Raw genomic sequence first — 57,671 nt, forward strand, 5'->3', positions numbered from 1 at the left:
AATATTCATAGATTATGAGAAAAATAACACCATATAGTGATAAAGATCAAGCTATTCAAACATTGGATAATGGAGGTAGATTTTATAACATTTTAACAAAAGCTGATGATGGAGTAATTTCTCAATCAGAGTTAGGAAAAGTATCGGGTCTTTTTAGTGATAAACAAAAAATGATTCTTTTTTTAGATTTAGCAACTTCTAATCTAAGTGATAAAGATAGAGAGGAGATAATCAGTGCATTATCAAAAGAATTGAGATCTGTTTATAATCAATATACTGTCAAGAAAATGGTGGTAAATGAGGTGAAAGAAAAGGGCGAATTATCAACTAATATAGTTATTACTGGTGTTCCAAAGAGAATAGCATCTAAATCAGATTTTAATGGGTTTATTATGGTTCCGATCGTTGCGGGTAAAGTAACAACATTTTCTATGATTCCAATCGTGGATACATATGATGTATATGAAATAACTTCTGATGATTCATTAGATACTTTTGTAATAGCGCATGCAAAAGGAGGGCAAAGACTTCCAGAAAAGAAAATAAAAGTTGCAGGAGTTCTGAAAGAGTTAAAATCACAAAAGGATGAAACCGATTCAGAAAAATATCTAGAAGTTGTTTATTACTTAGATTTATAGTATTTATATTCTCAAATAAAAGACATATAAGCGCATATAAGAGATTAAAAAAAGCCTTTATAAATATTTATAAAGGCTTTAATTCTTAAGATTGATTTTTTTGATTATTGATTTTTGAGCTTTTCTGCTTGAGCTGTCCAGTTATCACGTTCTATACGACCCGGAAAGAATTGTATTAATTCTGTAACTGTTTCTATATCTTCTTTAGTGAATTTACTTATTTGATCAAAAGTATATATTCCAATACTATTTAATTTCTTCTCAATGAACGGCCCAACACCACTAATCAATTTTAAATCATCTTTTTGTGATTCACTTGCTGTTCCAAAGCTTTCAAAATTTAATTGAGGTTTTTCGGAATCACTCAAATCCTTTTTGACTTCTGCTACCTCAATTGATTTAGGAGCTTCTACCGGAATAGGATTAGAAAAAGTGGTATTAGCCTTTTTGTAGCTATCACTAGCTTTTCGTAATTTATCTTTCTCTTTATAGCATTGATCTAATTTGTCTTGATATTTATTTTTAAGAGACCATCTCGATAAAAACCACCCTAATAAGAAAGCGATTAATAATAATAGCAGAAGGCACCACCAGTTTGCTTCGTTTAAAAATTCTAACATTTTTGTAGTTGGTATTTAGTTTACAATTATTTCTATTCGTCTATTTTTTGCTCTATTTTCCTGTGTGTCATTTGGAGCAATTGGGCTTAATTCTCCTTTAGATTTAGCAGTAAGTTTATCTGAAGGTATGCCTTGAGAAGTTAGATAATTTCTAACGTTCTGGGCTCGCTTAAGTCCAAAGAACTGATTGGATTTGGTGTCACCAACGTTATCAGTATGACCAGTAATTAATACTTTCTTATCTGGATATTTAGTAAGGTAGTTTTTTAATTCTAAAGCATAATTAGATAAGGTAGCATCTGGTTTAAAATCTTTAGATCCAAAACTCGAATATAAAGTTTTGTTAGCAATACCTTTTTCTATTTCCTTTATTCTTGATTCATCTATTTTATGGAAGTTTAGTAGAATACCACCGTTGTATGTACCATCAGCATTATAATCATAGGTGTGTAATTTTGCTTTGGTCAGAATACGGTCTTTGTTTACTCCACCCGTATTAACTAAGATGTCTTTAATATAATTAGCTCTTGAAATACCTGTTAATGAATCTGTTTCTCTTTCGGAAGAAGTTTCATACCCATAGATTATTAAGTCTTGATCTTGATGTTGTCCAAGGTAATTTGCTATTTTATTCTCAAAACCATTAAGGCTTTCGGGGATAAAAACATCAAAATTAGAATTGTTAATTTGGATGTTTTTTGGATATCTAAAAACATCCATGTTTTCAATATCCTTTGCATATAGACCATGAGCCAAAGCTATACTATCGTCGTAAGCTTTTTTTGCTTTTGCTTCAATAGCCGGATCTATTTGCTCTTTTACAATAGTAGATCCTTCATCTTTGTTTCCAAGACACCAATTACAGGAGTAGTACCACCACATTCCCAGACAGGCGAATAAGATAAAAATAAAGAATGAAATTAAATTTCTCATATGTTGATGATTAGTGTTATTCTCTTAAAGTTATAAAATGTTTTCATTAAATTATTATTCTTGAGCGATTTATGTCCTGAAAAAAGATGAATAGCAAAATTTTAAGCTGAAATGCATTTGAGATGAAAAAAAAATTTATAAATTCGCAGCGTAGAAAAAAATTATGAAAAATATTCTTTTACATCATCATCATTCTTATATCTCCGCCCAGGCGTGGTAAGTTGATATGTGTATAAGTTAATCATATATAATAACCCGTTTGAGCATTTTCAAACGGGTTTTTTTATTTAAAACTTGTTTTGAACTGACCAAACACAACAATAAAAAAATGTCAAAAATTAAAATTGCTATTCAAAAAAGCGGAAGACTTAATCAAGATTCTGTTCAGATTTTAAAAGATTGTGGTATTTCTATAGATAACGGAAAAGACCAATTAAAAGCTACTACTAGAAACTTTCCTATGGAAGTTATGTTTCTTAGAAATGGTGATATTCCTCAGTATTTGAGAGATGGTGTTGTTGATATCGCTATTATTGGTGAAAATGTTCTAGTAGAAAAAGGAAAAGATATTGCGATTGCAGAAAGGTTAAATTTTTCGAAATGTAAAGTGTCACTTGCCGTTCCTAAAGATGTGTCGTATAATTCTATAAAAGATCTGGATGGAAAAAGAATAGCTACTTCATATCCCAATACGGTAAAAGAATATTTAAAAGAAAAAGGAATCTCAGCAGACTTGCACCAGATATCAGGATCTGTAGAAATAGCGCCTAACATTGGTTTAGCAGATGCTATTTGTGATATAGTGTCTAGTGGTAGTACATTGTTTAAGAATAATTTAAAAGAAGTAGAAGTAATGTTAACTTCTGAAGCTGTCTTAGCTGTTTCTCCTAAAATTAGCGATGAAAATAAGAGTTTGCTTCAAAAATTACAGTTTAGAATACAGGCTGTATTAAAGGCTAGAGCTTCTAAGTATGTATTATTGAATGCTCCGAATGATAAGATAGATCGTATCGTTGATATCCTTCCAGGAATGCGTAGTCCAACAGTTTTACCTCTTGCAGAAAAAGGATGGAGTTCTATTCATACTGTAGTAGAAAAGAATAAGTTCTGGGATATACTTGATGAGCTAAAAGCTGAGGGAGCTGAAGGTATTTTAGTATGTCCTATCGAGAAAATGGTATTATAGTTAATTTAGAGAAAATGCAGAAGATATATAATCCAGAGAAAAATACTTGGGCGGACATATTAAAACGACCTACACAGACCGTGGCGGATATAGAAAATGTGGTTTTAGATGTTTTTAATGATGTAAAAACTAATGGAGACGTTGCTATAAAACAATATACAGAGAAATTTGATAAAGTATCTCTAGATTCGATATTGGTATCTAAAAAAGAAATAGAAAGCGCCGATCAATTAGTTAGTCAAGACCTTAAAGATGCTATTGTTTTAGCTAAATCTAATATCGAAGCTTTTCATGCTGCTCAGAAAACGGATAAGGTTTCCTTAGAAACAACAAATGGTGTAAACTGTTGGCAAGAGAAAAGACCTATTCAAAAAGTAGGATTGTATATTCCAGGTGGAACAGCTCCACTATTTTCTACAATTCTTATGCTGGCAGTTCCAGCTACTATTGCTGGGTGTAATGAGATTGTGTTATGTTCTCCACCAAATGAAGAAGGAAAAATCAATCCAGCTATTTTATATACAGCAAATCTTTGTGGTGTAACAAAAATATTTAAGGTAGGAGGTATTCAGGCAATTGCAGGAATGACATTTGGCACTCATACAATTCCACAAGTATATAAAATTTTTGGACCTGGAAATCAGTTTGTTACTGTAGCTAAACAATTAGCTACAAAATTTGGAGTAGCGATTGATATGCCTGCTGGACCAAGTGAATTGTTGGTAGTGGCTGATGACACAGCAAATCCATCCTTTGTTGCTTCTGATTTATTAAGTCAGGCAGAACATGGAAAGGATAGTCAGGTGATTATGGTTACTACTTCTAAAAAGCTTATAGAACAAGTAGAAATAGAAGTTACAAATCAATGTAATTTGTTGCCAAGAAAAGAGATTGCTGAAGCGGCAATAGCGAATTCTAAACTTATTTATGTAGAAAATGACCAAGAAGCTTTAGAACTGATTAATGAATATGGTCCTGAACATTTTATAGTATGTGTAGAAGACGAAGATTTTTATATTGATAATATTATGAATGCCGGTTCTGTGTTTATAGGTAATTACACGCCTGAGAGTGCGGGAGATTACGCTTCGGGAACGAATCATACATTACCAACCAATGGATATGCAAAACAGTATAGTGGAGTAAATCTAGATAGTTTCATGAAATCAATGACATTTCAGAAACTATCCGCGGAAGGTATCAAAAATATTGGAAATGCCATAGAGATTATGGCAGATGCCGAAGGTTTACAAGCGCATAAGAACGCAGTTACTTTGCGTTTAAAGAGTTTAAGTGATATTACCTAAAATGTTTTTGAATATAGAATGTAAAGTAAAAAAAGAGATCAATGAATTGTAGAAATTGTGGAAATATCTTATCTGATGATGCTGATTACTGTCAATCTTGTGGTGCGAAAGTAATAAGAGAACGGATTACATTAAAAGGATTAAAAAGTGATTTTTTTAGTAATGTTCTGGGGTTAGATAATCTTTTTATTAGAACATTAATTCATTTTGTGACTTCCCCAGATAAAGTTATTTCAGAATATATTTCGGGAACAAGAAAACGATATATAAACCCATTTGCCTTTCTGGTGATCGGAACTGCTGTTGCTACATTTGTTTTTAACTTTTTTTCTGATGATTATAGTGAATTAATGCTTGCTACTCAAACGGAATCTTTTTATGAATCATTGTTCTCTATGTCAAACCCCGATATAGAAAAAAACACTGTAGAATATCAAGAAAAATACTTGGAGTACAAAAAAGAACAGGCTGAAGCTAATAAAATTACCCAAAGTTTTATGCTTAAATATTTTAACCTGATTGCTTTCGTATTGATTCCTTTTTATACGTTTTTGGCATTAATGGTGTTTGGTAAAAAGAAGTTCAATTATGGAGAGCATTTAGTTATAAACTCCTATTTATTAGGGTTTGGATTATTTTCCGGAACGCTGTTCTTTTTACTAGGGTTATTATTTAATCCATCAATCTATTTTGTGAGCACTTTGGTAATTATATTTTACTATTTGTTTACTTATAAGAAATTATGTAGCTATAGTACTGGGCAAACGATTCTTAAACTGTTAAGATTTGTAGTGGTATTGATACTTTCAGTAATAGTTTTCTTTGTACTAGCTATTATGTTAGGTGTTATAATAACATTTGCGAAAGCAATGATTTTCGGATAACTTATAGAATGTTAAGAAGTAATGAAACAATTAAATTTCAACATAAATAATATAATACGTGAAAACGTTAAAGGGCTAAAACCATATTCTTCAGCACGTGATGAGTATGTTTCTGATGGTTCTGCAATGATCTTCTTGGATGCCAATGAAAATCCATATGAAAATGGAGTAAATAGATATCCTGATCCACAACAGCGTAGTTTAAAAGAGGTGTTAGCTGCACAAAAGGGAGTTGATACAAATAATATATTATTAGGAAATGGAAGTGACGAGGTATTAGATCTTTTATTTAGGGCTTTTTGCGAACCTAAAGTTGATAATGTTATTACGTTACCACCTACCTATGGTATGTATAATGTATTAGCTAACACCAACGATGTTCAGAATAAAAAAGTTCTTTTAAATGATAATTTTGAACCTAATGTTTCTAAAATATTAGATACAGTTGACCAGCAAACAAAGATCATATTTTTATGTTCTCCTAATAACCCTACAGGGAATTCTTTTTCAGAAGATAGTATAGCCCAAATTTTAGAAAATTTCAAAGGGTTGGTAGTTATAGATGAAGCGTATATTGATTTCTCTTCTAAAAAAAGTTGGATACTTAAAATTAGCGAATACCCAAACCTAGTAATAACACAGACGTTATCAAAAGCATATGGAATGGCAGGGATCAGACTAGGATTGTGTTATGCTTCAGAAGAAATTATTAATATACTTAACAAAATTAAGCCTCCTTATAATGTTAATGAGTTAACGCAGAAAAGGGCGTTGGATAGAGTTAAAGACGTTAATAAGATTAAAGAAGAAGTAGCTAATATTTTAAAGGAGAGAGATTTTATGATAGATTCCTTAGAAGATATTCAGTTTGTAAAAGAAATTTATAAAACCGATGCTAATTTTGTATTGATTCAAGTAGATAATGCAAATGTACGATATGATCAATTGTTAAAACAAGGAATTGTAATTCGTAATCGTACAACACAACCATTATGTGAAAATACACTTAGATTAACAGTAGGAACTAATCAAGAAAACAAGAAGTTAATAGAAGCTTTAAAAAGTATATAAATTCTGTTCTTAATGAATAAGAATTGCAAAAAATAAATTAAGATGAAGAAAGTATTATTTATAGATAGAGATGGTACATTGGTGTTGGAACCACCTGTAGATTATCAATTAGATAGTTTGGAGAAGTTAGAGTTCTACCCAAAGGTTTTTCAATATATGGCTAAAATAGCGGACGAATTGGATTATGAATTGGTGATGGTAACCAATCAAGATGGATTAGGAACTGATTCTTTTCCAGAAGATACTTTTTGGCCAGCACATAATAAGGTAATGACTGCATTCGAAAAAGAAGGAGTGGTGTTTAATGCTGTTCATATTGATAAAACTTTTCCTCATGAAAATGCGGATACTCGTAAGCCACGAACAGGTTTATTAACGGAGTATTTTGATAAGGAAAAATACGATCTAGAAAACTCATTTGTTTTAGGAGATAGAATTACGGATATGGAGTTGGCAAAAAATCTTGGAGCTAAAGGGATTTTCTTATCTGAAGATCCAGAGCTTGGAGCAGATGAAATAGAAACTGATACAAAAGCCATTTCAGAAAGTATTGTATTAAAATCAACAGATTGGAAGGAAATTTATGAGTTTTTAAAGTTAGAAGATCGAGTAGCAGAGATTACTAGAGATACGAACGAAACTAAAATTTATATCAAGTTGAATTTAGATGGTTCTGGTAAAAATGATATATCAACTGGATTACATTTCTTTGACCATATGCTAGATCAGATTGGACGTCATGGAGCAATGAATTTAACAGTGAAAGTGGATGGAGATTTACACGTAGATGAACATCATACTATAGAAGATACTATGATTGCTTTAGGGGAGTTGTTTTCTAAAACTCTAGGTAATAAATTAGGTATCGAACGTTATGGGTTTTGCTTGCCAATGGATGATTGTTTAGCACAGGCAGCAGTTGATTTTGGAGGTCGTCCTTGGTTGGTTTGGGATGCTAATTTTAAACGTGAAAAAATAGGGGATATGCCAACAGAAATGTTTTTTCATCTTTTTAAATCTTTTACAGATGGTGCCAAGTGTAATTTAAATATCAAAGCCGAAGGAGAAAATGAACATCATAAAATAGAAGGAATATTTAAGGCATTTGCTAAAGCGATGAAAATGGCGGTAAAAAGAGATGCAAATAAAATGTTTTTACCAAGTACCAAAGGAATGTTATAACAAATAAAATTGTATAATTTAAAAGGTCTTGAATCAAGTTCAGGATGCAATAATATGAAGATAGTAATTATAAATTACGGAGCAGGAAATATTCAATCGATCAAATTTGCGATTCAACGATTGGGATATGAAGCTGTCTTAAGTGATGACCCTCAAGAAATAAAATCTGCAGATAAACTGATTTTCCCTGGAGTAGGAGAAGCGAGCAGTGCTATGAGTAAGTTAAAAGATTCTGGTTTAGATACCTTGGTCCCACAATTAAAGCAACCAGTTTTAGGAATTTGTTTAGGGATGCAATTGATGTGTAATTACACAGAAGAAGGTGATACTAAAGGTTTGGGTATTTTTCATACGGATGTGGTAAAGTTTAATCACGGAGTAAAAGTTCCTCAAATAGGATGGAATCAAATAGAGTCATTAAGTTCTGCCTTATTTAGTGGAGTAGAAGAGAAGGAGTATATCTATTTAGTTCATAGTTATTATGCTCCTATAATGGAAGAAACCATTGCACAATCTACTTACGGAGTAACTTATAGTACAGCTTTACAGAAAGATAATTTCTACGGAACTCAATTTCATCCAGAAAAGAGTAGTGATGCGGGAGAGAAGATTTTAAAAAACTTTTTAGAGTTAAAAATTAATAACTAATAATTATAAAATAAAGCATGAGGATCATACCTGCAATAGATATCATTGACGGAAAGTGTGTTCGCCTTTCTAAAGGAGATTATGATACTAAAAAAATATATAATGAAAATCCATTAGAAGTAGCCAAAGAATTTGAGGCTCATGGAATTCAATATTTACATTTAGTTGATCTAGATGGTGCAAAATCTAAGCATATAGTAAATCATAAGGTGTTAGACCAAATAGCTTCTAAAACAGGTTTAAAAATTGATTTTGGAGGAGGTTTAAAAACAGATGAAGATTTAAAAATAGCTTTTGATAGTGGTGCAAATCAAATTACTGGTGGTAGTATTGCTGTAAAGAATCCTGATATTTTTAAATCTTGGTTACAAAAATTCGGGAGTGATAAAATTATTTTAGGAGCAGATGCACAACATGAAAAAATCGCAGTAAGTGGTTGGTTAGAAGAAAGTGATAAAGAGCTAGTTCCGTTTGTTAAAGAATATAAAAAAGAGGGCGTGTCCTATGTGATTTGTACAGATATTAGTAAAGATGGAATGTTAGAAGGGCCTTCTTTTGATTTGTATAGAAAAATGTTGAACGAAATAGGAGATATAAAGCTAATTGCTTCTGGAGGGATTTCAACTTTTGATGAATTACCAAAATTGGCTGAAATTGGATGCGAAGGAACAATTATAGGAAAAGCAATTTATGAGAATCGAATAAGTTTAAAACAATTAGAGAATTATATTCTTCAAAAAAGTTAATAAACAATGAATGAGGAAATATCACAAGAGTTTAAGGAGCAAATCTCCTATAGATTGGATGAAAGTCTTAGGATGATTACTATTAGTTTTGATCAACTTTCTGAAGATGATATATGGAAAAGGTTTAATCAATCGTCTAATAGTATCGGAAATTTGATACTTCATCTTTGTGGTAATATTACTCAATATGCTATAGCTTCTTTAGGAGGTTTAGAAGATGAAAGAGATAGGGATGCTGAGTTTGAAGCTAAAGAAGGTTTTTTGAAAGAAGAATTATTACTAAAACTTAATAAGACTGTAGAACAAGCCAAGACAATCTTGTTCGATTGTACTATTTCTGAATTAATGAGAAAACGAGAAGTGCAAGGGTTTACTTTTTCAGGAATAGGTATAATGATTCACATAACCGAACATTTGTCTTATCATACGGGCCAAATAGCATTTTGGACAAAACAATTAAAGAATAAAGATTTAGGTTTTTATGATGGTATGGATCTAAATATAAAAAATAAAGAAAACTAAATGTTGACTAAAAGAATTATACCGTGTTTAGATATTAAGAACGGCCGAACTGTAAAAGGAGTCAATTTTGTTGATTTAAGAGATGCAGGAGATCCGGTAGAATTAGCGGATGCGTATTCTAAAGCAGGAGCAGATGAATTAGTGTTTTTAGATATTTCTGCTACTGAAGAGCGAAGAAAAACACTGGCAAATCTTGTACTTAGGGTTGCAGAAAAAGTGAATATCCCATTTACCGTAGGGGGAGGGATATCATCTATAGAAGATGTAGATGTTTTGTTGCAAAATGGAGCGGATAAGGTTTCCGTTAATTCGTCTGCAGTAAAAAATCCGCAGCTTATTAATGAATTAGCAGGAAAATTTGGAAGTCAATGTATTACAGTAGCTATAGATGCTAAACAAATTGATGGGAAATGGATAGTACATTTGGTCGGAGGAAAAGTACCAACTGAGCTTGATCTATTTGATTGGGCAAAGGAAGTAGAAGAAAGAGGTGCCGGAGAAATTTTATTTACTTCTATGGATAATGATGGAACTAAAGATGGTTTTGCTAATCAAGCTTTAGCAAGATTATCTACAGAATTAAATATTCCTATAATTGCATCTGGTGGAGCAGGTAATACAAAACATTTTATAGATACTTTTAAAGAAGGAAAAGCAGATGCTGCATTAGCAGCAAGTGTTTTTCATTTTAAAGAAATAGAAATAAAAGATTTAAAAGAGGAATTGCGGTTAAATGAAATTCCGGTAAGATTATAACAAAATATAATTCCAGACTTGATCTGGAAACCAAAATATAGATTGATAAAATGGAAATAAATTTCAATAAAAATAATGATGGACTTGTTCCGGCAATAATTCAAGATGCAACCACTAGAAATGTTTTGATGCTTGGTTATATGAATGAGGAGGCTTACCAGAAAACAATAGAAACTAAAAAGGTAACTTTTTTTAGCAGAACTAAGAATAGATTATGGACTAAAGGTGAGGAGAGTGGTAATTTTTTGAATCTTGTAGATCTAAAAAATGACTGTGATAATGACACCTTGTTAATCCAAGTACACCCAGTGGGTCCAACTTGTCATAAAGGAGATGATACTTGTTGGGCACAGAAAAATGTTCAGTCTTTTGGTTTTTTGACAGATTTAGAAAACACTATACAGGATAGAAAAGAAAATCAAGATAATGAAAAATCTTATGTAGCATCTCTCTTTAGAAAAGGGATAAATAAAGTTGCTCAAAAAGTAGGAGAAGAAGCTGTCGAAGTGGTTATAGAAGCTAAGGATGATAACGAAAAGTTGTTCTTAGATGAAAGCGCAGACCTTCTTTTTCATTATTTAATTTTATTACAAGCTAAAGGTTATAAGCTTAATGATATAGTAAAAGTTCTGAAATCAAGAGGTTAAAGATGTAGATGAAGATTAGTTTTATAGGGAAATCATGGTGTTTTTTTTTACATATTTTTATAATTTCGCCGAGCTTTTGAATCTTAGTCAATTTTTATTTCATTTTGACCGGTAACAAAAAGTGTAAAAATGATACTTACGGATAAACTAATTGATTTTGAAACAAAATTACACAAAACTACTTTTCATTTTATTAATATTTTTTGGCAGTATTGGGGAGGTTTTTTCTCAATGTAGCCAAGAACAAATGATAACCATTTGTGATATGGAGACTATCGATTTCGATGTCGATGGTATTCCAGATGGTATTATTAATTTGTATGATGAAACAGGTATCGTACCGGAATCAGGAGATTTTTGGGAATCTACAGGAATAGAAGAAGGTGAAGAAGGAATAGAAGCTTCTGGAGTTTTAAGATTATGGCAGTTAAGAAATGCTTCTGATGGTTATTTTTTTGAACTTAAAAATCCGAATTGTCCAGATGACTACAGAGTTAGAGTTAATGTCAAACTTGGTCCGTATGCTGGTATAGCAGCAACAACAGGTTTCTTTCCTGTTTGTGATAATGATGATATTTGTACAGCTGGATTTGAAATAGATATAAACCTTTTTGACACATTAGAATCAAGAGAGGGATTCGCTCTTCCTCATTTAAATGGGATGTGGACTTATACAGGCTCTTTACCTTCTAATACGTATATTCTAAACGGCCCAAACTTTGGTACTACCATTGATAATAATGGCGGTTTCCCTGTTGATAGTGAAGATTTTAGTTTTAGATATACAGTTGCTAATGTGGATACTTGTATTACTGAATTTGTTGATGTTCAGGTAACTGTAGTAAGACCGGTTACAGCTGGGTATGGATCATCATTCTCGATTTGTGAAGGTGATATTGGATCATGGGATATGGATATTAATTTATTTGATGACCGATTTTTAAATGGAGAAGAATTAGGTGGAAGTTGGGAAGACGATGATAATACGGGCCAAATTACAAGTGCTACGGATGCAGTAATTAATTTGAAAGAGGTCTATGATGCGTTTAGAGCTTCTCCAGAATATGTTCCAGGTTTTAGTTGTATAGATTTTAGTTATACCTATAAGATCAACAGTAGATCTCCAATATGTCCTAATGACGAAGAAACGGTAATGTTTGTTATATATGAAGAGTTAAGGCCATTTGCTCCACAGAATTCTGTGGAAGAAATTTGTCCTAATTCGTCTCCGGCTCAAATTAACCTTTTTGATTTACTTGAGTTTGAACCCGGTTACGTTTATACGGATGGTTCATTAGTGGATGATTTTGCGTATTGGACATTTCTTGGTGGTATTCCTTTCAATGGTGATCTTAATTTAGAAAATAATTTAAATGATACACCAGAAGATGAACAACATTTAGGACCAATTACTATTGTGGGGGCCAGACCAGGGAGTTATAGATTTAGATACGATGTGGTTCCTAGACAAAGCTGTGGTGCAACATTTTCTTATTCTGGTGATGTTTGTCAGCCTATTAGTATAGAGAGCAACCCTTGTCCTACTATTTCTACTATAGTTACAATTGTAATTTTACCTCATGATTATGCAGGAGAAGATACTTTAGATCTAATTATATGTAAGACAGATGCCAATCAATATAGTTTAAGAAGTTTATTAAACTCAGATGGACGAACTATAGAAGAAGGGATTTGGACAGATAATAATAATGGGGGTAACGTAGTTGATGATTTATTCTTGGTTCCTGAAGAAATTAATGACCCAATTTCGTATTCCTTTACACATACAACAACGAACCCTTCTGGGTGTGTTGATGAAGCTTTATTAGAGTTTACAATTTATAAAGAAGCAAATGCTGGAGCAGGAAGTGGTACCGCTACATCACTATGTTCAGATAATTTAACGGTAACACTTTTCAATCTTTTAGAAGGTAATCCTGATCCAACAGGAACGTGGATTGGACCTTTTGGTTATATGTCACCAGATCATCTAGGTGTTTTTGATGCTTCAGATAATACACTACCAATTCTAGGTCCGGGAGATTATGTATATACTGTTGGAGGTAATGTTGGTTGTAGTTCTCAAGATCAAGCAACAGTAACTATAGCTATTGTAGAACCAGTAGAGATTGGTAATGATAGAAGTGATTCTTTTTGTGAAATTGATGGACGTGTTAACTTATTTACAATTTTAGATAATAATACACCAAGAACCGGAACTTTTCAGGATATAGAAAATACAGGTGCTTTAACTTCAGATGGAGTGGTAGAGTTTGATTTATTACCAAATCCCGATAATGAGGTTAATAAGATTTATAATTTTAGATACGTAATTCCTAACACAGCACCTTGTAATGAATCTTCATTAAATGTAGAAGTACAAATCATAGATTTACCAGAACCGAATGTGACGGATCAAGAATTCTGTATTCTTGATGGTAAAAGATTAGATGATATCGAGGTGGATGTATTAAATTATAATTGGTATCCTACATTAGAAAGTGATATGCCTATTATTGATAATCCATTACTTTTTGATAATCAAATATATTATATCGCAACTGTAGATGCTGATAATTGCGAGTCAGAAAGAGTAACCGTTGCTGTTAATATTCTTAATATGGGTGAGCGATTCTCTAATGGTGATATATGCGCATTGGATTTCCAAGATGGAGTTTCTCCAGATGGGAATAATCAAAATGATACTTTTGATTTGTTTATTGAAGATGAGTTTAATATCCCAGTTGCTTTTCCGGATTTTGATTTGAAGATATATAACAGATACGGAGCAAAAGTATTTGAAGGAAATAGAAATACTGAGGAGTTCCGGGGAGAAAGTAATGTTTCTATTCGATTGGGAGATGATTTACCATCTGGAACCTATTTCTACATTTTTACACCAAACTTTGAAAACAATTTTCCTATTCAAGGAAGCTTTTACCTAAGCAGATAAACAATGAAATCACGATTAATTTTTAGTATAGCGATAGTTTTCTGCTCGGTATTGTATGCACAGCAGGAACCACAATATTCTCAATATATGTATAATATGAGTACGGTAAACCCGGCTTATGTTACGAACCAGAGTGGATTGATTTCTACTGGTTTATTATATAGAAGACAATGGACAGGAATTGAAGGCTCACCAGAAACAGCAAATGTATTCGGAAACATTCCATTGAGTGAGAAGATTGAATTAAGTGTTAATTATGTAAATGACAGAATTGGTGAAGCAATTAGCACCAATAACAATTTCTTTAATGTTGATTTCGCATATATTACACGTATATCAGATCGTTTTAAATTATCATATGGTTTAAAAGTAGGAATCAATAGTTTTAAATTAGATGCTTCTGGTTCTGATGTAGCAGATGATCCTGCATTTGCTGCCAATAATTCTGAATTACAGCTTAATATAGGAGCAGGATTATTCTTGTTTTCTAATAACTTTTATGCAGGTATTTCTTCTCCAAATTTATTACCTAATGAGGTGGCTGTCGATGGTATTGGTGTTTCTCAATCAAAGACCCATTTATATGGAGTTACAGGTTTTGTGTTTGATCTAGTAGATGAGGTTAAACTTAAGCCATCTATGGTTATAAAGCAGGTTTTAGATTCTCCGCTTACATTTGATATTTCACTTAATTCTTTGATCTATAATAAATTCGAATTAGGTGTTTCTTATCGTTATGAGGATGCTTTTATTGCATTGGCTGGTTTTAATATAACGAGAAATCTAAAAGTAGGATATTCATATGATTTTAGTACAAGTGAGTTAAGTGGATATAACAATGGAAGTCACGAAATTATTCTATTATACAATTTCGATTTACTCAATTTTAGTAATAAGTATACATCTCCAAGATTTTATTAAGATATGAAAACTCAAATAATATTTGTATCCATCTTATTGATTACACAGTTTATCTTTTCTCAGAAAAAGAGTAGAGCGGATCGTTTTTTTGACAATGGAGATTATATAAATGCGGCATTGCAATACGAAGAAGAATTAAATCAAGAAGGATATGAAAAACATATTCTTGAAAATATTTCTATTTCATATTACAATACATTTCAGTTTAAAAAGGCGTATAGATATCTTAAGGTTTTGACTTCGGGTAAGTTTTATGGAAAGGATAAGTCGTATGATAATTCATATAATTTTATGATGCATCAAGTACTTTCTTCCTTAGGAAAATATGAAATGGCTGTCGATTTCCTAGTGTTATATAAAAAAAACCAGGAAACAAATCCATTAAATAAATTAGATGCAATTGCGACAATAGAAGCTTTTAAATTAAAAGATGATGATTATGTTGTGAATTCTGTAGCGTTTAATTCTGAAGCTTCAGAGTTTGGAGCTGTAAAATTAGATAGTACCGTGTATTTTGCATCTGACAGAAGTTCTCATGGTTTGATGAATCAAAAATATAAATGGACGCATAGACCATTTTTAGATATATATACTGTTAAGGTTGATAGCAAGAATATAGGAGTTTCTGAAATTGAGGCTCTTTCTGGAGAAGTTAATTCTAAACTCCACGAAGGTAATTTTTGTTTTACTTCGGATGGTAATACTATTTATTTTTCAAAAAGTAATTCAGAAAAAGGGAAAAAGAAATTTGATAGTCTAAGAAATAATGCAATTCATTTATATAAAGCTATAAGAGTTGATGGAGAATGGCAGAAGCCAGAAAAATTAAAATTTAATAATAAAGAATATTCTATAGAACATCCTTCTATTTCAGTAGATGATAGGATGTTGTATTTTTCGTCTAATATGCCAGGCGGATATGGGGATTTTGATATTTATGCTTCTGAAATTAATATGGATGGGACTTATGGAGAACCAATTAATATGGGTTCATCTATCAATACAGAAAATAGAGAACAGTTTCCGTTTATTTCTAAAGAAGGAAATTTGTTTTTTTCTTCTAATGGTCACTTAGGATTAGGAATGATGGATGTTTTTGTCTCTGAATTAAAAGAAAACCAATTTACAAAACCAGTAAACTTAGGTGCGCCAATTAACTCTAGCTACGATGATTTTTCCTTAACGTATTATAATGAAAAAGACGGTTTTTTTGCATCGAATAGAAAAGGAAAAACAGATGACGACATCTTTTCTTTTTCTCAGACAGGAGAAATATTTTTGAAAGAATATATTGCGAATTTTGAGGTTAGAGATTATGCTACTGATAATTATGTACCCAATGCCGATGTGTATTTACAGGACGCAGAAAGGCAAAAAGTGTATGAATCTACACTAGATTCAATCGCATCGTTTAGTTTATCAGTTTTTCCTGGAAAATATGACTTTAGAGCCTCATCTATTGGATATAAATCAAATATTAAGCCTATTCTAGTGAAAGAAAAAGATAATGAAACTTATGTGATTTATTTAGAAAAGGAAGTAGAACCTGCAATTGTAGAGAATTCTAAGGAGCGACAAACAGAAACTGTTACTACTTCTGAAGCTACAAACAAAAAAAGGAATGAAGAGCTTACTGCAGAAGAATTAAGATTAAAGCTACTTTCGGATAAAGTAGGACCTCCTGTTATCGAAAAGAATGGAAAGTTGTATTTTGATCTTCCACCAATTTATTTTGATTATGATAAATGGAATATTAGAGCAGACTCTAAAAAAGTATTAGATGATTTTGCTTTAAAACTAGAAAAGTATAACACAGTCTACATTAAAATTTCTTCACATACGGATAGTAGAGGTACTGATTCATATAATCAAGTGTTATCTGAAAAGAGAGCAGAATCTACACGTAATTATTTGGCATTAGTAGGTTATGTAAATGCAAGAAGGATGCAGTTTGAAGGATTTGGAGAATCTGCACCTTTAATTGATTGTGATACTAAAAACTGTTCAGAAGAGGAACATCAGATAAATAGGAGAAGTGAGTTCGAGATAACTAAATTTTAAAGAGGTTTAATATAATTCATAATACTTTGTTTTCTAATAAATTAAATTGTATTTTTGCAGCCCTTTTTAGCGAATAAGAGAGTATAAAAAGGATAAAAATAATTTAATTTAACGCTTCTGTATAGGTTTTCGCTTTGATTCTCAAACAAATACAGGATACAAATTTTATCTTCAATGTCTGAAGAAACAAAAAACACAGACGTTCAGGAAGTAGAGGCTCCAAAGGCAGCTCCAGCTGTATCTCCTCAACAAGAAAATCCTGAGCAATTTTTAAAAGATTTTAACTGGCACAACTACGAGGAAGGTATTGACCCAATCGCAGATTCTAAACTTGAAGAGTTTGAAAAGCTAGTTGCAGAAAACTTTGTTGACACCCTAAATGATGAAGTAGTAGATGGTACAGTAATTAACATTACAGATCGTGATGCTATTATTGATATTAACGCAAAGAGTGAAGGTGTTATTTCATTAAATGAATTTCGTTACAACCCAGATCTTAAAGTAGGTGATAAGGTTGAGGTATTAATTGATGTGCGTGAAGATGCAACAGGTCAGTTGATATTATCTCACCGTAAAGCTCGTGTAATCAAGGCTTGGGATAGAGTTAATAATGCTCACGATACTGGCGAAATCGTAAACGGTTTTGTTAAGTGTAGAACTAAAGGAGGTATGATTGTAGATGTTTTCGGAATTGAAGCATTCTTACCAGGTTCTCAAATTGATGTAAAGCCAATCCGTGATTATGATGCATATGTAGGTAAAACAATGGAATTTAAAGTGGTTAAAATTAATCACGAATTCAAAAACGTTGTTGTATCGCATAAAGCACTTATCGAGGCTGATATCGAAGAGCAGAAGAAAGAAATTATTGGTCAATTAGAAAAAGGTCAAGTATTAGAAGGTACTGTTAAGAATGTTACTTCTTACGGTGTATTTGTTGATCTTGGAGGAGTTGATGGACTTATTCATATTACTGACCTTTCTTGGTCTAGAATCAACCATCCAAATGAGATTGTTGAGCTTGATCAGAAATTGAATGTTGTAATCTTAGACTTTGATGAGGCTAAGACACGTATCCAATTAGGTCTTAAGCAGTTAAAAGCGCATCCTTGGGAAGCTCTTGACAACGAACTTAAAGTTGGTGATAAAGTAAAAGGTAAAGTAGTTGTAATTGCAGATTACGGTGCATTTATCGAAGTAGAAGAAGGAGTAGAAGGATTGATCCACGTTTCAGAAATGTCTTGGTCAACACATTTACGTTCAGCACAAGACTTTGTTAAAGTTGGTGATGAAGTAGAAGCTGTGATTCTTACTTTAGATAGAGAAGAGCGTAAGATGTCTCTTGGTGTTAAGCAATTAACTCCAGATCCTTGGACTGATATTACTACCAAATATCCTGTAGGTTCTAGACATACTGGTATCGTTCGTAACTTTACTAACTTTGGAGTTTTCGTAGAGTTAGAAGAAGGTATCGATGGTTTAATTTATATCTCTGATCTTTCTTGGACTAAGAAAATCAAGCACCCATCTGACTTTACAAATGTTGGAGATAAGCTTGATGTTGTTGTTCTTGAATTAGATGTAGAAGGACGTAAATTAAGTCTTGGACATAAACAAACTGAGGATAATCCTTGGGATAAGTATGAAAAAGAGTTTGCTGTAGGAACTAAGCATACTAATACTATTGCAGAGATTGTAGACAAAGGTGCTACAATTGAGTTCAATGAAGATATTGTTGCTTTTGTACCTTCACGTCACTTAGAAAAAGAAGACGGTAAGAAACTTACTAAAGGAGATGAGGCTGAGTTCCAAATCATTGAGTTCAACAAAGAATTCAAAAGAGTTGTAGCTTCGCATACTGCTTTATTTAAAGAAGAAGAAGCTAAGATTGTTAAGCAAGCTGCTAAGAAAGCTGCTGCTAGTAACTCAGAGAAAACCACCCTTGGTGATATCGATGCGTTAGCAGATCTTAAAGCTAAAATGGAAAAAGGAGGTAACTAATAATCTCTTTATTTTCATAATAAATATTAAAGACCGTTCATATGAACGGTCTTTTTTTATAATTTAACTGAAAAAAGGGATGTAGCTTATACTGGTTTTGGTGTGTTCGAGATTGAATGTTTTATCGAAATTTGCAGTAAATTGATTAATAATGGAGAAGAGTCTGTGGGTCTTATTTTTAAATATTTTGTTTATAAATTTATTGAATAGTCAGAATATGCATACCGAAGAGGAATTAAAAATATTCAAAGAAAAAGTTAATCAAACCATAGAATTAGGTAGAGCTACTATTGTGGATATTGCGGCAAACGGAATTAGTAACGATACTGAATCTCTTATTAATGACGAGAACGTCCTTATTTCTGTTTGGTACAATAATGCGGAAGTAAAGGTAGAATTCAGGGAACGTTCTCCAATAAAATACCTTGCTTATGGAGAAGAGTTTTATTTTCAGGTTGTTGCAAAAGTGTCTATAGATAGAGTTTCTGGTAGTGGTGGTTCGGTAGTTAGGAATTCTGAGAATGAAACTTCTAGATCTGGTTTTTCTTCAACTTATTTATATCGATCTACTAATAATACTAAAGCCGCTATTGATCATGTATTGGAATTGAATAATACCAATAACCCTAAATATCACATCAGAACATCGTCACAGATATATACTATTATTAGAGAACAAAAGAACTATTATGATATGCAGATCTATGATAGATATTCGATAACATATAAAATTGATAAAAAATCGGGTAAAATATATGATTATAAAAATCCTTATAAAAACTTTTATCCAACACCAGCAAGTGCTCCTAGTTTTCCAATGCCATTTGGCCCATGGATAGAAATAAAAGAATAGTAGTCTTTATTTTTATTGTTTTGTAATAGAAAAGGTTATACAGTCATTTTATTATTGAGTGTTGATCTGGATATTTTAAAACTAGACTTAGGATTGATTAATTCTAAATTTTCATTACTTTTGTATACCAAATGTCTATTTGGAGATTATGAGTCAGAAATTACTACTTAGTGCAAAGGAGATAGATATTATTCTGCACCGTTTGGCTTGTCAATTAATCGAAAATCATACTCATTTTGAAGACACTGTTCTGATCGGAGTACAACCAAGAGGTATCTTTTTAGCGGATAGAATAAAGGAAGTCTTAGTTAGGGATTATGGGTTGTCTAATGTAAAAATGGGACACCTCGATATTACTTTTTATCGAGATGATTTTAGAAGAGGAGAAAAGCCTTTAGAAGCAAATAAAACACATATTGATTTTACAGTAGAGGATAAAAGAGTTGTTTTTATTGATGATGTTCTATATACAGGTCGTAGTATAAGATCTGCATTAACTGCAATACAGTCTTTTGGTAGACCAAGAGAAATAGAGCTACTTACATTAATTGATCGACGTTTTAGTCGTCATTTACCAATTCAACCTAATTATAGAGGTCGGCAGGTAGATGCTATTAATCAAGAAAAGGTAAAGGTGCATTGGGTAGAAAATGGAGGAGAAGATGCAGTTTATTTAGTAAATAATTAAAGTTCAATAATTTCTGAAGTATATTCATACATTAGAAATATAATAACAAAAGAGAAGAATGAGTGAATTAAGTGTAAATCACTTACTAGGAATTAAATATCTCACTAAAGAAGATATTAATCTCATTTTTGAAACAGCTGATCACTTTAAAGAGGTGATTAATAGACCAATTAAAAAAGTCCCTTCGCTTAGGGATATTACAATAGCTAACCTTTTTTTTGAGAATAGCACAAGGACAAGATTGTCATTTGAATTGGCGGAGAAAAGATTATCTGCAGATGTTATTAATTTTTCTGCAGCATCATCATCGGTAAAAAAAGGAGAAACACTTATAGATACGGTTAATAATATCCTATCGATGAAAGTGGATATGGTTGTAATGAGACATCCTAATCCTGGAGCAGGTGTTTTTTTATCAAAGCACGTAAATGCAAGTATTGTAAATGCTGGAGACGGAGCTCATGAACACCCAACTCAAGCGTTGTTGGATTCGTATTCTATAAGAGAAAAATTTGGAGAAGTAGAAGGGAAAAAAGTTGTTATTGTTGGTGATATTTTGCACTCTAGGGTTGCACTTTCTAACATTTTTGCTCTTAAACTACAAGGAGCAGAAGTAAAGGTCTGTGGACCAAAAACACTAATACCAAAATATATAGACAAACTTGGTGTTACTGTAGAAACAAATCTTACAAAAGCGCTCCAATGGTGTGATGTAGCAAATATGTTACGAGTGCAAAATGAAAGAATGGAGATTAGTTATTTTCCATCTACAAGGGAATATACCCAACAATTTGGAGTAAATAAAAGGTTATTGGATAGCCTTGATAAAGAGATTGTAATAATGCATCCTGGACCTATCAATCGTGGTGTTGAGATCACGAGTGATGTAGCTGATTCTAAACAAGCCATAATATTAGATCAGGTTCAAAACGGGGTAGCAGTGAGAATGGCTGTCATTTATCTTTTGGCTTCGAAAATAAAACAATAAACTTATGATATTCAATAAAGAAGGTTCTACAACCATAATAACACAGGAAAAAGCGACTGTAGTAGAGTTCGTAAAAGGAATTGAAGATAGATATGAATCAATGAAAAACGACAATATTGTAGCTAACTTGTTTTCGTTAAAGGATTTATCTGTCAATGATGTTAATGAATTTCTTAGAGTTTCTAACAAACATAAATCAAATAAACGCTCTTTTGTAATTGTTACCGATAAGGTTTCTTATGACGAAGCGCCAAAAGAAATTACTGTTGTACCAACTTTAATAGAGGCTTTAGACCTAATTGAGATGGAGGAAATAGAAAGAGATCTAGATTTTTAAAAAATATTTTAATTAATTCTGTAATCTAAAGTAATTTTTTACGTCATAATACTTATGAATAAATTAGCCCCATTTATTCTTGTGTTGATATTCTTTGTTTCAGGTAATATTCATGCGCAAGACTGGAAATATGACTTCGACGAAGCAATAAAGTTAGCGAAAGAAAAAGATCAAAATATTGTTTTACTGTTTACTGGATCTGATTGGTGTCCACCTTGCATTAAATTAGAGAGAAAAGTATTTTCTGATCCAGAATTCAGAAAATTTGCAGATAAAAAGTTTGTTTGGTTAAAAGCTGATTTTCCTAAAAGAAAGAAAAATAGATTACCAGAAGAACAAAGTAAAAAGAACTACGAATTAGCTGAACGTTTTAATAAAAAAATGGTATTTCCGGTTATGCTGGTTATAAACAAAGAAGGAACAGTTCTTGGTGGTACCGGATATAGGAAGATGTCGGCAAAACGTTATATGGATTTGCTAACGACATTTGATTCTTTTGGAAACTGATATAGATTAATCTGCTAGATTAGATTATCTTGAAACTTTTTAAATTTAAGATATATAAAATTGAAAGTAACAATTTTAGGTTGCTACTCTGCGACACCAAGAACATTTACGAATCCAACTTCACAAGTATTAGAAATAAATAATCATATTTTTCTTATTGATTGTGGAGAAGGCACACAGGTAGAACTTAGAAGGAATAAGATTAAATTTTCTAGAATTAATCATATTTTTATTTCGCATCTTCATGGAGATCATTTTTATGGACTTGTTGGTTTGGTTTCTACATTTAGAATGCTAAATAGAGAAAACCCACTTCATATATATGGGCCCAAAGGAATAAAAGAAGCGATTACACTACAGCTTAAGCTTTCTAATTCTTGGACAGATTATCCATTGCATTTTCATGAACTTACAAATACAGATTCAGAATTAGTATTCGAGGACGAAAAAGTAACAGTTCGGACGATACCACTGCAACATCGAATTTATTGTAATGGCTTTCTTTTTCAAGAAAAATTAGGAGATAGAAAGTTATTAATGAGTAAAGTTCTTAATTATGATATTGATAAAGCATATTATAAGTCTATTAAGAAAGGAAAGGATGTTATATTACAAAACGGTGATGTTATTCCTAATACAGAGCTAACGGATGATCCATCCCCGGTAAAAAGTTATGCTTTTTGTAGTGACACTAGATATGATGAAGATAAAATTTCCTTACTAAATAAAGTAACAGCTCTATATCACGAATCAACTTTTTTAGAAAGTCATAAGCACTTGTGTCAGAGAACTGGTCATAGTACGGCTATCGAAGCAGCTACAATAGCAAGTAAAGCAGATGTAGAAAACCTTATTTTAGGTCACTACTCTACGAGATATGATAATATAGAAAAGTTTAAAGAAGAAGCTTCTACAGTATTTGATAATGTTGAAATAGGAGATGATGGTAAAGTTTTTGAATTCTAAAGAAATAAATACGTTTTTTCATATTACATTTAAACTATAAATGTGCTAATTATAAAATAATGAATAGAGATCTTACGGGTTATAGAAAATCTTATGATAAAAAGGCTTTAGAAGAAAACGAATTACCAGTTTCTCCATTTCGTTTATTTTCTAATTGGTTTAAAGAAGTAGAAGAGGCAGGCGGAGTAGAAGAGACTAATGCGATGAGTTTAACAAGTTTTGGCTTAGATAGTTATCCTAAAACAAGAATTGTGTTGCTTAAACATTTCGATGAAGAAGGATTTGTGTTCTATACCAATTACGAATCTGAAAAAGGAAAAGCTATGGCTGCAAATAATAAAGTTTGTATTTCTTTTTTTTGGCCTAACTTAGAACGTCAGGTAATTATAAAAGGTGTAGTTAATAGAATTTCAGAACAAAAAAGTAGCGATTATTTTAATTCTAGACCAAGGGGAAGTCAATTGGGAGCTTGGGCTTCTGAACAAAGTAGTATTGTTGAGTCTAGAGCTTTTTTAGAAAGTAAATTACTAGCATTAGAAGAGAAATATAAGGGAAAAGAAATTCCTAAGCCTGATTTTTGGGGTGGGTATTGTGTGACCCCAATAGAATTTGAATTTTGGCAGGGAAGACCAAATAGACTTCACGATAGAATTCGATATAGCCAACAACATAAAGGTAACAACTGGTTAACAAATAGGCTGTCACCGTAATTAGATAGAAGTAATTAAATTTCTTGTCTAGAAATTAAAATTACATGATCACAAAACTAGACCTACGGTTTTTTCGATATTCTTCTTCAGAGCAGTCTTTACCATCTTTACATTTGTTTACAGGTTTAGCCTCTCCAAAACCAATATAAGATAGAATTCTATTTTCAGAAATATCTTTACTAATCAGATACTTATAAATAGACTCAGCTCTTTTTTGGGATAATGTAAGATTGTAATCGGTATCTCCACGACTATCCGAGTGAGTTTCTATTTTTATAACCATTTCTGGGTATTCGTTATTCATTAACGATACGACCTTATCTAATTCTACAATAGCTCTTTCTGTAATATCCCATTTGTCAAACTCAAAATATATTTCATTTAACTTAATAAGATCATTAATAGTTTTATCTAAAGAAATTGAAGAATCTAAATTAGATTCAGGATCTGTACTGATATCAACAATATCCTCATTGTTAATTCCAGTATTGCCCGTGTTCTCAGATTTATCTGAAGTGCTTAACTCTACTATATTTTTATCTAACTCTTTAGAGCGAGTTGCGAAATCTGTATTAAAATTAGGACAATTTAAACCACTCATATCAACAGCTAGTTTAAGCTGATAATAATCAGGGAGATTACATTTGTTTATATGATTGTATCCTTTACTGAATTTTTTAGTTTCATTAAGAGAACCATTAAACTCAGCAATCACTGGTTGATCTACAATAGTAATTTCGCCAGTTTCATTTAGTAAATCACAACTGGTATTTACTTTAATCGAATAACGAATTTCAAAAGGTTCGCTATCAATTTTTACCATTTTATTAGGTACAGAGAAGCTTACAGTTCTTGTTGGTTCATCATATGATACTTTTATTTTTTTAGAAGGAAGTACAACTGATTCTTTGAAAAACAAAACGTTTTCCGGCAAAATGTCTTTTATAACCGTGTTTTTAGCATCGTCATTACCATCATTATTTATAGTTAAACTGTAAACAATATCTTGATCCGGTGCTACAATATCATTAGGAAAAACATAACTATTATCTGTATAACGAGATCTTTTTATAATTTGAATAGCCGGTTCGTATATCTCTACACTGAATGCTACAGCCATCACAGAATAACCATCATTATCTGTAAGCAATCTAAAACTAGACTTAGTTTGATTATTTCCTATAATACTGTTTCGAGGATTTTTTATATCAAATAAATCAGCATCATACCCAAGTGTGTTTTGACTTGCAGGAACTCTAGAAGTAATGTTTTTCCCGTTTTCAGTAATGTTTGCATTAAAGAAATTGTTCATTGGGTTAGTATTGTCTGTAATACCTTTATACTTATTAGTTTCATTAGACATCACCTGAAAACGATCACCTCGTATTCCTTTATCTCCTTCATAAGAAATAACACCAATTTTTCCATGTACAGCACCTTCAGGAATTGTTTGGAAATTATCAAAAGAGAATTCTACTGGTTTTGCTTTGGAATCAATATTAACAAAACCATCATATACATAAAAACGTTTTCTAGGCTTGGAATTATCTTCATAAATAACAACCATTGTCCATCCACCAGCCAGACCATTTCCAAGAGTAGGATCATCATTAACTTCAGAGGTAGTGGCGGGAATATTTGCAACTGTATAGGTACCAGTTGGATCTTCTAAATTCATTACTTCCTTTGTAATGTCTTTGTAGCAAGAATATTGCTTAAACAAAGATTTAGAATCATTATAATAGTCATGTATTATTTGAGCATTCTTAATTGTCGTATAAGAATTATTACCAGGATATTTAATTTTGATAGAAGAGATATCGTGTTCTCTATTTTCATCTGCATAAGAAGCCGTCCAATAAAGTCCAACATGTTTGATAGCTGCACATCCTGAAGTAATATCAAGATCGGCACTACTAGAATTAAAAGTAGAAGGATCATTATCTATATCAATAAATCCCATTCTAAATTGATTGTTTAATCCTCCGTTGTTATAACTTTTATTAGGATTAAACTTATCTGTTCCATCATCATTACTTACTTTACCAAGAATAGTATTAGAGACGAATTTAAAGTCACCTTTGATGGTAAACTCCGTTCTTTTCTCAAGAGGAACCTCTACTTGCGCATGTAAATTAAAAGAAAAACATAGTAGGGTCAGAATTACACTAACATACGTTTTTCTATAATTTAGTATTTGATTATTTATTTTTTCCACTTTTCCTTTTTTATTCCCTATTATATATAACTTAAATCTTGTCACTAAATTGCGTTTAATTAATCGGGGTAAACGTCTTCATTTTAAGGGGAAACCGTAGGTAAATTTAAATTTTAACATTTGATTATGTAAGTAAAATCTGTTCTTTTCGATATAAAATACGCTTTTATCGATTAAGTGTAGGGTATTACCCGGCTCATTTTCACATATTTATGTTTTAGTTCGTAGATAATTCTCGTTCCGTTATGCCTTTAAATTTCTTTTTGTAAAAATCATAGTTATAAATAGTTTTTTTTCGAATATTCTTTTTTATCATTTTATTTATAGAATTGTAAATGCTTATTCTTAAACTTGCGTGTATAATTTTATTTTGCTTAAACTTTTTCTGAAGTATGAAAACTTTATATATTATTAGGCATGCTAAATCCTCTTGGGAGTTTGATTTAGATGATCATAAAAGACCTTTGAATAACCGAGGTTTGAAGGATGCTGATTTGATCGGAAAAGAATTGAAAAACCGCATAAACACTATAGATAAGGTTATAAGTAGTGATGCGGAGAGAGCTAAAAGTACCGCAAAGATTATATTAGATAATCTAGAGGTTGATGACGCTATATTTAATTTAGAGCCAAAGCTTTATGATTTTAATGGACATCAGGTAATAGAAGTAATTAAAAATTGTGATGATAAAGTAAATGCTCTTATGGTTTTTGGTCATAATCACGCATTTACTTCTATAGCAAACCTTTACGGTAGTGAAATGATAGATAATCTACCAACGGCAGGTGTTATAGGTATTCAGTTTGATATTGATAGTTGGAAAGATGTAAGTGTAGGAAAAAACATACTGACTCTATTTCCCAAAGATTTACGATAAATGGTAGAAAATCAAGTAAATAAATATATAAATCGAGAATTAAGTTGGTTGCAATTTAATGCTAGAGTGTTACAAGAAGCGTCTGATGATAGTGTTCCTTTATTAGAAAGACTGAGATTTATAGGTATATTTTCTAATAATTTAGATGAATTTTTTAAAGTACGTTATGCGGCAATTAAAAGAATAGATCTTGCTGGTAGGGATGGTAAAAATGTCCTTAAAGGTAAAACTGCAAGCGAATTATTAGAACAAATTACCAAAATAGTTATTAAACAACAAGCGGAAAGTTTAAAGACGATTAATACTATTGGAGAAAGACTGAAGGAACATAATATTTTTATTATTAATGAAAATCAAGTAACTCCAGAACAAGATAGTTTTATCCGCAGGTATTTCGTAGACAAGGTAAGTCCTGCTTTGGTAACCTATATTTTAAATGATTTAGATAAGTTTCCACACCTTAAAGACAGTGTAGCTTACTTAGCAGTAAAATTGGTTTTAAAAGATAAAATACCTAAAGAAGGTGCTATATCTAAGATTTTACAGCAGAAAACAAAGGAGAAAATCTATGCATTAATTGAGATTCCTAAGAATACAGATCGTTTTGTTGTATTACCGGAGAAAGATGGTAAAAAATATATAATCATTCTTGATGATCTTATTAGGTATTGTATGCAGATCAACTTTAGTATTTTTGATTATGTAAGTGCCTCTGCGCATATGATCAAGATTACTAGGGATGCACAGCTTGATTTTGATAATGATTTTAGTAAAAGTTTTATAGAAAAAATTTCTAGTAGTGTAAAATCAAGAAGAGACGGAGAACCTGTACGATTTGTATACGATAAGACTATAGATAAGGATACACTTAATTTCTTAATGGAAAAAATGGGAGTTGATAATGCTGATAGTATTATTCCTGGTGGTAGGTATCATAATCGAAGGGATTATATGAATTTTCCTGATTTAGGTAAGAAGGAATTAGTATATCAATCATTGATTCCATTAACAATTCCTGGATTAAGTCTACAAGGAAGTCTTCTTGACAAAATAGCTAAAAAGGATTACTTACAATATACACCATATCATACATTTTCTTATACAGTTAAATTCCTAAGAGAATCAGCAATTGATCCAAAAGTAAAGACAATTAAGATTACAATATATCGATTGGCGAGTATTTCTCATATTGCTAGCTCTTTGATAAATGCTGCAAAGAACGGAAAAAAGGTTACTGTGCAGATAGAGCTTCAGGCTAGATTCGATGAACAAGCAAATATTAGTTATGCAGAGCAAATGCAAAGAGAAGGAGTAAACTTAATTTTTGGTGTTCCAGGTTTAAAGGTTCATTGTAAAGCTTGTGTTATTGAACGAGAGGAAAAAGGTAAGCTAAAGAGATATGGATTTATTAGTACAGGGAATTTTAATGAATCCACTGCCAAAATATATACTGATTATACTTTGTTTACTACCAATGAAGCTATTTTGAAGGAAACGAATAAGGTATTTAAGTTTTTTGAGATTAACTATAAAGTAAGTAGATATAAACATTTATTCGTATCTCCTCATTATACCAGAAGTTCGTTAACTAAATTAATTGATTCTGAAATAGAGAATAGTAAAGAAGGAAAACCTGCTGGGATTAAACTAAAACTAAATAGTTTAAGCGATTATAGTATGATCGATAAACTTTATGAGGCAAGTAGAGCAGGTGTAAAGATTGATTTGATTATTCGTGGTATATGCTGCTTGATTCCAGGAATTCCTGGGATGAGTGAAAATATTAGAGCAATCAGTGTGGTAGATAAGTTTTTAGAACATCCAAGACTTTTAATATTCGAAAATGGAGGAGACCCTAAGGTTTTTATATCATCTGCTGATTGGATGAGAAGAAACTTAGATAGACGTGTAGAAATTACCTGCCCTATTTATGATGATGATATTAAAGATGAATTGATAGATACATTCGAAATCTGTTGGAGTGATAATGTGAAAGGTCGAAAACTTTCAGAAAATCAGGATAATGGGTATATTCGAAACGACAATGCGAAAGTGAGATCTCAAATTGCTACGTATGATTATTATTTAAGAAAACTAGGAAATTAAATATTTTGTTGACTATAGAAAAATATGGGGCTATTGATATAGGTTCTAACGCTGTTAGATTACTAATTAGTAGTGTACATGAAGAAGAAGGGAAGACCACAAGGTTTAAGAAAACTAGTCTAGTGCGAGTTCCTATTAGATTGGGAGCTGATGTGTTTTTGACGAATAAAATTTCTGATGAGAATATTAAAAGGATGATTGATACCATGCAAGCATATCAACTTTTAATGAATACTCATAAGGTAGTTAGATATAAAGCTTGTGCTACATCTGCTATGCGTGAGGCTGAAAACGGCAAGGAGGTAGTAGATCTAATTAAAAAGAAAACAGGAATTCAGATTGATATTATTGATGGGACTAATGAAGCTGCTATTATTGCAATGACCGATCTTCATGATTTAATTAATACTGATGCAACTTATTTATATGTAGATGTAGGAGGTGGTAGTACTGAGTTTACACTTTATCATAACGGAAACACAATTGCTTCTAGATCTTTTAAATTAGGTACAGTAAGGTTGCTTAATAATGTCGTTTCAGAAAATACTTGGAAAGAAGTAGAAAAATGGATAACGGACACTACTAATGGATATTCCAGGTTATCATTAATTGGTTCTGGTGGAAATATTAATAATATCTTTAAGAATAGTGGAAAGAGTAATGGAAAACCATTATCGTTTTTATATTTAAGTTCTTATTACGATCTTTTAAATTCATTAACCTATGAAGAACGAATATGGGAGTTAAACCTAAATCAAGATAGAGCAGATGTTATATTACCAGCTACTAAAGTATATTTATCAGCTATGAAATGGAGTGGAGCTAAAGATATTTTTGTTCCTAAAATTGGTTTGTCAGATGGGATTATAAAATCGTTGTATAGTGAAAAATTAGAAAATCGATTAAAGACATAAAAAATCAATTTATTGGCTTTTTGTCGATTTATCATTCGAATATTTGGTCTAAAGTACCTACACAATCTTTAAAATTACTTTTTTTGTGTTAAATTGCTTTAAGAACCAAATTGATTATAAATACTTATGTTATGAATAAAATTTTACTTTTACTTTTTACCTTATTTATAGGTACTGTTACTATTAAAGCTCAGGAATCAAGATATGGAATTAGAATAGGAGCAAATTTAAGTTCTATTAGTTCTGATGATATTACTGGGGATTTAGATCAGAGTAGAATAGGTGTTGTAGTTGGTTTTTTAGCGGACTATAGATTAACAGATAAATTAAGATTACAACCAGAATTTCAATATTCTGGACAAGGAAATAAAGATAGAGACTTACGAGTTAATTATCTTCAATTACCTGTAATGGTAAAATATAATATTACGGATCTTTTTAATGTTCAATTAGGACCACAAGTTGGTCTTAAGATATGGGAATGGGAGGATAATCAATCTAGTGATACCGATTTTGGTACATTTGATTTTGCCGGAGTTATAGGGATTGGAGCGAATATAACAGATAATTTTTTTGTAGATCTACGTTATGCTTTTGGGTTGTCTAATGTTTTTGATGATGGAGCTGGTGTAAATATAGACGGATCAAACCGAAATATTCAACTATCCGTTGGATATAGATTATAATTACTTTTTACTGGAACTAATATAAAGCAGATTCAGGTATTTAGTTGTGGTGACTATATACTTAACCGTGAATTGATTCTTTTTTACTTAGAGATTTCATGATATCTGCTTCGAAATCCAACAAATCCTGCCATTTTTGATCAACTTCTTTGCGATCTCCATACTGACGAGCAAAGTTTAAAAACATAGTATAGTGATTTGCTTCACTAACCATTAAATCTCTGTAAAACTTAGCTAATTCTTGATCTTCTAATTCTTCTGATAAAAGTTTAAAACGTTCACAACTTCTGGCCTCAATCAAGGCTGCATATAGTAGTCGATGTACTAATTGTGTAGTTCTACTACCACCTTTTGGGAAAAAAGTAACTAATTGAATGACATAATCATCTTTTCTATCTCGACCTAATGTCCATCCACGGGCAATGATTTTATCGTGTACCATTTTAAAATGACTAATTTCCTCTTTAACTAGTTTAGTCATCTCCTGTACCAATTCTGTATACTCAGGGAAACTAACAATTAATGATATGGCAGTTGATGTTGCCTTTTGCTCACAATAGGCATGATCCGTAAGGATTTCTTCAATGTTTTTTTCTACAATATTTACCCATCGTGGATCAGTTGGGAGTTTTAAACCTAGCATCATCTTGTTTCAATTATAATAAGCAAAATTACTATTTTGATTTTTCTAATGCTAATTAGTCAGATAGAAAGGTTTTTCTAAACTAAGAAATGTTGACTCCAGATTTTAATCATGTTTATTAGAAATCTTAAGTTATATAATTTTTCAACAAAACGCTATTAAATATCTAAGTCAAAATCAGACCTTAATTTATCAATAAGAGGATTTTTTTCTCGAAGTTTTTCGTATTTATCTTGCGGAGTAAAAGCATATTTTTTTGATGCCTCTTCGTTTACCTTAATATCAAGTGCAATACTATAATTATTAAGTTTTTTGTAAAGAAACTGAAATAATCCAGGTAGTGCACTCTCCATATCAGCTTTCATAGAATTATTAGGTAACTCTAAATAAATTTTACCATCATTTAATGTAGGTATATTCATCGCGAACATAGAGCCAATAATGCGTTCCCCTTTTTTGTCTTGCATTTTCCCATATTCTTCCCAACCAGCTTGCATTTCTGTTTCAGTGAAATCATCACTAGGTAAATTTTTAGGATCAACAATTGTATCTACTTTTTTCTCAGCGTGTTCTTTTTTCTTGCGAATACTACTTAGTGATAAACCAGAGGTTCTACCAGTTCTATTTCTAATTGAAGGTTTGTTTTCCGAAGTGGTCGGAGCTATAGTAGCTGTTTGTTCTGTATTAGCAATTTGAGAAGGAGATTCTTGTTTTTTTTCATCAACAGGAGTGGATGAAACAGATACACCGGGATTTTCTTTAGAAATAGAAATCTCAGATTCACTATGAGCAGCTTTTTCTTCAGCTCTTTCTTTAACTTCTGGAGAAATCTTTACTGGTTGTATTCCTTTTTCCTTGAAATAGTTAGGAGGGATTATGTAAGGCTGGCCTTTTTTTTTTCTCCGTCTTTAGTAAGTACAGAGGCAAGTTGCATTAAACATAATTCGACCAATAATCGCTGGTTACGACTTGTTTTATATTTTAAATCACAATCATTTGTAAGTTCAATTCCCTGAACTAAAAATGGATGTGGTGCTTTTTGTGATTGTTCTAAATATTTGGCTTTTGTTTGTTCTCCAACTTCCAATAGATTAATGGTAGCTTGATTTTTGCAAACTAATAAATCTCTAAAATGAGAAGCCAAACCAGCTATAAAATGATGACCATCAAATCCTTGAGCTAGAATTTCATTGAATTCTAAAAGCAACTGAGGAATATTATTTTGCAGAATTAGATCTGTAGTCTTAAAATACGTTTCATAATCTAATACATTGAGGTTTTCAGTAACCGCTTGTCGAGTTAGATTTTTACCACTAAAACTAACAACTCTATCAAAAATAGACAAAGCATCTCGCATAGCACCATCCGCTTTTTGAGCAATGATTTGTAAAGCATCCTCATCAGCAGTTATTCCTTCTTGCTCAGCTACCTGCATTAAATGGTTCTTTGCATCGGTAACTGTTATTCGTTTAAAATCAAAAATCTGACAACGAGATAATATCGTTGGAATGATTTTATGTTTCTCTGTAGTAGCAAGTATAAAAATCGCATGTTTTGGCGGTTCTTCTAATGTTTTAAGAAAAGCATTAAAAGCTGCTTGTGATAACATGTGTACCTCATCAATTATGTAAACTTTATAAGTTCCAACTTGTGGAGGTATACGAACTTGATCTATTAAGTTTCGGATATCATCAACAGAGTTATTAGAAGCAGCATCTAACTCAAAAATGTTAAATGCAAAATCTTCATCTGGATTTTCATGTCCTTGTTGATTAATTGTTTTTGCTAGAATTCTAGCACAAGATGTTTTACCAACACCTCTAGGGCCTGTAAATAATAAGGCTTGTGCAAGGTGATTGTTCTCTATAGCATTAAGCAGCGTATTAGTAATAGCCTGTTGTCCCACAACGTCCTTAAACGTCTGAGGTCTATATTTACGAGCAGATACTATGAAGTGTTCCATCGATACAAAGTTAAAAATTGATTGGAAATAAAGAATTACTGTATTTGGTTTTTACAACCGAGTTATTAACAGTTCAAAAAAAACACGAATTACTTATACAGGCTTTCTATTTATTTTATTTTTGCACGCAAGCAGATCACCTTATCGCTGTTTTGATTTATCAAAAGAGAGGAAAGTCCGGACACCATAGTGCAGTATAGCGGGTAACGCCCGTCCGTCGTGAGATGAGGACAAGTGCAGCAGAAAGTATGTACAGGTAAGGCTGTAGTGAAACCAGGTAAACTCTATACGGTGCAACGCCATGTATACCAACGCTTAAGGGTTGCGCGCCCAATGTTGGAGGGTAGGCGGTTTGATCTTGATAGTAATATCAAGGCTAGATAAATGATAAGGATTCCATCTTTGATGGATTACAGAATCCGGCTTATGATCTGCTTTTTTTATTTCTTTAGTTAGGCATACAATTTGATAAGATTGAATAAACAAGATAAAGATATGCCAATCAAAATCACCTTACTATTTCTGTTAATTTCCGTTGTATCAATCTCCGCCCAAAATCAGATTCCTAATACAGAAGAGTTGTTTGGAAAATGGATCATAGAAAAGGATTCTTATAACAAATTTAAAACGTATCTTATTAATGCTGAATTAGAAAATACTAATGTATCTACAAAGATTAATATTTTTAGAGATGTGTATACAGGAACACTAAAAATGGAATATATTAAACCGGTGGGGACTAAATATAATACTCCTAGACCTAGATGTGGAAATGGTCCTAAATTGATAAAAAATGTCAAAGGAAATTACGAGGCATATACTGTTTGCGCTTATGATCCGAAAAATGGAAAATTAAAAGTGTTGGACCCTAGTTTTATAGATGGTAAATTGTTTTATGTAAAAAAGGTTGGCATTGAAGAAATAGAGCTAATTAAAATCAAATAACTTTTTTACAAATCCTTTAACAAGTAGCAATACTATTTTTCTTGTACATTGTGCTACCAAAAGAAAATTGTATTTATGAATATTGCTATTGTTTGTTATCCAACCTTTGGAGGTAGTGGGGTAGTGGCTACAGAATTAGGAATTGCTCTTGCTAAATTAAACCATCAGGTACATTTCGTAACGTATAAACAACCAGTAAGACTTGGGTTATTAAGTCCCAATATTCATTTCCATGAAGTTACTGTTCCAGAATATCCTTTATTTCATTATCAACCTTATGAATTAGCTTTATCTAGTAAGTTGGTAAATACGGTAAAGAAATATGATATAGAATTACTACATGTACATTATGCCATACCGCACGCATATGCGGGATATATGGCCAAACAAATATTAGCAGAAGAAGGAATACATATTCCAATGGTAACAACATTACATGGTACTGATATTACATTGGTAGGAAATCATCCTTTTTATAAACCGGCTGTTACCTTTAGTATTAATAATAGTGATATTGTTACTTCAGTTTCCGAAAGTTTAAAAGATGATACATTAAGATTATTTGATATAAAAAAAACTATTGAGGTAGTTCCTAATTTTATTGAAGCTAGTGTACGTAAAACTGATTTTACAGATTGTCAGAGAGAGTTGATGGCTAAACCAGAAGAGCGTATAGTTACTCATATTAGTAATTTTAGACCAGTAAAAAGAATTATGGATATTGTAGACATATTCTATAATATTCAAAAAGAACTTCCCGCTAAGTTATTAATGGTAGGTGATGGTCCTGAGCGAAAAGCGGCTGAAAAGAAATGTAAAGAATTAGGGATAAAGGATCATGTGATTTTCCTTGGTAATAGTAATGAAATTGATAAAATATTATGTTTCTCTGATTTGTTTTTACTTCCTTCCGAGAGAGAAAGTTTCGGTTTAGCGGCTTTAGAAGCTATGGTAAATAAAGTTCCCGTAGTATCAAGTAATTCAGGAGGTATTCCAGAGGTTAATTTAGATGGTGTTTCTGGATATTTAAGTAATGTAGGGGATGTTCAGGAAATGTCTAATAATGCAATTCGTATTTTAAGAGATGACAAAACATTAAGTAAGTTTAAGGAAGGAGCATTTAACCAAGCATTGAAATTTGATATTGCTAATATAGTTCCTTTGTATATAGAATTATATGAGAGCGCACTCGCCGCAGTTTAGAGAAACAAAATAAAGCGCTATTATCAAAATAATAGCGCCTTACAACTAAACAAAAATCAAATCAATTGATTCTCGAGGGGTTTAAAAGATATATCTTGCAGCGATTCCGATATTGACTCCGAAGTTATCCACATCACTAAATCCTCCAGTATTTTCTATACTATGAATATCATAGGTTGGGCGAATACTAAATGCTACCTGCAGCGGAAAATCAAAACGATAATCTACTCCAAAATCAGCTCCAACATAAGGAAAGAATTCACTATCTCGATCATTGGTTATTCCGAAACCAAAAATGCTAGTTTTAAAGTCAATATAACCCGCACCTATTCCTGGACCGGCAAACCAATTTAGGTTATCCCAAATGTTATAACTCCAGTGAAAGTATGCTCCTCCACGATAGGTGTTAATGAATGAATTTGTTTTCCAACTAAGATTAACGTCAATTCTATTATGTTCTCCAAACATTTGACGTTGGTATGTGATTTCTGGACCAAATCCTTCATCACCAACAACTCCTTGTGATAATCTAATACCTATAACACTTTTAGGAATATCTTGTGCCTGAAGATTAATACTAGTTACAATTAAGATGAGAACAAAAAATAATTTTTTCATGATTATAAGGTTTTTTTAATATTTACCTTTTGTATGTAATCGAATGAAAAGGTTAACATATAATCGAAAAAAAATAAAAATCCCTCGACAATAGTGCCGAGGGATTTTTATTATGATATGTAAGATGTACTAAAACTTATATCTTGCACTTAGACCAAGATTAAATATAATATCATCATTTGTGTAATCATCAAAGTAAATTTCGGGTCGAAAATCTAAGGAAATTAGTAGAGGAAAGTCGAAATTGAATTCAATACCAACATCTCCCGTTACAAAACCAAAAGTCCCTAAGTCATCTCTATTATCAAGATCATTGTCATAATCCACAAGACCACCACCGATACCAGGCCCAACATACCAGTTTAGTCCTCCATCAATATTAAATACCCATTGATAGATACCAGTTAATTTAACAGCATTAAAACTATTTCTTCCTTGCACCCCTAAATTTAATTCTGCTCTAGTTTCAGGGCTTAATCTTGCTTGATATGTAGCTTCCGCCCAGAAACCATTACTTTCACTAAGTCTTAAACCTATAGCATGTTCTGAAATTTCTTGCGCTTGCGCTGTAAAAATTGAAGCAAATAATAAAGAGGTAATGATAAAAATACGCTTCGTCATTGTGATATTGTTTTTTTATTGTTATCCCAATATAACGTTAGATACTTTTTTTTAATATGATTGAATTGCTTAAGATTTTGTTAATTTCTAATTTAAATACAACATATGAATTCCTTTAATACCTGTCTAAGCTCCTTGTAATTTCATATCTGTACTTTCGAAAATTTTATCTGCCGAATTTGCAATAAATCCTGTAAAAAGTTGACCATTCTCTTGTTTGTGTCTAAATGCGAATTCATAATAACAAGAAGTAACCTCTTTGATCCCCTCAATAAATTCTATTTCGATTTTATCTGCTAAAATACTTGATTGTTCAAGAAATTGAGAAGGAGTTCCTTTGATCTCTCCACCAGAAGAATTTAGCACAAATCCGTTTTTCTTTAGAAAACTATTAAGACTAGTTAAGTTTTTAAAGTTGTTCAGTTTATTAACGTCTACTGTAAAGTGATTGGAGCAAAAACCATTAACGTACATCCAAGCAGCATATTCAGATTCTTGTTGTAAGTTTTTATAGGTTTCATAGGATGGTGTCTCCCAAACCCTACCTTTTAATATTAAATCATCTTGGTCAAAAATTGTACTCTCGACGTTATCCAATAATTCTTTTACAGTTTTCTGAAGCTGTTCAGTAAAATGATGGCTTAGCAATTGACTTATGAAAATTTTTGGAGCATCAGGATTATCAGCATGTTCGTAATGTTTAGCATACAGCTTTTTAGCTTCAAAATGATATTCATTTATTTCTTTATAACCCATTGCTAAAAATGGTTTAGCAATTACACTAATATTAGTTCTTGGGTCATCAAAAGTTCTAATTGCGATATGATCATTGAAAATTGTTTCATTCTCTCCCGCCAATAGAGATTTAACCTTATTTGCAGATGGGGTTTTATGAGCATATTGTTTCCATAGCTCTTCAAAAAAAAGTGTAGAATTCATTTTATCTGTTTATTTTTATTTCAAAAGTACTACATTTGACTAATTTTATTACTTTAGGTAATTGATTTAATTAATTATTGTTTTTTTTTATGTCAAATTGATTTTGCTTTAAAATAAGATTTCTTATTTATAGCTTAGATCACTCAAAATTTCATTCATTATGAATCATTTTGATTATATAGATCAGCAAATATTATTGCAGATCCGCGAAGATGCTAGAAAACCTTTTTCGCAAATAGCTGAAGAATTAAAGATTTCTAATTCATTAGTACATCAAAGAATTAGAAAGTTAAAGGAGAACCAGGTAATTAATAAAGCCGAGTTTGTTATTGATGAAAAGCAAATAGGATACAAAACCAAATCTTATGTTGGAATAAGGCTTAAAGAAGCTAGATATGCTAGGTCAGTAGTTGATGATTTGGCTAAAATACCAGAAATATTAGAATGTAATTATGTATCTGGTAATTATGCACTTTTTATCCTGATATTTGCATACGATAATCATCATTTACGCAATATTCTATACGAACAAGTTCATCAAATAGATGGAGTTGCTGGTACGGATAGCTTTATTTGTTTTGATACCAATTTTAAGCGACAGATTACTTTGGATTCATTAGTAAAAGGAAAACAAATATGATAAAAGAAGCTGATCTCATTACTTTAAGTGAACAGTTAGATGGAGAATTAAACTTCGATTTTCTTACCAAATCCTTATATGCTACTGATGCATCTGTATATCGCAGAATTCCTACGGCGGTAGCTTTTCCTAAAAATATATTGGACCTAAAGAAAATTATAAATTTTGCGAACGATAATAGCTGCGGTTTAATACCAAGAACGGCTGGGACTTCTTTAGCAGGTCAATGTGTTGGAGATGGCATTGTAGTAGATGTGTCTAAATACTTTACTAAAATAATAGCTATCGATGAAGCTAAAAAAACAGTTACCGTTCAGCCTGGAGTTATTAGAGATGATTTAAACCGTTTTCTAAAACCTTATGGAGTGTTTTTTGGGCCAAATACTTCTACCTCTAATCGTTGCATGATAGGCGGTATGGTTGGTAATAATAGTAGCGGTACTACTTCTATACAATATGGTGTTACTAGAGATAAAGTAATCAAATTACAAACAGTTTTATCTGATGGTAGCGAAGTAACGTTTTCCAATATTTCTAAAGAAGGTTTTGAACATAAGAGGAATCAAAATACATTAGAAGGTAAGATATATGATACTGTTTTTAATGAGTTAATTTCTCAGGATGCACAAGAAAACATACATAATAATTTTCCTAAACCTGAGATACATAGGCGTAATACTGGATATGCAATTGATGAATTAATTAAATCCAATGTTTTCTCAGATTACAAGGAGGATTTTAATATGTGTAATTTATTATCTGGTAGTGAGGGAACCTTAGCTTTTACAACCCAAATTACATTGCAACTGGATAAACTACCTCCTCAGGAGTCATTGATGATAGCTTCTCACTTTCATTCTATCGAAGACTGTTTAAATGCTGTAGAACCGGTAATGAAACATACATTATTTACTTGTGAAATGATGGATAAGACAATCTTAGATTGTACAAAAAACAATGTAGAACAACTTAAGAATCGCTTTTTTATAGAAGATGATCCTCAAGCGATTTTAATGTTAGAATTAAGAGCTAATGATTTAGAAAGTCTTGAAAAACAAAAAATAACACTGTTGTCTACATTAGAGAATTCAGGATTGACTTATGCAAATCCTATTTTATTAGGAAATCAAATTAATCAAGCTTTAGAACTTAGAAAAGCAGGGTTGGGGCTATTAGGTAATATTATAGGTGATAAAAAAGCAGTTGCCTGTATAGAGGATACGGCAGTAGCTTTATCTGATTTAGCAAACTATATCAAAGAGTTTTCTGATTTAATGAAAAGACATGATCAAGATGCAGTTTATTACGCACATGCCGGCGCTGGGGAATTGCATTTAAGACCAATCTTGGATCTTAAAAAGAAAACAGATGTTGTGCTTTTTAAAGAAATTACTGATGATGTAGCTAGTTTGGTAAAAAAGTATAATGGATCCATGAGTGGAGAGCATGGTGATGGAATTGTTCGAGCGGAGTATATTCCTTTTATGATTGGAGAAGCGAATTATAATGTGTTAAAACGAATAAAAACTGTATTTGATCCTAAAGGTATTTTTAATCCAGGTAAGATAGTAGATGCCTATGCCATGGATGAACAGTTAAGGTACGAGATTGATAGAAAAGAACCTGAAATAGAAACATTATTAGATTTTACAGATTCTTTAGGAATTTTACGTGCTGCAGAAAAATGTAATGGGAGTGGAGATTGCAGAAAATCAGTAGAGTCAGGAGGAACTATGTGTCCTAGTTATAGGGCTACTAAAAATGAAAAGGATACCACCAGAGGTAGAGCTAATACGCTACGAGAAGTATTAACGAATAATACAGAATCTAATAAATTTAACAAGAAAGAATTAAAAGAAGTATTTGATTTATGTATTAGTTGTAAAGGTTGTTCTAGTGAATGCCCTTCTAATGTAGATGTAGCTGCCTTAAAAGCAGAGTTCGAATATCAATATCAAAAAGAAAACGGAACTTCTCTTAGAACTAAATTATTTGCAAACAATAATACATTTAATAATCTAGGAAGAATAGCACCCGGTTTAACAAATTTCTTTTTTGAAAACACATTTACTTCTGGGATTTTAAAATCCACTCTTGGTATTGCTAAAGAAAGAGAATTGCCATTACTAAGTAAACAATCTTTAAGAAAATGGTGTCAAAACCATTTAAAACTAAAACAACCTAAAAATCCAATTAAAAGTATTTACTTTTTTGTAGATGAGTTTACAAATCATTTAGATACTGATATTGGAATCGATGCATTAGAGTTGTTAACAGGATTAGGTTATGAAGTAAAAATCACAAATCACAAGGAAAGTGGTCGAACGTTTATTTCTAAAGGACTATTAAAGCAGGCTAAAAAACTTGCGAATTATAATATAAATACTCTTAGAGAATTAATATCTAGTGATATTCCATTAATTGGATTAGAGCCTTCGGCGATATTAACGTTTAGAGATGAATATCATAGGTTAGCTGATGATAAAGAAGTAGCAAAAACACTTTCGCAAAACACTTTTTTAATTGATGAGTTTTTAAAATCAGAGATTGAATTAGGTAACATTACTTCTGAGCAATTTACAAGGGAAGAAAAAGTAATAAAACTTCACGGGCATTGTCATCAGAAAGCATTGTCTACTATTCATACAACGTTTGTATACCTTAATCTACCCAAGAACTACAAAGTGACCATTATTCCTTCAGGATGTTGTGGTATGGCAGGATCTTTTGGGTATGAAAAAGAGCATTATGATGTGAGTATGCAAATTGGGGAACAAACATTATTTCCTGCGATAAGAAAAGCTCCAGAAACAACTATTATTGCTGCTGTTGGAACTAGTTGTAGACATCAGATTAAAGATGGAACAAAACGTATTGCATTACATCCTGTTAGTATATTAAATGCAGCTTTAATATCGAAAACAGAATATAAATAACGTATAATCAATGTGTTGTGAAATTGTGAATATCTAATAACAAAATTCGTATTGAGAACTTTTTTTAAGATTTATATTTGGCATCCTAAAAAAGTAAATATATGAGCGCTACTTGGTACGAATGTAAAGTAAAATATAGAAAAATAAATGATTCTGGAGTACAGAAAGTAACTACAGAACCTTATTTAGTGGATGCAGTATCTTATACAGAAGCAGAAACTAGAATTAATGAAGAAATGGCAGCATATGTTAGTGAAGAATTTATTATTACTAATATAAAAGTTGCAAATTTTGCTGAGATACACCCTTTTGAAAATTCTGATCGTTGGTTTAAATCAAAAGTATCTTTGATAGCTTATGACGAAGAAAGCGGTAAAGAAAGGAAAACAAACATGTATCTTTTAATTCAGGCTAATGATGTAAAAGAAGCTTTTGACAATACTAATACCGTGATGAAAGGTACGACAGGAGACTATACAATACCTGCAATTGCCGAATCACCAATTATGGATGTATTCCCTTATTTTACAGGTGAAGAGGAACAATTAGAAAAATTCAAAGCATTGAGAGATTCTATTCAGGAAGTAGAAGAAGTAGAAATAGATGAAAATGTACCAGCAGCTCCAGGTTTTATAGGAGAAGAAGAATAATATTTTTAAAGTATTAAAACCTAATAGAGGTTTCTAGAAAAAAGCTTTTGTATTATAACAAAAGCTTTTTTTTATGATTTTTAATTTAATTAAAAAAAGTTTATTCCCATATATTCTATACGATTATAATAATTTTAATCTTTTAGTAACTTATTCTAAAATTGATCGTCAAATAGATAATAATTGTTTTATTAAGCAACCACAATATCAATCAAAATAATAATCACATGAAATTATCACAAACAATTAAAACGTTACTTTTAGTTTTCTTTTGTACAGGATTGTTCTTTAGTACACAGGCTCAAAATTTAGAGAAAGAAATTGATGCTATTGTTTCTTCTATGTATTCTGTAGATGAACCAGGTATCTCAATTTTAGTAGCAAAGAATGGAAAACCAATTTATCGAAAAGCCTTTGGTAAAGCTAATTTAGAACTAGAAGTACCTCTGAAACCAGAAAATGTATTCGAAATAGGTTCGATAACTAAACAATTTACGGCAGTTGCGATCCTAATGTTAGAAGAACAAGGAAAACTTAAAATTGATGACGAAATCACTAAGTATATTCCCGATTATCCGATTAATGGAAAGAAGATTACCATTCATAATCTTTTAAATCATACATCTGGTATTAAAAGTTATACGGGCATGCAGAGTTTTATGAAATCTGCACGTACCGATATGACACCAACAGAATTAATAGATGTATTTAAAAATGAGCCTATGGATTTTGATCCGGGAGAAGAGTTTAGATACAATAATTCTGGTTATATACTATTAGGATATATTATTGAAGTAGTAACAAAAGATACGTACGAAAATTATATAGAAAAGAACATCTTCGAAAAGATAGGAATGAATTCTTCTTATTATGGCAGTACTAGCGAACTGATTAAAAATAGAGCTTCTGGGTATAAACAAAATGAGGATGCATTCCTTAATGCAGATTACCTAAGTCTTACATTACCTTATGCTGCAGGATCATTAATGTCTACGGTAGATGATCTATTAAAATGGCAAAATGCGATAAGTGCCAATACTTTTATAAAAAGATCAAGTTTAGAAAAAGCAATAAACGGATCTAAGCTAAACAATGGCGAAGAAATTGATTATGGTTACGGTTGGAGTAAGATTACCATACAAGAATCCAAAGGATATGCACATAGTGGTGGAATTTTTGGATATACAACAAATGGAATCTTTTTAGAAAATGAAAATGTATATGTAATTGGATTAACCAATTGTAACTGTAAGAATGTACGTGAAATCACTATGAAAGTAGCAGCTACTGCCATAGGTAAACCAATTCCTGATAAAAAAGATGCAGTTGCATTATCAATTAAAGAAGCAAAAAAATGGGTAGGAGCTTATGAGTTTGAAGATAATGTTATAAGACATATTATGCTTAAAGATGGTAAGCTATTTAGTCTAAGAGAAGGAGAGAATTCTAGAGAGTTTGAAATATACCAAATGAAAGATGGTTCGTTTATTTTTGATGATGGAACTATATCTTATAATTTTTCGATGACTGATGATGGAAAAAGACAAACAGTATTTAAAACTGCTGATGAAAGTTTTACAGGAAAAGGAATTGATAAAGCTCCTCCTGCAGAAAGAAAGTCTATTACGGTATCAGCAGATATTTTGAAACAATATGTGGGTAAATTCGAGTTACAACCAAACTTCATCATAGACATTACTTTAGAAGGAAATTCAATATATGCAGAGGCTACAGGGCAACCTAAGTTTGAACTTTTTGCAGAGACTGAGACATTGTTTTTCTTAAAAGTAGTACCTGCAGAAATTACATTTAATGCTAATAATAAAGGGTTAATAGATAGTTTGACTCTAAATCAAGGAGGAAGAAAAATGCCGGCAAAAAGGATCAATTAGAGATTCTAGATCTTAGTTGAGTCATGATTTTTAATATCAAATTATTCGATATCATAAAAGCGGAGTTAAAATATTAAATTTTAACTCCGCTTTATTGGTTTTAATTAAGTAAAAAATAACTTAATTAAATATGAATAGTTGGTCTTATTTTAATCGTTTAAAGAAGTATTTAACTTGATCATATATAAAGAACTTGCATCTATTTTTGGTTCTGATCCAGGAAGTATTTTTTGTTCAATAATACCATTATCATCTTCATCGGTAACCGCAAAATCATCATCATTGATACACCCTAAAGTATGATCATCAATAACCCAGATACCTTCTAATTTATCGTGTGGATATCCTGTTTTTTCGACAAGATCTGCTATTAAGGTCTTAGTAACAGGAACAATTCCAGCGTTTTCTAACTCCACCCAGGTAGATTCTTCCAGAGTTTTTCCATTAAGTAGTAAGCCAAATTCATCTTCGTCATTAGTGGAACTAACATCTGTGGCGTTAGAAATATCTATTTTATAGATATGTTTTTGTACAGTACCTTCTCCAGAAAAATTACCATCTCTTTCTATAACAAGAAATTCTGTATCAGATAAACCAACGATTTCTGAATTTGATAGGTTTGAGTTTTCTTGTCTATAAAGGAATTGTTTTGTTTTAGCTGTTCGTAAGTCAAACATTAAAATTCTAGTAAGATCCGTTCTAATTGTTTCTGGATTATACATAGTAGATTGCATGATACCTACCAAATTCCTTTGATTTGGTGTGATTCCTAATCCCTCCATTCCTCGATTTGGTCTTCGTTTCGAAAATATAGCAGGAATTTTTCTACCTCCATTGTCATCATTAATACCATAAGGAGATATACGTTCAAGTTCTACACCTTCAGCAGAATAGTGTACGATATGAGGACCATATTCATCAGAAACCCAAAAACTTCCATCATATAATGCTACCAAACCTTCTGCATCTAGTCCGAAATCATCAAATGGTAATTGGTTACCATCAATATCATAAGGTATCTCTCCTGTAGCTCCTTTTCCTTCAGGATTCGGAATTCCTGAAATAGGATTACCATTTGGATCTTTTAATATGATTTCTTTTTTTAGAATAATATCACCTTCCGAAGTAACAGAGAACAAGCCGATTCTTGGGGTGTAATCTGCGACTGGAAATTTTTTCCCATCCATAAAGTCAGTATTTGGACCTCTATCAGTTATTGCATAAAATTCTCCTTTTCTTCGAGGATGAGCAGTTGCCGCAGAACCGTAACCACCATTTCTAATTTCTACATTCTCTTGGGTGGTAGTTAATACTTCAAAAGGCAGCTCATATTGGATGTTTTCTTCTAAAACAAGTTGAGGTGGAACAGATATTGGACCTCCAGAAAAGTCATCCAAATACTGACAAGATGTAAAAAGAATTAGTACTGCACAAAGCAACATGGTCTTAAGAGTTTTCATTGGTTTTAAGTTTAGTTATATAATTAAGAAATTGTGTGAGATTTTTTAAAAAACTAATCAGATCTTTTTTTCAAGAAATGAATTCAAGAAAAATGAAGGTTGTAGTCCTTCAAGATCAAGAGGAACGTTTTCAATATCTTCATTTAGTTCTTCAGCATAGGCTTCAAGTTGCTGTTGTTGGTAATGAACAAGTTTCCATTCTTTATTATGATATTCTAGTGATGTCAGGTTTTCTATCCAATCTCCAGAATTTAAATACATACAGGATCCATTCTTATCTTTATATGTTTTTATTTGTGGTTGATGGATATGCCCACAAACGACGTACGTATATGCATTCTTGATAGCAAGTTCTGCAGCTACTTCTTCAAAATCATTTATGTATTTGACTGCTTTTTTAACGCTATTTTTAATTTTTTTAGAAAGTGAAAATTTTTCCTTCCCCATTCGTAAGAGAAACCAATTAATAAATTGATTTAATAAAATGAGCATATCATAGCCCCATCCACCTAATTTAGCTAACCATTTTGCGTTCTGAATGGAGGCATCAAAAATATCTCCGTGAAAAAACCAAGCTTTTTTTCCATCTAAATCCAAAACTAACTTATCAACTAATTTGAAGTTACCCATGGTAGTATCACTGAATTTTCTAAGCATTTCATCGTGGTTTCCAGTGATATATATAACTTCGGTCCCTTTAGAAGCTAGAGTGATAATTTTTTTAATGATTTTAAGATGTGGTTTCGGAAAATACCTTTTTCTAAATTGCCAAATATCTACAATATCACCATTAAGAATAAGTACCTTAGGTTTAATACTATTGAGATAATTTAGTAATTCTTTTGCGTGACATCCAAAGGTTCCTAGGTGAACATCAGATATAACTACGATATCTACAGTACGTTTCTTCATAAAAATGACTTATTCCTACAAATAAACTACTATCTAGTTAAATAATAATTAAGCGATTATGAGCATATTGTTATCTGTGTCTGAATATTTTAACTCGGTATTACTATAATGTTAAACCGATATTATTATCAAAAAGTTATAAACCATTAAATATTTAATTATTTCTGTATTATTTTATTAAATTATCTTATTTCAGGGTGTTTTATTGAATAAAATACTTCTATAAACTTTCTTAACAACGCCTCAATAGCTTTGTTTTGCTTTTTTCTTATCCTGAAGTATCTCTAAATTCGTCCTTCAAATCTTAACATTTTTCGTATTGAAAAGTTTAGAATTTTTCTTTCTAATAAAATTTATTTTATGACATTTTTACATTTAAAAGTTTATACATATCGTTTTTTGATTTTTGGCATATTCATAATGATGCTATCCTGTGATTCTAAGATTTCAGAAACTTCATCTAGCAATTATCCTAAAGATCCCGTAGAGCTTAAAATAGATAGTATCTTGTCTACAATGTCATTAGAAGAAAAAATAGGACAAACGGCGCAACGCGGTAAGTCTAGTAGAGTAAAAGAACTACCAAAAGATCTTAAAGATGCAGTTAGAAAAGGACAAATAGGATCTTTTCTTAACATAATGAATAAAGAGGATGCTAAAGAACTTCAGAGAATAGCCGTAGAAGAAAGCCCTAGTAAGATTCCATTAATTTTTGCACGAGATGTAATCCATGGTTTCAAAACAATTTTCCCTATTCCGCTAGGGCAGGCGGCTTCATTTAATCCTTCATTAGTACAAGAAGGTTCGCGAATAGCAGCAATAGAGGCAAGTACTTATGGAATAAGATGGACTTTTGCTCCGATGATAGATATTTCTAGGGATCCTCGTTGGGGAAGAATAGCAGAATCAGCAGGTGAGGACCCTTATCTTACAAGTAGAATGGCAGAAGCATATGTAAAAGGCTTTCAAGGAGAAGATTTAGCATCACCAACAAGTTTAGCTGCTTGTGCCAAACATTTTATTGGATATGGAGCTGCAGAAGGAGGTAGGGATTATAACACAGCAAACATCAATGATAATTTGTTGCATAATGTATATTTAAAACCTTTTAAAACTGCAGTAGATGCAGGTTCCGCAACTTTTATGACAAGTTTTAATGATCTTAATGGGATTCCAGCATCGGCAAATTCATATATACTAAAAGACATTTTAAGAGAAGAATGGGGATTTGATGGTTTCGTAGTAAGTGATTGGAATTCTATAATAGAAATGGTAAATCATGGATATGCCAAGGATCAAAAGGAAGCTGCAGAGAAATCTATCAACGCAATGTTGGACATGGAAATGACCAGTACTTCTTATCACGATCATTTAAAAGAATTAATACAAGAGGATAAGTTTTCTGAAAAAGAATTAGATCAGGTGGTAAGAAATATTCTTCGAATTAAATTTAGATTGGGATTATTTGATAACCCCTATTTTGATCCTGATGATACAATATTGTATGATAAAAAACATTTAGCAGCAGCACAAAAAACTGCTGAAGAAAGTATTATTTTATTAAAAAATAAGAATAATATTTTACCATTAGATGCTAAAAGGAAAATAGCTATAATTGGTCCTTTAGCAGATGCACCTCACGAACAATTAGGAACTTGGACTTTTGATGGAGAAAAAGAGCATACAATTACTCCTTTACAGTCATTTAAAAATGATGATAAGTATATGGTGCAATATAGTAAAGGGTTATCATACAGCAGAGATAAATCCGAGAATGACTTTGGTAATGCAATAAAGACAGCAAAATCTTCTGACATCATCTTGTTTTTTGCTGGAGAAGAGGCAATTCTTTCTGGAGAAGCACATAGTAGAGCTGATATCAAACTTCCTGGAGCGCAAGAAGAACTAATTGCAGAATTACACAAAACAGGAAAACCAATTGTTTTAGTTCTAATGGCAGGAAGACCTATTACGTTAGGAAATATTAAAGATAAGGTAGATGCAGTTCTTATGGCATGGCATCCTGGAACTATGGGAGGTCCAGCTTTAAAAAATATTATTACTGGTTTAGTTTCTCCATCAGCAAAGTTACCAGTAACCTGGCCAAAAGAGGTAGGGCAAATCCCTATTCATTACAATCATAAAAATACGGGTAGACCTGTAATACCAGAAGAGTTTGTTCATATGGATTCAATTCCAATTGGTGCTTGGCAGAGTTCTCTTGGGAATACATCTCACTATTTAGATGCAGGATTTTTACCAGAATATCCTTTTGGTTATGGACTTGGTTACAGTAGTTTTAAGTATTCCAATTTTTCGATATCATCTATGAATCCAAAGATAGGAGAAACTATTACTGCTAAAGTTCTAGTGACTAATACTGGAAATGTAAAGGCTAAAGAAACAGTACAATTATATTTTAGAGATATGGTCGGGAGTTTAACTAGACCTGTAAAGGAGTTGCTACGATTTGAGAAAATTATATTAAATTCAGGGGAATCTAAAGAAGTAGAATTTACTTTTTCGACAAATGATTTAGCTTTTTATGGACCTGACAAGAAATGGATTACTGAACCTGGTAATTTTAAGCTATGGATCGCTAAACATGCTTTAGACGAAGAAAATGAATTAGAATTTATTTTAGAATAATAATTTACTATTGTTAAGGTGTCTAAAAGTGTAATATACATTGTATATGGAGTTTCCGGAAGTGGAAAAACTACAGTAGGAAAAGCATTAGCTAAAGAATTAAATATTCCTTTTTTTGATGCAGATGATTTTCATCCAGAAGAGAATATTAAAAAAATGTCAACGGGCTTTCCTTTAGATGATTCTGATAGAGAACCTTGGCTGAAGAAATTAGCGAGTGAAATTGTAGTTTGGAATACAAACAAAGGTGCAGTACTGGCTTGTTCAGCTTTAAAGAAAGCTTATAGAAAAACCCTTCAATCTATCGATTCTAAGTATGTGAAGTGGATTTTTTTGGATGGGAGTTTTGATTTGATTTCAAATCGTTTAGAAGCTAGAAAAGAGCATTTTTTTAAAAAGGAAATGCTAGTCTCTCAATTTGAAGCTTTAGAACAACCGGAGGATGGTATTTCTATTAATATAGATAAGAGTGTTGATCAAATTATGAGCGAAATTAGAACTACATTAAATACAGATAAATCACAATTAGGGTTAATTGGTTTAGGAGTCATGGGTAAGAGTTTAGCTAAAAACTTATTGTCCAAAAACTTTAAACTTTCTGTATATAATAGACATGTTGATCATATTGAAGTTGATGTTGCTAAAAACTTTGTAGCGGAGGAGTCTAAATACCAAACATTAGTAGGTTTTGATGATTTAAAAGAGTTTGTAGATTCTTTAGAACAACCGCGCACAATAATGCTTATGGTTAATGCAGGAAAGCCAGTGGACCTAGTTATCGATGAATTATTACGCTATTTGTCCGAAGAAGATTGTATTATAGATGGAGGTAATTCTCACTATAAAGTAACATTAGAAAGAAGTAAAAGACTAGAAGAAAAAGGAATTCATTTTTTAGGAACCGGAATATCTGGTGGAGAAGAAGGCGCATTAAAGGGTCCATCAATAATGCCGGGAGGATCTAAAATAGCATACAATAGATCTGGTAAATATTTAGAAGCAATAGCAGCAAAAGATAAAAACGATAATAGCTGTTGTGCTTATATTGGGCCAGAAGGATCCGGCCATTTTGTAAAAATGGTTCATAATGGGATTGAATATGCAGAGATGCAATTATTAGCAGAAGCATATCATATGCTAAGATTTTATGCGCATAAAACTCCAGCTGAAATATCTACTATTTTTGCCGATTGGATTAAAAAAGGACTAAAAAGTTATCTGTTAGAGATTACTTCGGATCTTCTTCTTAAAACAGATGGTGAGGATTTTCTTATTGATAAAATATTAGATAAAGCAGGGCAGAAAGGAACTGGTGGATGGTCTACAAATGCCGCCTTGGAATTAGGAGTTTCTCTACCTACGATTTCTGAATCTGTAATGGCTCGTAATGTTTCTGGAATTAAATCCGAACGGGTAAAAGCATCTGAGATATATCAATTTAAAACTTCAGATTGCCCTGCCAATGATATTGTTTTTATTGAAAATATGGAAAAAGCTTTTAAGGCCGCTAGTATTATCAATCATCACATAGGGTTTGAATTACTAAAAGAAGCATCAACAGCATATCAGTGGGAGCTCAATCTGTCTGAAATAGCTGGTATATGGACCAATGGCTGTATTATTAGAAGCAACCTAATGGAACAAATGGCTGTATTATTTGTAGAAAATAATGAGATGCCTTTATTACTGTTTCCAGAAATTGTTTCTATTATGAAATCTACGATACACTCACTTTCAGAAACTGTAGCAACTGGATTAAAATCAGGTTTTTCACTACCAGTATTATCTGCAGCTGCAAATTATTTTTTCGCATACACATCTGCACAATCTTCTGCTAATATTATACAAGCGCAACGAGATTATTTTGGTGCTCATACATATCAAAGAGTGGATCAACCAATTGACCAATATTTTCATACAAACTGGAAAAGCTAATTTATGGATTATCAATTACTAATTGCAGTAGGAGTAGGCATCATTGCACTACTTTTTATGATTTTAAAGTTACGAATGCAGGCTTTTATAGCCTTGTTAATCGTTTGTATATTAGTTGGAATTGTAGCAGGCTTACCTGCAGATGATATTCTAAATAGCATAAAAAATGGAATGGGAGGTACACTAGGTTTTGTGGCTACCGTGGTTGGACTCGGAGCGTTGTTTGGTGGTTTACTTGAGAATTCTGGAGGTGCACAAGGATTGGCTAATTATATCTTAAAATTAGCTGGTGAAAAAAATGCATCTTGGGCATTGATGATTACCGGTTTTATCATTGCAATACCTGTTTTTTTTGATGTAGCTTTTATTATTTTGGTTCCCATTGTTTATGCAATCGCTAGAAAAACTAAAAAATCTTTATTGTTATATGCGATTCCATTATTGGCTGGTTTAGCAATCACTCACAGTTTTATTCCACCAACACCTGGTCCAGTTGCTGTCGCTGATATATTAGGAGCTAACCTTGGTTGGGTAATTGTTTTCGGTTTTTTAACAGGTATTCCTGCAGCTATTATAAGCGGACCTATATTAGCAAAATACTTAGCTACTAGAATAAATATTACTATTCCTGAAACAAATGACGCAGGTGTTGCAATAAATAACACACCTAATCCTATAGGTATTATATTGATTATAGCATTACCCATTATGCTGATTGTTTTAAAAACGGTTTTACTAGGTGATTGGTTCGGAGAAGATGTATTATCAAAATCGATGGTAAATTTGATTACTTTATTTGGCCATCCATTTACTGCGTTAATCATTGCTAATCTGGTAGCTTGGTATTTTTTAGGAATCAAAAGAGGTGTCACTAGAGATGATTTATTGAAAATTTCTATGAAATCTTTTAAACCAGCAGGAGCAATTATTCTATTAACTGGTGCTGGTGGAGCTTTTAAACAGATATTGGTAGATACTAAAGCAGGTGAGTTATTAGCGTCATCATTACAGAGTTCATATATTCATCCATTACTGTTTGCTTTTATTGTGGCAGCCTTGATACGAGTTTTACAAGGATCAGCTACAACCGCCATGATTGCAGCCGCAGGAATTACATCACCTATTATTCTTGCCGGTGATTTTAGTAATTCTCAGATAGCTCTTTTTGTTATTTCTATTGCTTCTGGGGCAACTATTTTATCTCATGTTAATGATAGTGGATTTTGGTTGGTTGGTCAATACCTTGGTATGACAGAGAAACAAACCTTTCGTTCTTGGACTGTGATGACTACATTAATAGCTGTTACTGGGGTTTTGATGTCACTATTATTGTGGTATATTTTTTAAATATTTTAATTTGATTTTTAAAAGAAGCTTTCATAAACATATCGTTTGGTTAAAAATTAGTTAACTATTTGTTTTGTAATATGTTATTTTAATAGATATGTTTATTTTAAACGTGTTAATTATTAAAACAAAAGTAATGGAAGCATTAGATAATCTTAAGAAAACTTATAAGGAGATGGATCGTAATGAAAAACAAAAGATCCAAGGCGGAACGCAACAAAAATCAGTAGTAATATGGTCTAGAATGGCAATTACCGAGGAATGTACTGATCATATTTTAGGTTGCTAAAATCATATTTTTATTACAAAAAAAATAGTTATTTATATAACTCGTTAGTAAAAACAAAGACTTAAAATTACGTTCTTTGTTGAACTATGAATCCAGAAGTTTATAAACACATAGAATTATTATTAGGTAGTGTAGGTTTTATAATTGCACTATTTTTTGGAGTTTTTTTGATAATAACTAGAGAACAACGATCTAAGGCAAATGTGTTCTTAGCGATTTATTTATTGGCTTTTAGTCTTAGAATTGGTAAATCACTGTTTTATAATTATTTTCAAATAGATCCGATAGTTCGCAATGTGTTCTTAGGCATGTTATTAGGTATTGGACCTTCTTTATTTTTTTATGCCAAGCAACTAGTTGAACCGAATAAAATAGATAATAAAAGATCAATTTTTATTCACTACATCCCTTTGTTTTTATTCGTAACATTTTGCTGGGTAATCCCGAATAATGATTCTATTTCTTCCAGAATTATATTTTTAGCACTGTTATTTCACATATTAGTATATGGATTGTATACGTTATATTGGATAGTGGTTAATAGAAAAGAGAGAAATGATAAATCGAATAAAATTTATAATTGGTTATTGTTTCTTACGATATTAACGATAATGATGTCACTAATGCAGATAAGTGTTTTTGTGGATGTGGTGCCATATTTAAGTACAGCTTTTTTATTTTCTTTGATAATTTTGATTTTATCAATTACGGCATTAAAGAATCCTTTTTTGTTTAAAATGGAGAATGAAAAATATATTAATTCTTCACTAGACAATGAAAAAGGGATAGAATATTTGAAAAAGTTAATGAGTTTAATAGAACAAGAAAAAGTATTTCTGGATCCCGAATTAACACTAACCAAATTGAGTAAGCGGATTGGAATAACTTCTAAACAATTGTCGCAAGTAATTAATCAAAATAGAAATGAAAACTATTCTCAATTTATTGCTAGGTATCGGGTAGAGGAAGCAAAAAGATTATTGAGCTTACCAGAATATCATAATTTCAAAATATCTGCTATTGCTTATGAAAGTGGTTTTAATAGTATATCTTCATTTAATACTGCCTTTAAAAAAATAACGAATACTACTGCAGTTCGATTTAGAGAATCTTTGTAAAGATGATTGTGATTCTCCAATTACTAGATTAAAACATTTTGGGTTTAATTCATTCATTATAGAAATAGTAAGGTCAATAATCCCCATTCTTGATTATGAAATTCACTTGGTGACATTAATTTATTTAAATTACCTCCTTCTTTTATAAATTCTGATTCTGTTAGATTTTGTTTTAGGAGCTCATTTTCTAGATAGAAAATCTCATATTGTTCCCACCCCTTTATATAAATGATATTACCTTCTTTATAAAGTTCATCTATAGAATTAGCTTTTGTAACTCCATTTTTATCTAAAGAAGCATTTGCAAAATCAATCATTTCTAATTGATAATTAGATGTTATAGGAACTCTACCGTAGTCACCCATACCATTATTTCTCCAGTATGAGAATCGCCAAATGAATAGAGTTATGCAAATCAAAGGAATTAAGAATCTTTTTTTCATCCTTTTAAACTTTAGTGATTTGCTAACAATGAACCATATAATAAAACCATAGACAAAAGATAAAATAGGTATGCGAATTAATTCGAATAGTAAGTGAAATAGGGAAGCCATATTATTAAGATATTTTAATAAAACAAAGATAAACTGGTATGCATATAAAATAGATGTTAATAGTTTAGTTTGTGTTTAATTTCAAATATTACTTTTTCAATTTTTTTATTTAAAGTTATTTCTCCTTCTATTCTCAAAACTCTACACTGCAATAATTTGATCCACTTATTATGAATTCTTAATGATCTCCCTTCAAAATTCGGGTTTTCATATTGATTCGCCCAATTTAAGAAAGCTTTTGAATTTTGTTGAATTTCTATGTCTTTTAGAATCTTTTCTCCGTATCGTTCTTTTTCTCTTTTATAAAGACGATCCATCCTTTCTTTATTATCAAGGCGAATAAATACTGCAAAGTCAAATGATGTTTGCCATTCTTTTCCCCAACTTACCAATGAACCACTTACAACAACATTTTCATACTTTTTGAAATCTAACTTTAGTTTTTTATTCCGTTCGTTTCGTGGTACTTTTTTCTGGAATGGTGGTTCTGTTTTTTTCCAATAGTAATCATCAACATCTAAATGAATAAAATTAGCGCGTTTTTCAATTTCCTTAGCTAAGGTGGTTGTTCCAGAGCCTGATGCGCCAAATATTAGTATTTTCATCTATCTTGATTTTGTTTTAAATAAAAGCAACCCACTTGATAATATCCAAGCAGCTATACTAAAAGTAAACATTCTAAAACCAGTTAAACTGGTAAACACAAAATCTGTTAACCCTCCTACAATAGCAAAAATTGTAATAAAAACTCCTAAATATCCAATCCATTTTGGATACTTACTTTCTACTAAAATAATAATTGAATATACTAGAATGGATATACAACAAGCTACTATAAAAATATAATCCAATGGAATATTTAGAGCAAAACCATAGTTTATAATTGGTTGTAAAACTTCTAAGTTCTCTTCTGTTTTAGTATCATATTGATTTAGATAAAGAGGTAGGGTGAGTCCATTAACAAGGGCAGCAAACATCGCAGCAATCAGACCAAAAGAAATGATTATAAATGCAAGAATGGATAGTTTCCATTTGTCTAAAAGCGAAATTGTTAAACCATAAAATCCAAATAGTACTATTGGTAAACTGAGAATAGCCAATGAATGAGTAATACGGATCGATTTAGAAATTTTTATAATGTGTTCAATATTTCCACCTGCAGGATGAAGGATCATCGTGAAGACAATTAGAATCGCTCCTGTAATAAGAGCAATACCAGTACTTTTATAACTATAATTTTCCATGTATTTGATTTTAAATGATACTATCAAATATCTATGGTTTATTAAGAAAGATCACTTGATCGTAATCAAGAAATTAGGTGATTCGTTTTCGTACTCGGCTTAAAGTTTCGGGTGTTATTTTTAGAAAAGATGCAATTACTTTTTGAGGAAATTTTTGAAGCAGAAGAGGTTTGTTTTTAAGGATATATGCGTATTTCTCATCAGGAGTATTATTATTGTCGAAAAAAGAAATTCTAGCAGTTGATTCTTCTAAAACTTTACCAATTTGAAAAAATGTTGGAGATATTGCTATTAATTTATGTATTGCATCTATGGTTAGTTCATATACAGCACTATTTTCGTACGCCTGAATTTCAAATTCCGAAGGTTTCCGACCAGTAAAGCTTTTGTGATCGATAACCCAATCATTTTGTATCCTTAAATCAATTATGTTTTTATCTAAATTGGTATCCATAAAATACTGATAAAAACTTCCAGAAATAACAAAATACAAAGAAGAACAAACCTCCTCTTTACGCAGTAAATAGGCGTCTTTTTTTAGCTCTTTATATATAACCTCATTTTGTAGCAATGATGATTCTTCATCAGAAAACTTTCCAGCTTTATTTAAAAACTCTAGAATAGATGTATCCATTTGCTTTGTGTTTTTCTGAATATAAAGATTGTCTAATAAATAATTCTATCATCAGTATGCTATGAAGATGATATTTAATTCACACGTTGTTTAAATTTTAATGACTTATTTCCATTAGTAATGACAATAGTATATGTTCCTTTTTTTAAACCTAGATTACAGTTTTCCTTAGATGATTTTACTTCTGTAATATCTATAGGTACTGCCGTATTTATATTTTCTCCTTCATTAAAGGCTAGAACCATAATAGGAAATTCAATTTGAATTTTTTCTAAATTGATAGTAACATTCTGATTCCCATTTTTAAACAACCAGTCCGGTTTATTGTTAATATAAGTTGATGTAGGATGGAAAATAGCAACATCTGACCAAGCATCACCTTTTTGATGTTTTAATGGTTTTCCTTTTTTATCAATAACAACAGAGGATTCTTTAATGTCCAAAGCGTTTAGAAGAGGAAAGTTATATTCAGATGTACTTTGTTGACTATATTTAACTTGATTTATTGTCAATGGATCTATTCCAGTATATTCTGTTAATCTTCCTGCCATTGCTTTTTCCCAATAGTCATAATTTCCTTCTAATGCGTGATCATATCCACAATGAATTAGAAATTTTTCATTTGGTTTCGCTTCCATAGCTTTTTGGATATTTTTCGCCTGATCAATTTCTCTGGGTTTTCCGTTGGCTTCTTCATTTTTCGTCTCGTACGGGAAAAGAGTATATCCAATCTCTAGTGCTTCTCTAATGAGATTACCAAATTGAGGATCTTTCGTATAAAAACCAGTTTTTTGTATTGGATACTTTCTAATATTATTAAGAGAATCTAAATCATCCTTGTATGATAACGCTTCGAGCCCTAAGTTTTTATATCCCAAATCATATAATTGTTTTAGAAGTGATTTTGTAAATGAACGATGGAAAGAATTATGGTGAGCTTCATTTATTATGATCACTTGATTTTTTTTCGCTTGTTCTAAAATATAATCATTAGCATTAACCTTAGTATATTTTTGATTTATAGAATCTACTTGATTTTCGGTAAACCCTTTTCGTTTTATGCCCATTGCAATATCCCATTGATTCACTGCATTTTTATAATCTCCTTTAGTTGCGTATTGGGAAGCCGCTATTTGATATTTCCAAGAAACAGTGTCTTTAGCTAATTGAGATTCTATTTCAGAAGAAAACATATATTTTGTTTTAAAATCAACCTGTTCGATTATTTTTTCTTCTTTACAAGAAGTAACTAAAAAGAATGCCAATAAAAAGTAAACACGTATTCTCATAATTATATACTATTTACAAAATCTATAAAAACTTTTTTATGAAGCTCAAGATCTAGATTAGCAGAAAGGGCCACTCGTACTATGTAATCCTTATCACCTTCTTTAGTAGTTCCTTGTGTAGAAGTAGCAGGGATTGTCCAATAACACCCTTTTAGTTGACCATAACTAACACAAAACTTACTTTCATCAGGAATCTCTTTGATCATTAGATTGATTAACTTAAGATTCAATGCTCTTTTATAAGTTTCTTTTTCATCGTCAGT

General features: G+C 31.5%; 53 protein-coding genes, 1 other RNA gene and 1 pseudogene (2 of these 55 running past the window's edge). 39 read left to right on the plus strand and 16 right to left on the minus strand.

All coding sequences use genetic code 11. From position 1 onward, the window contains the following. Both NMK29_RS07405 and NMK29_RS07410 read left to right on the plus strand, forming a co-directional pair. Positions 1-11: the end of a hypothetical protein gene (locus tag NMK29_RS07405; RefSeq protein ID WP_108804485.1), read on the plus strand. 169 nt of this gene lie to the left of the window's left edge; the window shows 11 of its 180 coding nt (coding positions 170-180); its start codon lies off the left edge, out of view; it ends in the stop codon at positions 9-11. A 3-nt stretch (positions 12-14) separates the two neighbouring features. Continuing rightward, positions 15-638, plus strand: a complete 624-nt coding sequence (locus NMK29_RS07410; protein ID WP_108804484.1) for a hypothetical protein — start codon at positions 15-17, stop codon at positions 636-638. 104 nt (positions 639-742) lie between these two features. On the opposite strand, the gene NMK29_RS07415 is transcribed toward NMK29_RS07410, so the two are convergent. Continuing rightward, entirely contained in the window at positions 743-1,258 is a 516-nt protein-coding gene (locus NMK29_RS07415; RefSeq protein WP_108804483.1) for a hypothetical protein, read from the minus strand. A gap of 15 nt (positions 1,259-1,273) precedes the next feature. Further along, positions 1,274-2,191 carry an OmpA family protein gene (locus NMK29_RS07420; RefSeq protein WP_108804482.1) on the minus strand — a complete coding sequence of 306 codons (918 nt, stop codon included), beginning with the start codon at positions 2,189-2,191 and terminating at the stop codon, positions 1,274-1,276. Between the two features lie 328 nt (positions 2,192-2,519). Between NMK29_RS07420 and hisG the strand changes: the two genes are divergently transcribed. The 21 genes from hisG (at position 2,520) to pdxH (ending at position 24,125) form a co-directional block, all read left to right on the plus strand. Further along, the gene (hisG, locus tag NMK29_RS07425) at positions 2,520-3,377 is read left to right on the plus strand and encodes an ATP phosphoribosyltransferase (protein ID WP_108804481.1); all 858 of its coding nucleotides are present in this window, start codon (positions 2,520-2,522) and stop codon (positions 3,375-3,377) included. A 14-nt stretch (positions 3,378-3,391) separates the two neighbouring features. Beyond that, entirely contained in the window at positions 3,392-4,684 is a 1,293-nt protein-coding gene (hisD, locus tag NMK29_RS07430) for a histidinol dehydrogenase (RefSeq protein ID WP_108804597.1), read from the plus strand. Between the two features lie 41 nt (positions 4,685-4,725). Further along, positions 4,726-5,568 (plus strand): DUF3667 domain-containing protein, encoded by an 843-nt coding sequence (locus NMK29_RS07435; RefSeq protein ID WP_108804480.1) that lies wholly within the window; start codon positions 4,726-4,728, stop codon positions 5,566-5,568. A gap of 21 nt (positions 5,569-5,589) precedes the next feature. Then, a complete protein-coding gene (gene hisC / locus NMK29_RS07440; RefSeq protein ID WP_108804479.1) occupies positions 5,590-6,639 on the plus strand; it encodes a histidinol-phosphate transaminase in 1,050 nt (349 codons plus the stop codon). Positions 6,640-6,681: 42 nt separating this feature from the next. Beyond that, entirely contained in the window at positions 6,682-7,821 is a 1,140-nt protein-coding gene (gene hisB / locus NMK29_RS07445) for a bifunctional histidinol-phosphatase/imidazoleglycerol-phosphate dehydratase HisB (RefSeq protein WP_108804478.1), read from the plus strand. 54 nt (positions 7,822-7,875) lie between these two features. Further along, positions 7,876-8,469 carry an imidazole glycerol phosphate synthase subunit HisH gene (hisH, locus tag NMK29_RS07450; RefSeq protein ID WP_108804477.1) on the plus strand — a complete coding sequence of 198 codons (594 nt, stop codon included), beginning with the start codon at positions 7,876-7,878 and terminating at the stop codon, positions 8,467-8,469. A 17-nt stretch (positions 8,470-8,486) separates the two neighbouring features. Beyond that, positions 8,487-9,215: a 1-(5-phosphoribosyl)-5-[(5-phosphoribosylamino)methylideneamino]imidazole-4-carboxamide isomerase gene (hisA, locus tag NMK29_RS07455; RefSeq protein WP_108804476.1), complete on the plus strand. Its 729-nt coding sequence runs from the start codon at positions 8,487-8,489 to the stop codon at positions 9,213-9,215. Positions 9,216-9,221: 6 nt separating this feature from the next. Then, positions 9,222-9,737: a DinB family protein gene (locus NMK29_RS07460; protein ID WP_108804475.1), complete on the plus strand. Its 516-nt coding sequence runs from the start codon at positions 9,222-9,224 to the stop codon at positions 9,735-9,737. Continuing rightward, positions 9,738-10,493 carry an imidazole glycerol phosphate synthase subunit HisF gene (gene hisF / locus NMK29_RS07465; protein ID WP_108804474.1) on the plus strand — a complete coding sequence of 252 codons (756 nt, stop codon included), beginning with the start codon at positions 9,738-9,740 and terminating at the stop codon, positions 10,491-10,493. Positions 10,494-10,543: 50 nt separating this feature from the next. Then, complete coding sequence (gene hisIE / locus NMK29_RS07470) at positions 10,544-11,140, plus strand: bifunctional phosphoribosyl-AMP cyclohydrolase/phosphoribosyl-ATP diphosphatase HisIE (RefSeq protein WP_108804473.1); 597 nt, start codon at positions 10,544-10,546, stop codon at positions 11,138-11,140. Between the two features lie 265 nt (positions 11,141-11,405). Further along, a complete protein-coding gene (locus tag NMK29_RS07475; protein ID WP_159092296.1) occupies positions 11,406-14,093 on the plus strand; it encodes a gliding motility-associated C-terminal domain-containing protein in 2,688 nt (895 codons plus the stop codon). 3 nt (positions 14,094-14,096) lie between these two features. Next, the gene (locus NMK29_RS07480) at positions 14,097-15,014 is read left to right on the plus strand and encodes a type IX secretion system membrane protein PorP/SprF (protein WP_027391191.1); all 918 of its coding nucleotides are present in this window, start codon (positions 14,097-14,099) and stop codon (positions 15,012-15,014) included. A gap of 3 nt (positions 15,015-15,017) precedes the next feature. Continuing rightward, positions 15,018-17,075, plus strand: coding sequence for an OmpA family protein (locus tag NMK29_RS07485; RefSeq protein WP_108804471.1), 2,058 nt, complete (start codon positions 15,018-15,020; stop codon positions 17,073-17,075). Positions 17,076-17,249: 174 nt separating this feature from the next. Further along, positions 17,250-19,076, plus strand: coding sequence for a 30S ribosomal protein S1 (gene rpsA / locus NMK29_RS07490; protein ID WP_027391195.1), 1,827 nt, complete (start codon positions 17,250-17,252; stop codon positions 19,074-19,076). 151 nt (positions 19,077-19,227) lie between these two features. After that, entirely contained in the window at positions 19,228-19,929 is a 702-nt protein-coding gene (locus tag NMK29_RS07495; protein WP_159092295.1) for a hypothetical protein, read from the plus strand. Between the two features lie 148 nt (positions 19,930-20,077). Next, entirely contained in the window at positions 20,078-20,617 is a 540-nt protein-coding gene (pyrR, locus tag NMK29_RS07500; protein ID WP_027391197.1) for a bifunctional pyr operon transcriptional regulator/uracil phosphoribosyltransferase PyrR, read from the plus strand. 58 nt (positions 20,618-20,675) lie between these two features. Beyond that, positions 20,676-21,605 carry an aspartate carbamoyltransferase catalytic subunit gene (locus tag NMK29_RS07505; protein WP_027391198.1) on the plus strand — a complete coding sequence of 310 codons (930 nt, stop codon included), beginning with the start codon at positions 20,676-20,678 and terminating at the stop codon, positions 21,603-21,605. Positions 21,606-21,609: 4 nt separating this feature from the next. After that, positions 21,610-21,942: a ribonuclease Z gene (locus NMK29_RS07510; protein ID WP_108804469.1), complete on the plus strand. Its 333-nt coding sequence runs from the start codon at positions 21,610-21,612 to the stop codon at positions 21,940-21,942. Between the two features lie 54 nt (positions 21,943-21,996). Continuing rightward, positions 21,997-22,449, plus strand: coding sequence for a thioredoxin family protein (locus NMK29_RS07515; RefSeq protein WP_108804468.1), 453 nt, complete (start codon positions 21,997-21,999; stop codon positions 22,447-22,449). Positions 22,450-22,509: 60 nt separating this feature from the next. Then, positions 22,510-23,415, plus strand: coding sequence for a ribonuclease Z (locus NMK29_RS07520; protein WP_108804467.1), 906 nt, complete (start codon positions 22,510-22,512; stop codon positions 23,413-23,415). A 59-nt stretch (positions 23,416-23,474) separates the two neighbouring features. Then, the gene (gene pdxH / locus NMK29_RS07525) at positions 23,475-24,125 is read left to right on the plus strand and encodes a pyridoxamine 5'-phosphate oxidase (RefSeq protein WP_108804466.1); all 651 of its coding nucleotides are present in this window, start codon (positions 23,475-23,477) and stop codon (positions 24,123-24,125) included. Between the two features lie 40 nt (positions 24,126-24,165). On the opposite strand, the gene NMK29_RS07530 is transcribed toward pdxH, so the two are convergent. After that, positions 24,166-26,343 carry an OmpA family protein gene (locus NMK29_RS07530; protein ID WP_159092294.1) on the minus strand — a complete coding sequence of 726 codons (2,178 nt, stop codon included), beginning with the start codon at positions 26,341-26,343 and terminating at the stop codon, positions 24,166-24,168. A 392-nt stretch (positions 26,344-26,735) separates the two neighbouring features. Here NMK29_RS07530 and NMK29_RS07535 point away from each other — a divergent pair, with 392 nt between their 5' ends. From NMK29_RS07535 to NMK29_RS07550, 4 genes are all read left to right on the plus strand, one after another. Continuing rightward, a complete protein-coding gene (locus NMK29_RS07535; RefSeq protein ID WP_108804464.1) occupies positions 26,736-27,221 on the plus strand; it encodes a histidine phosphatase family protein in 486 nt (161 codons plus the stop codon). Next, on the plus strand, positions 27,222-29,327 hold the full coding sequence (gene ppk1 / locus NMK29_RS07540) for a polyphosphate kinase 1 (protein WP_108804463.1): 2,106 nt from the start codon (positions 27,222-27,224) through the stop codon (positions 29,325-29,327). Positions 29,328-29,332: 5 nt separating this feature from the next. Beyond that, positions 29,333-30,241: a Ppx/GppA phosphatase family protein gene (locus NMK29_RS07545; RefSeq protein WP_108804462.1), complete on the plus strand. Its 909-nt coding sequence runs from the start codon at positions 29,333-29,335 to the stop codon at positions 30,239-30,241. 131 nt (positions 30,242-30,372) lie between these two features. Beyond that, complete coding sequence (locus NMK29_RS07550) at positions 30,373-30,927, plus strand: porin family protein (RefSeq protein ID WP_108804461.1); 555 nt, start codon at positions 30,373-30,375, stop codon at positions 30,925-30,927. Positions 30,928-30,988: 61 nt separating this feature from the next. Here NMK29_RS07550 and NMK29_RS07555 read toward each other — a convergent pair whose 3' ends face one another. After that, positions 30,989-31,570, minus strand: coding sequence for a tRNA-(ms[2]io[6]A)-hydroxylase (locus tag NMK29_RS07555; RefSeq protein WP_027391215.1), 582 nt, complete (start codon positions 31,568-31,570; stop codon positions 30,989-30,991). Between the two features lie 158 nt (positions 31,571-31,728). Continuing rightward, positions 31,729-33,533 (minus strand): annotated as a pseudogene (locus NMK29_RS07560) (DNA polymerase III subunit gamma/tau). A 128-nt stretch (positions 33,534-33,661) separates the two neighbouring features. Here NMK29_RS07560 and rnpB point away from each other — a divergent pair. The 3 genes from rnpB (at position 33,662) to bshA (ending at position 35,681) form a co-directional block, all read left to right on the plus strand. Next, positions 33,662-33,975: RNase P RNA component class A (gene rnpB, locus NMK29_RS07565), an RNA gene on the plus strand. A gap of 32 nt (positions 33,976-34,007) precedes the next feature. After that, positions 34,008-34,478, plus strand: coding sequence for a hypothetical protein (locus NMK29_RS07570; protein WP_108804460.1), 471 nt, complete (start codon positions 34,008-34,010; stop codon positions 34,476-34,478). 75 nt (positions 34,479-34,553) lie between these two features. Further along, the gene (bshA, locus tag NMK29_RS07575; protein ID WP_108804459.1) at positions 34,554-35,681 is read left to right on the plus strand and encodes an N-acetyl-alpha-D-glucosaminyl L-malate synthase BshA; all 1,128 of its coding nucleotides are present in this window, start codon (positions 34,554-34,556) and stop codon (positions 35,679-35,681) included. An 81-nt stretch (positions 35,682-35,762) separates the two neighbouring features. Here the strand turns inward: bshA and NMK29_RS07580 are convergent, their stop codons facing one another. The 3 genes from NMK29_RS07580 to NMK29_RS07590 form a co-directional block, all read right to left on the minus strand. After that, positions 35,763-36,299 (minus strand): hypothetical protein, encoded by a 537-nt coding sequence (locus tag NMK29_RS07580; protein WP_108804458.1) that lies wholly within the window; start codon positions 36,297-36,299, stop codon positions 35,763-35,765. A 129-nt stretch (positions 36,300-36,428) separates the two neighbouring features. Next, complete coding sequence (locus NMK29_RS07585) at positions 36,429-36,920, minus strand: hypothetical protein (RefSeq protein ID WP_108804457.1); 492 nt, start codon at positions 36,918-36,920, stop codon at positions 36,429-36,431. A gap of 126 nt (positions 36,921-37,046) precedes the next feature. After that, positions 37,047-37,859 carry a DUF1338 domain-containing protein gene (locus NMK29_RS07590; RefSeq protein WP_108804456.1) on the minus strand — a complete coding sequence of 271 codons (813 nt, stop codon included), beginning with the start codon at positions 37,857-37,859 and terminating at the stop codon, positions 37,047-37,049. A 160-nt stretch (positions 37,860-38,019) separates the two neighbouring features. Here NMK29_RS07590 and NMK29_RS07595 point away from each other — a divergent pair, with 160 nt between their 5' ends. The 4 genes from NMK29_RS07595 to NMK29_RS07610 all read left to right on the plus strand — a co-directional run bounded on the left by NMK29_RS07595 (position 38,020) and on the right by NMK29_RS07610 (position 43,977). Further along, positions 38,020-38,499 carry an Lrp/AsnC family transcriptional regulator gene (locus NMK29_RS07595; protein WP_035084045.1) on the plus strand — a complete coding sequence of 160 codons (480 nt, stop codon included), beginning with the start codon at positions 38,020-38,022 and terminating at the stop codon, positions 38,497-38,499. Beyond that, complete coding sequence (locus NMK29_RS07600) at positions 38,496-41,435, plus strand: FAD-binding and (Fe-S)-binding domain-containing protein (protein ID WP_108804455.1); 2,940 nt, start codon at positions 38,496-38,498, stop codon at positions 41,433-41,435. Before NMK29_RS07595 ends, NMK29_RS07600 begins: the two co-directional genes overlap by 4 nt. 101 nt (positions 41,436-41,536) lie before the next feature. Further along, positions 41,537-42,085, plus strand: a complete 549-nt coding sequence (locus NMK29_RS07605) for a DUF4494 domain-containing protein (RefSeq protein WP_108804454.1) — start codon at positions 41,537-41,539, stop codon at positions 42,083-42,085. 227 nt (positions 42,086-42,312) lie between these two features. Then, on the plus strand, positions 42,313-43,977 hold the full coding sequence (locus NMK29_RS07610; RefSeq protein ID WP_108804453.1) for a serine hydrolase: 1,665 nt from the start codon (positions 42,313-42,315) through the stop codon (positions 43,975-43,977). A gap of 149 nt (positions 43,978-44,126) precedes the next feature. On the opposite strand, the gene NMK29_RS07615 is transcribed toward NMK29_RS07610, so the two are convergent. Both NMK29_RS07615 and NMK29_RS07620 read right to left on the minus strand, forming a co-directional pair. Then, a complete protein-coding gene (locus NMK29_RS07615; protein WP_199915056.1) occupies positions 44,127-45,437 on the minus strand; it encodes an esterase-like activity of phytase family protein in 1,311 nt (436 codons plus the stop codon). Positions 45,438-45,494: 57 nt separating this feature from the next. After that, positions 45,495-46,349 (minus strand): UDP-2,3-diacylglucosamine diphosphatase, encoded by an 855-nt coding sequence (locus tag NMK29_RS07620; RefSeq protein ID WP_108804451.1) that lies wholly within the window; start codon positions 46,347-46,349, stop codon positions 45,495-45,497. A gap of 360 nt (positions 46,350-46,709) precedes the next feature. On the opposite strand from NMK29_RS07620, the gene bglX reads away from it, so the two are divergent. The 5 genes from bglX (at position 46,710) to NMK29_RS07645 (ending at position 53,687) form a co-directional block, all read left to right on the plus strand. Beyond that, entirely contained in the window at positions 46,710-48,998 is a 2,289-nt protein-coding gene (gene bglX, locus NMK29_RS07625; protein ID WP_108804450.1) for a beta-glucosidase BglX, read from the plus strand. Between the two features lie 18 nt (positions 48,999-49,016). After that, positions 49,017-50,933, plus strand: coding sequence for an NADP-dependent phosphogluconate dehydrogenase (gene gndA / locus NMK29_RS07630; protein ID WP_108804449.1), 1,917 nt, complete (start codon positions 49,017-49,019; stop codon positions 50,931-50,933). A gap of 3 nt (positions 50,934-50,936) precedes the next feature. Continuing rightward, the gene (locus tag NMK29_RS07635) at positions 50,937-52,280 is read left to right on the plus strand and encodes a GntP family permease (protein ID WP_108804448.1); all 1,344 of its coding nucleotides are present in this window, start codon (positions 50,937-50,939) and stop codon (positions 52,278-52,280) included. 136 nt (positions 52,281-52,416) lie between these two features. Further along, on the plus strand, positions 52,417-52,569 hold the full coding sequence (locus NMK29_RS07640; protein WP_155839587.1) for a hypothetical protein: 153 nt from the start codon (positions 52,417-52,419) through the stop codon (positions 52,567-52,569). Between the two features lie 86 nt (positions 52,570-52,655). Continuing rightward, complete coding sequence (locus NMK29_RS07645; RefSeq protein WP_108804446.1) at positions 52,656-53,687, plus strand: AraC family transcriptional regulator; 1,032 nt, start codon at positions 52,656-52,658, stop codon at positions 53,685-53,687. A 56-nt stretch (positions 53,688-53,743) separates the two neighbouring features. Here NMK29_RS07645 and NMK29_RS07650 read toward each other — a convergent pair whose 3' ends face one another. From NMK29_RS07650 to NMK29_RS07675, 6 genes are all read right to left on the minus strand, one after another. Continuing rightward, positions 53,744-54,130 carry a hypothetical protein gene (locus tag NMK29_RS07650; protein WP_159092293.1) on the minus strand — a complete coding sequence of 129 codons (387 nt, stop codon included), beginning with the start codon at positions 54,128-54,130 and terminating at the stop codon, positions 53,744-53,746. A 167-nt stretch (positions 54,131-54,297) separates the two neighbouring features. Then, positions 54,298-54,846, minus strand: a complete 549-nt coding sequence (locus NMK29_RS07655; protein WP_108804444.1) for an AAA family ATPase — start codon at positions 54,844-54,846, stop codon at positions 54,298-54,300. Continuing rightward, positions 54,847-55,485, minus strand: a complete 639-nt coding sequence (locus tag NMK29_RS07660; RefSeq protein ID WP_108804443.1) for a hypothetical protein — start codon at positions 55,483-55,485, stop codon at positions 54,847-54,849. Positions 55,486-55,558: 73 nt separating this feature from the next. Beyond that, positions 55,559-56,119, minus strand: a complete 561-nt coding sequence (locus tag NMK29_RS07665; RefSeq protein WP_108804442.1) for a Crp/Fnr family transcriptional regulator — start codon at positions 56,117-56,119, stop codon at positions 55,559-55,561. 74 nt (positions 56,120-56,193) lie between these two features. Next, positions 56,194-57,408, minus strand: coding sequence for a hypothetical protein (locus NMK29_RS07670; protein ID WP_108804441.1), 1,215 nt, complete (start codon positions 57,406-57,408; stop codon positions 56,194-56,196). Positions 57,409-57,410: 2 nt separating this feature from the next. Next, a protein-coding gene (locus NMK29_RS07675; protein WP_108804440.1) for a PLP-dependent transferase crosses the window boundary here: on the minus strand, positions 57,411-57,671 show its 3' end. The gene runs 1,584 nt beyond the window's last position; the window shows 261 of its 1,845 coding nt (coding positions 1,585-1,845); the start codon falls outside the window, past its right edge — the gene reads right to left on this strand; the stop codon is at positions 57,411-57,413.

The organism is Aquimarina sp. Aq107, assembly GCF_943733665.1.
GTDB lineage: Bacteria > Bacteroidota > Bacteroidia > Flavobacteriales > Flavobacteriaceae > Aquimarina.

Coding starts and splice junctions, on each gene's coding strand:
- NMK29_RS07505 (WP_027391198.1), top strand. CDS start 20,676: ATGAGTGAATTAAGTGTAAATCACTTACTAGGAATTAAATATCTCACT.
- NMK29_RS07515 (WP_108804468.1), top strand. CDS start 21,997: ATGAATAAATTAGCCCCATTTATTCTTGTGTTGATATTCTTTGTTTCA.
- bglX (WP_108804450.1), top strand. CDS start 46,710: ATGACATTTTTACATTTAAAAGTTTATACATATCGTTTTTTGATTTTT.
- ppk1 (WP_108804463.1), top strand. CDS start 27,222: ATGGTAGAAAATCAAGTAAATAAATATATAAATCGAGAATTAAGTTGG.
- NMK29_RS07655 (WP_108804444.1), bottom strand. CDS start 54,846: ATGAAAATACTAATATTTGGCGCATCAGGCTCTGGAACAACCACCTTA.
- NMK29_RS07510 (WP_108804469.1), top strand. CDS start 21,610: ATGATATTCAATAAAGAAGGTTCTACAACCATAATAACACAGGAAAAA.
- NMK29_RS07640 (WP_155839587.1), top strand. CDS start 52,417: ATGGAAGCATTAGATAATCTTAAGAAAACTTATAAGGAGATGGATCGT.
- hisIE (WP_108804473.1), top strand. CDS start 10,544: ATGGAAATAAATTTCAATAAAAATAATGATGGACTTGTTCCGGCAATA.
- NMK29_RS07435 (WP_108804480.1), top strand. CDS start 4,726: ATGAATTGTAGAAATTGTGGAAATATCTTATCTGATGATGCTGATTAC.
- NMK29_RS07410 (WP_108804484.1), top strand. CDS start 15: ATGAGAAAAATAACACCATATAGTGATAAAGATCAAGCTATTCAAACA.
- NMK29_RS07580 (WP_108804458.1), bottom strand. CDS start 36,299: ATGAAAAAATTATTTTTTGTTCTCATCTTAATTGTAACTAGTATTAAT.
- NMK29_RS07605 (WP_108804454.1), top strand. CDS start 41,537: ATGAGCGCTACTTGGTACGAATGTAAAGTAAAATATAGAAAAATAAAT.
- NMK29_RS07495 (WP_159092295.1), top strand. CDS start 19,228: ATGGAGAAGAGTCTGTGGGTCTTATTTTTAAATATTTTGTTTATAAAT.
- NMK29_RS07635 (WP_108804448.1), top strand. CDS start 50,937: ATGGATTATCAATTACTAATTGCAGTAGGAGTAGGCATCATTGCACTA.
- NMK29_RS07415 (WP_108804483.1), bottom strand. CDS start 1,258: ATGTTAGAATTTTTAAACGAAGCAAACTGGTGGTGCCTTCTGCTATTA.
- NMK29_RS07555 (WP_027391215.1), bottom strand. CDS start 31,570: ATGCTAGGTTTAAAACTCCCAACTGATCCACGATGGGTAAATATTGTA.
- hisC (WP_108804479.1), top strand. CDS start 5,590: ATGAAACAATTAAATTTCAACATAAATAATATAATACGTGAAAACGTT.
- hisD (WP_108804597.1), top strand. CDS start 3,392: ATGCAGAAGATATATAATCCAGAGAAAAATACTTGGGCGGACATATTA.
- NMK29_RS07420 (WP_108804482.1), bottom strand. CDS start 2,191: ATGAGAAATTTAATTTCATTCTTTATTTTTATCTTATTCGCCTGTCTG.
- NMK29_RS07535 (WP_108804464.1), top strand. CDS start 26,736: ATGAAAACTTTATATATTATTAGGCATGCTAAATCCTCTTGGGAGTTT.
- NMK29_RS07650 (WP_159092293.1), bottom strand. CDS start 54,130: ATGAAAAAAAGATTCTTAATTCCTTTGATTTGCATAACTCTATTCATT.
- rpsA (WP_027391195.1), top strand. CDS start 17,250: ATGTCTGAAGAAACAAAAAACACAGACGTTCAGGAAGTAGAGGCTCCA.
- NMK29_RS07480 (WP_027391191.1), top strand. CDS start 14,097: ATGAAATCACGATTAATTTTTAGTATAGCGATAGTTTTCTGCTCGGTA.
- bshA (WP_108804459.1), top strand. CDS start 34,554: ATGAATATTGCTATTGTTTGTTATCCAACCTTTGGAGGTAGTGGGGTA.
- hisA (WP_108804476.1), top strand. CDS start 8,487: ATGAGGATCATACCTGCAATAGATATCATTGACGGAAAGTGTGTTCGC.
- NMK29_RS07600 (WP_108804455.1), top strand. CDS start 38,496: ATGATAAAAGAAGCTGATCTCATTACTTTAAGTGAACAGTTAGATGGA.
- NMK29_RS07645 (WP_108804446.1), top strand. CDS start 52,656: ATGAATCCAGAAGTTTATAAACACATAGAATTATTATTAGGTAGTGTA.
- hisB (WP_108804478.1), top strand. CDS start 6,682: ATGAAGAAAGTATTATTTATAGATAGAGATGGTACATTGGTGTTGGAA.
- NMK29_RS07595 (WP_035084045.1), top strand. CDS start 38,020: ATGAATCATTTTGATTATATAGATCAGCAAATATTATTGCAGATCCGC.
- NMK29_RS07660 (WP_108804443.1), bottom strand. CDS start 55,485: ATGGAAAATTATAGTTATAAAAGTACTGGTATTGCTCTTATTACAGGA.
- NMK29_RS07475 (WP_159092296.1), top strand. CDS start 11,406: ATGGAGACTATCGATTTCGATGTCGATGGTATTCCAGATGGTATTATT.
- pdxH (WP_108804466.1), top strand. CDS start 23,475: ATGAATAGAGATCTTACGGGTTATAGAAAATCTTATGATAAAAAGGCT.
- hisF (WP_108804474.1), top strand. CDS start 9,738: ATGTTGACTAAAAGAATTATACCGTGTTTAGATATTAAGAACGGCCGA.
- hisH (WP_108804477.1), top strand. CDS start 7,876: ATGAAGATAGTAATTATAAATTACGGAGCAGGAAATATTCAATCGATC.
- NMK29_RS07665 (WP_108804442.1), bottom strand. CDS start 56,119: ATGGATACATCTATTCTAGAGTTTTTAAATAAAGCTGGAAAGTTTTCT.
- NMK29_RS07585 (WP_108804457.1), bottom strand. CDS start 36,920: ATGACGAAGCGTATTTTTATCATTACCTCTTTATTATTTGCTTCAATT.
- NMK29_RS07590 (WP_108804456.1), bottom strand. CDS start 37,859: ATGAATTCTACACTTTTTTTTGAAGAGCTATGGAAACAATATGCTCAT.
- NMK29_RS07620 (WP_108804451.1), bottom strand. CDS start 46,349: ATGAAGAAACGTACTGTAGATATCGTAGTTATATCTGATGTTCACCTA.
- NMK29_RS07550 (WP_108804461.1), top strand. CDS start 30,373: ATGAATAAAATTTTACTTTTACTTTTTACCTTATTTATAGGTACTGTT.
- hisG (WP_108804481.1), top strand. CDS start 2,520: ATGTCAAAAATTAAAATTGCTATTCAAAAAAGCGGAAGACTTAATCAA.
- NMK29_RS07670 (WP_108804441.1), bottom strand. CDS start 57,408: ATGAGAATACGTGTTTACTTTTTATTGGCATTCTTTTTAGTTACTTCT.
- NMK29_RS07485 (WP_108804471.1), top strand. CDS start 15,018: ATGAAAACTCAAATAATATTTGTATCCATCTTATTGATTACACAGTTT.
- NMK29_RS07615 (WP_199915056.1), bottom strand. CDS start 45,437: ATGAAAACTCTTAAGACCATGTTGCTTTGTGCAGTACTAATTCTTTTT.
- NMK29_RS07610 (WP_108804453.1), top strand. CDS start 42,313: ATGAAATTATCACAAACAATTAAAACGTTACTTTTAGTTTTCTTTTGT.
- NMK29_RS07460 (WP_108804475.1), top strand. CDS start 9,222: ATGAATGAGGAAATATCACAAGAGTTTAAGGAGCAAATCTCCTATAGA.
- pyrR (WP_027391197.1), top strand. CDS start 20,078: ATGAGTCAGAAATTACTACTTAGTGCAAAGGAGATAGATATTATTCTG.